The sequence below is a fragment of the Paenibacillus aceti genome, assembly GCF_003614185.1.
In the GTDB taxonomy this organism is placed as follows: Bacteria; Bacillota; Bacilli; order Paenibacillales; family Paenibacillaceae; genus Fontibacillus; species Fontibacillus aceti.
Window position 1 is genome coordinate 2,862,171 of the sequence record NZ_KZ987724.1, and the last position, 57,671, is coordinate 2,919,841.

Consider the following 57,671-nt stretch of genomic DNA (forward strand, 5'->3'; position numbering starts at 1 on the left):
GAGATCGCAGCTACTTGAGAGATCGATTGTTTGCCTTCGATCGACTTGGAGATCTTCTGCAATTCTTCAACGGCTACCTTCACCGCTTTGTCGATCCCTCTGCGCAGTCCAACTGGGCTAGCGCCTGCAGTTACGTTCTTCAGACCTTCGCGGATCAAGGCTTGCGCCAGAACCGTTGCTGTCGTCGTTCCGTCACCAGCTACATCATTGGTCTTCGTCGCCACTTCCTTCACGAGCTGTGCGCCCATGTTCTCGAAGGCATCTTCCAATTCGATTTCCTTAGCGATGGTAACTCCGTCATTCGTGATCAGCGGGCTGCCGAATTTCTTCTCCAATACCACATTGCGACCTTTTGGTCCCAATGTAACTTTTACCGCATCTGCCAAAGTATCTACACCACGAAGCATAGCGCGTCGTGCATCTTCACTAAATTTAATAACCTTTGCCATCGTTACGATTCCTCCTTAAGTATATTAGAACTTGACCAAATTGACCGAAATGGCCGAAAAAAACGTAAATTAACCGATAATCGCGTGAATATCGCTTTCTTTCATAATCAAATATTCTTTACCTTCATACTTCACTTCTGTGCCAGCATATTTAGAGAACAATACGCGGTCTCCTTCTTTCACTTCCAACGGAATGCGAACGCCATCCTTCAATGCGCCGCTTCCTACGGCTACAATCTTGCCTTCTTGCGGCTTTTCCTTCGCTGTATCTGGAAGCACGATGCCAAAAGCCGTCGTTTCTTCTTGTTCGATTGGTTCCACCAAAACGCGCTCACCCAATGGTCTAATCATGAAAAACAGCCTCCTTTAAATATGTTGTAATGAAATCATAGACATATTCTTCTATGTATTAGCACTCGACATATCCAAGTGCTAATAACCAATATTATGATACTCAAATTAGGGACAAATTTCAAGTTTTTGATTATATTTTTTTGCGGCGCCTTAAAGTGCTATTTCCCTGGCTATCACTACGTAAAAAGGACGACCCCCATTTGTATGTATCTGCTTGGGATCGTCCTTTGACTTTTTAATTCTAACCTTTTGTCTCTTCTCTACCTGAATATGTTTATTGGTTACTTACTGTTTATAGCTTATTTAAGAGTTGCCTTGAGCGCTCCGTTCTCAGTCTTCTCGATACTGCCTTGAAGGACTTTGCTAACGAAATCGGCAGGCACATACATATTCTTGTTATGCAGCTCTGGAGCGGCTCCGAGGGAGAAAGGTGCTACCTTTGCGAAGAAGTATTGATCCTTGCCAAGCTCAACCGCTGTAAATACCGCGCCTTTGGTCAGCTCTGCTTTTTTGTCCTTCGCATTCCAGGTCAATTTGAAGCCGAGACCTTCGATCGTGGAACGCAGCGGAATCATAACCTGGCCATTGTCCTTCGTATAGTAGTCGCTCTTGTTAATTACAATGCTTGCTGGTGCGGCTTCATTCGCTTCGCCATTAGCTGACGTATCCGGCAGGGCAATGCTGAATTCCGGTGTTCCCGCTGCGCCCGGCGCAATCTCGTATTTAGGGAATACGACTACCGCTTTACCGTCCTTCACATAGAAGTCTTCCTCTTGATTGGATTCAATTCCCTTGAACTGATCGGCGAAATAATCTTCCGGCTGCTTAGCGATTTGCTCGCTAATTTGCTTGTCCAGTGTTGCTTTATAATCGGCACCGAACAATCCTTTGAGTGTCACCCGCTCAGCCTCAGCCTTATTCCATACATTGTAGAAATATTGGATCGGCATCGAGGTTCCTCCGCTGAAGCCCTCTTGGGTAACTACGAACGAGAGCAGTTGCTGCGGATTTGCAGAATCAGAGCCGTCCGATTTCACTTCATAGTTAATGTACAATTCATAGGGACGGAATTCATAATTATTCTCTTTCGCATCCTTGGCTCCCTCAGCGGCCAGCTTCTCCCACTCTTGAATGGCTTTATCCGCATTGCGCTCGATAATATCATTCATTTCCAAGCCATATTGCTTATCCTTCAAGCCTTCTACAACCGGAATCTTAACTTGTGCCTTCAGATAGGGGCTATCCGAAGAGAGCGTCTTCGTCTTCACTGTAACCTTCTGTTCCTGATTATTAGTCAATGCTGCTTCAACGGCGTTCTTCGTTGGGGAAGCAACCTGACCTTGAGCTGCCTGTACCGGATGGGCCAATTGTGTAACCCCCGCACCGGAGATCAGCAAGCCGCCAGCCACTCCCAAAGCTATAATTGTTTTTTTAGTCATCCATGTTTTCATGTCTATCGCCCTTTCGATAATAGAATACTGATGAAGTCAGCCTGAATTTATTTGAAGATCCTCTTTCAATTGGGCTAATCTTCCTGTGAATCTATAGTAACAGGGGCGGCAGAGTAGTTAGTTACAAATCAACAACAGCCTGCTTCAGATTTGTGAATCGAGTGGTAACCGGATTGTAACCATCGTACCCTTATGTAATTCACTTGCCATACTCATGCTCCCCCCATGCAGCTCGACGATCTCCTTCGCCAGGGCAAGCCCGATTCCACTTCCGGATTGCTTGCTCTTCCCCTTGAAAAACTTGGTCATCATCTTCTCCAAATCGGCAGGCGCGATCCCCTCACCTTCATCGATCACCTCAATTACAAGCTCCCGCTCCAGTCGCTGTGCCCGAAGCAGCACTAGGCCTTCCTTATGCGAGAATTTAATCGCATTATCGATAAGATTAATAAGCACCTGCTTCACCCGGTTGCGGTCCGCCGTAATCGTGCCGACATGATCGTCGTACTCTGTCTGCATTTTCACACCTGTTTGCTCCAGATGGGCTGAGAACTGTATTTTTAGTTCGCTAAGCAGTTCCGCCACATTCCAGCGCGTCGGGTGCATCTCCAGATGCTTGGCCTGCAGCTTGGAGAAGTCGAGCAGATCATTCACCATACCGTTCAATCGCCGCGCTTCATCACGAATCGTCTGCAGCCCATCCAGCAGTTCTTCCTTATCCTGCAAATCACCGGTAAGCAGCGTCTCTGACCAGCCCTGGATAGACGTAAGCGGTGTCCTCAATTCATGGGACACCGTCGAGATAAATTCATGCTTCAGCTTGTCGGTCTTCTGGATTTCCTCGGCCATGACATTCATCGTCTGCCCGAGTACAGCGATCTCATCCCGCTGCCGATTCTCAGAACGGACGTGGAAATCCCCTTTTATATACGCATTGGCCACGCGACGGAGCTCTAACAACGGCCCGACCATTCGACTGGACATGAATAAGCTGACCATGAAGGACGCGACAATAATACCGAGACTGACCGTAAGCGTAGCAATGACAATCTCCCAATAGAGCCTGTCGATCGCTGCCAGGGAAGTAGCGAAGCGGACGACGCCCACCGCGCTCTCCCCTCGATATAGCGCATAGCTATGCGCCATGACATGCTCCCCATCCTGACCAGATTGGCCGATCCATTCCCCTTCGCCTTCCTGAATAGCCCTGGCTATATCCGGTGTAGACAAGCTCCCCTTCTGCTCGAAACCGTAAGCGTCCATCAGCACCTTGCCTGATAGATCCAGCACCTGAATGCTCATATAATCAGCCGATGGGAGCTGCTGGAATATCTCTGTCGCCTTCTCCCGCAGCGTCTCATTGTTGATAAATTTATTGTAATAGGCTGATAGCACATCCACCCGCTCGGCGAACGCCTCCTTCGCCCCCTGATAATAATAACGATGCGCACCGTACAAGAAGAGCGTCGAGAACAGCGATGTCACCAGCAAAATAATGAAAAAATGGCTTAGTAACAGCTTACTCTTAATGCTCTTCATGCCCTGAGCTCCATTTATATCCATGTCCCCATACCGTATGAATCCAGCGAGGTCTGGAAGGATCATCCTCCACCTTATTGCGCAGTCGCCGCATATGGACATCCACGGTCTTCACTTCCCCCGTATAATCCTGTCCCCATACCGCATTCAATATGTCATCCCTGCTGAGACTCGCATCCGGATTCTCCAGGAATAATTTCATCAATGCGTATTCTGTCGGCGTCAGCTCCACCTCTGCTCCGTTCTTCCACAGCTTGCGTTCCTTGGACGACAGCACAAAAATACCCGACTGAAGCTGGCCGCCCATCTCATAGGCTACCGGATGCAATCTCCGATAGAGCGCATTAATCCGGGCGAGCAGCTCGGTTGGGCTAAACGGTTTACATATATAATCATCGGCCCCCATCTCCAGGGCTGCCACCAAATCCTCCTCCTGCGTCAACGCCGTCAGCATAATGATCCCCATTTTCGGAAAAGAACGTCTTATCATTCTACACACATCAAGCCCGCTAATAGCGGGCAGTTGAATGTCGAGCAATGCTATGTCAATATCCTTTTCCTTCTCAACGGCTTCCATCGCATCCTCTCCGGATTCCGCTTCCACGACGACGATGCCCTGCCGTTTCAAGTTGATACGCACGAAATTGCGAATCGGACGCTCGTCCTCCACGATCATTACTTTCATCTATCATAACCTCCAGCATAGCCTCAAAATTTCATATCTTTAAAACCACGGGCCAGCTCCTTCTCTGAAATGGCCAGTGATTTCACCGCTGCCGCGTACTGCTCCAAGCTTTCCGGGAATATGCCGACAATCCACTTATCCTTGCCTTCCCGCAATGAGACAAACTGGAGTCCATCCTGCTTCCATTTTTCCGTTTCCCGGGTCTTGTCAGCCATCGATACCACTTTAATTTCAAGCAGTGTCACCCCATGGTTCAGCAGTGGCTTAAATGTTATGCTCTCCTTATTATCGCCGCTATAACGGAGTGTTACCTGGCTAGTCCAGCGTTCAGGCAGATCAAAGCGATAGCTACTCTCAAAATTATAGAAGCTATTCATCACCGGCTGCAGCTTGCCTCCTTCACTCCATTGCAGCCATTCATGAATAAATGGCATCTCGGCATATGGAAGGTCTTCGGTTCCCGGTGGTTCCTTCATCCGATCGATCTCCAGAATTCCGTCACCATTCACATCCTCGCTCAAGGTCGTCTGGGCATTATAAAATTCCGGATCCAACGGATCAGCATTCAGCACATCCTTAAGCTGCCCCTGCTCCTTGATCAACATCGATGTATAAGAGGAGTGGGCTCCGATATCCGCTACAATGACGATACCTTGCCGCTGTTCACTGACTCGCCCGGTAACCACTTGTGCATATCCATTGATTGCCCCATCGAGATCAAGCGCCGTCTGTTTGCTCAATTGTCCATCGCGATATTCATACAACGCCGCTTCTGCCACCATCTTCTCGGAATCCCAGGACAAATTAAATAGCTCCGGCCAGTTATCCCCATCCAGATCAGTTACAAGCATTTTCGTGTACAGCATATCGCCATCCAATTCCAGCTTCTTCTGTTCATTCAGCGAATGAATCTGGAGCTCATTACGACCACGGATGCCGCCTTTCCAGCCGGTAATGATCTCATTTCGACCATCTCCGTTCAAATCAGCCAACTGGAAGAAATCGACGCCACGGCTAGGTACATTCACCTGATCCAACTCTTCCCATTCCCCATTGTTCTCCCCAAGAACAATATAACCATGTTCAAATTCATCGGCTTCATTCGCATAAAAAGCGATCACCTGCCGCTGGCCATCCCCCATCATATCCTTAATGAATATCGCCGTTGCTCCGTAAGGTCCGTTATCTGGAATCACTAGCTTGGAATGAGGCGGCAGATGCTGCAGCACCTCCTGACGGATATTGGACTGCTGTTGGGATTGGGCGGGAGCCTGTAACAGCTGAAAAGGCGTGCTACTAAGACTGCAGCCCCCCAGAAGCAACATCGCACCGGTCATTATCACTAAAGTAACTACTCGACTTATTTTCATGTCATCACCATTCAATTCTAGATTCATCAACCTGACTATATCTTTATCATAAAGAATGACGAGATGAAGAGGTTACAGAACCATTACATGACAAAGGCTATCCTCTTGAGGCTGAGCAACAGCAACCTCAGGATAGCCTGTATTTACTATAAATCAGCAAAATGACATCCCTTTGTATTATAGCAGTTCATGCTAGTCATTTTCCAAGTTCGCCGCAGATCCCTCACTGTCCAGTATTTCCTTCTTCAATCGACGTCCTGTAGGCGTATCAGCCAGACCGCCCTGGGCCGTCTCGCGCAGAGCAATCGGCATCGCCTGACCGATGCGGTACATCGCTTCGATGACTTCATCGCAAGGAATCGCACTAGTTATACCCGCCAGCGCCATATCCGCCGCCACCATCGCGATCGCTGCTCCCATCGCATTACGCTTCACGCATGGAACCTCGACCAGCCCGGCCACCGGATCACAGACCAGGCCGAGCAAATTCTTCAGCGCGATCGCCATCGCCGTAGAGGATTGCTCCGGCGTTCCACCAGCCAGCGCCACAATAGACGCTGCCGCCATGCCAGTCGCTGACCCGACCTCTGCCTGACAGCCCCCCGCAGCACCACTGATCGAAGCGTTATTAGCCACGACCATGCCGAATGCCCCTGACGTAAACAGGAAATCAATCATTTCATCACGGGTCGGGCGAAGCCGATCGACGAGAGCAAACAGCACCCCAGGGATAACTCCTGAAGATCCGGCGGTTGGCGTAGCACAAATGAGTCCCATCGCCGCATTCACTTCATTGGTTGCAACGGCCTTACTAACTGCGTCCAGAACCGGATAGCCGCTTAGGCCATTACCTTCAGCGAGATATTGCCGCATTTTTACGGCATCCCCCCCGGTTAATCCGGAATGAGATTTCACTCCGTTAAGCCCTCGCTCGACTGCCTTCTCCATGACATCCAAATTACGCGACATCTGCTCGCGGATCTGTTCCCGGCTCTTGCCGCTGACCTCCATCTCCTGCCTGATCATAATTTCAGCGATCGAACAGGAATGTTCCTCCGTTAACGCTATCAGCTCTGCTACATTGGAGAACATCGAAGTATCCCTCCTTATTTTGTCATTCCCAAGCTAGTCCTCCATCGACAGGACCCGGTCAACTCCCTCAAGCTGCCTGATTCTGTCTATAATACTGCCGCTTATCATTTCATCGGTTTCGATGACCATCAGAGCCATCTTGCCTTTCTCCTTACGGGACACCTTCATGTTACCGATGTTGACATGCTGCTCGCTCAATATCTGGGTTACTCTGGCGATAATACCATACCGGTCGTGATTAATGATCAGGATAGCGGGACATTCGCCGGACAGCCCCAGCTGAAAACCGTTCAGCTCGCACAGCTCCACATTGCCGCCACCGACAGAAATCCCCACTACTTCCATCACTTCAGCGCCGACCTGCATCGAGATCCGAACTGTATTCGGATGCTCAGGAATCGCCTCTTCCGTCCTGAGGACAACCTCCATTCCCGCTTCCTTGGCATATTGCGCAGATTGGGGCAGACGTGGATCATCCGTCTCATAGCCCAGTAAACCAGCGATCAGAGCCACGTCTGTAGCATGACCTTTATAGGTGCCGGCAAAAGAACCGTATAACGATAGAACTACCTTGTCCGGCTGTTTGCCGAATATGCTGCGCGCCAGCCTGCCGATCTTGGCTGCTCCCGCGGTATGGGAGCTGGAGGGGCCTACCATGATCGGACCGATTACATCAAACACGCTACGGTATTTCATTATCATTCTCCCTTATCTATAAATCATGAAATATCTCGAGCATTTAAAATCACTAATTTATAATATGCCCTTCGCAGAGCCAATGCAATAAATTTATAGCCATCCAGCCGTCCGTCTGGTAGCCGCCCGGAGCTGTCCACAACTATACCCGCAAACGATATACTGCCTTGTTCTCCAATCCGCGAATCATCGGGGTCCAATCCTCATTCTCCGGCGTCGTGTTCAGCGCATCCTCGACCATTTGCAGCTTCGCGTCAAGCGCATCGATATGATGCAGTGCCACCGCTTCAGCGGTCTGAGGCTGTACCGGGCTACCCCATTCGCCCAGATTATGATGAGAGAGCACCAAATGCTGCAGCCCCATAACCTTCGGTGAATCGAGATCGATCTCAAGGCGGATCGCCGCCTCTGTAATCCAATTGGAAGCCATCGAAATATGCCCGAGCAATTTCCCAGGTGTGCTGTACTCGGATACAATGCCGAGCTGGGCTACCATCTCCTCCGGTTTCGCGATATCATGCAGAATAATTCCCGCCTTCAACAAATCCGGATTTAAAAAAGAACGCTGCTGACACAGAAACTCCCCGAGCTCCAGCATCCGTACCATATGATAGGCGAGTCCGCCAAAATAAGCATGATGATGCGTCTTCGCCGCCGGATAATGCGTCAGCTTCTCCTCGACCTTATCCACGCAATAAGATACGATGCTGCGAATTTCAGAATCGGTAATACTGACGATGGTCGAACGAATCGTATGAATCAGATCCACCGCCCGGATCGGCGCGGAGCGAACAAAATCCGTCAGCTTGATCCCATCCTCCTCCTTCACCGGCCGCATCTGCATGATCTTCATCTGCAGCCTTTCCCGATAGGTCTGTACCATACCACGTACCTTAACGAGTCCCATCGGGACGAAGGTCTCTCTATCCAATTCCGAAGCATCCCATAATTTCGCCGAAATTTCCCCGCTGGAGTCACTTAGCACAATATCCAGATAATGCTTGGGAGGCGTACTATTCGTTAATTTAACTTCCACTTCCTTCAGTAGATAAAAGCCGATAAATTCCTCTTGCGTTACAAATTCTTTAATGAGTGTCATGATTTCAATTTCTCCCCCACCTCGTAATCATATCTCCATTATACTATGGGTCCGGGCTTGAAGCTCTATTTCTATATAGATTCCACCGTATGGTCACGACATGAGAAAACCGACAGCCCCAGGAGAAATCCCGGTTGGCTGTCGGCCGCACTACTTATACTACCTATTCCTTATTTCCGATGGCGATCCAGGTGATAAAACCGTAATTGACCTGACTATCCTTCAATCTGGATATTTCCACGGTGGCCATATCCGGGGCTCGATCCTTCAAAGTCACATAATAAGCGGGGTGATTCGCCATAGCGACGAGTACGTAGTGAGCATGATCGAAAGGTTCGTCGAACAGGATCGTGATCTCCGTCGATTTCTCATAGCCCTGCAGCAGGAATGCCGACATGCCGAATTGCTGCACCGCTTGCTGACCCGAGACCGCCTGAATCGGATTAATGCTCAGATGCTCGGCTCCTACCGATTGTGGGGACAGATGGTTCGACGTGACCGCTCCATCAGCCAAATGGCGAGACTGGACGGATTCGTCGACCAGGTGATAGCCGAATATCGCGCCTTCCTCGATATGCTCAGAGCCGACAGCATGCTGCGACAGATGGTTCGACATGACCGTTCCGTCAGCCAAATGGCGGGACTGAACGGATTCATCCACTAGATGGTAGCCGAATATCGCGCCTTCCTCGATATGCTCCGAACCGACGGCATGCTGCGACAGATGATTCGACATGACCGCTCCGTCAGCTAAATGCCGAGACTGAACGGATTCGTCGACCAGATGATAGCCGAATACCGCGCCTTCCTGAATATGCTCGGAGCCTACCGATTGCTGACGAAGAGCTTCAGAGTCTACCGAGTCATCAAGCAGATGCTCACGGGAGATGGCTCCAGCCTGGATATTAGCCCCGCTGATTCCGCCTTCAGGCAGCAAACCTTCCGTTTTTAGCCCTTCGCTTAAATGCCCATGTCCGACTGCTCCCGGTTGAAGATGCGTTGAGGCTATGACTCCTTCACCGATATGCTCACCCTCGACGCAGTTCTCGTTTAAATGGCGTGAGCTAATTACCTTCTCTGCCAGATGCTGCGGCTGCACCACGGCATCGGTCAGATGGGCGCTGTAGATAGAACTCGGCTGAAGATGGACTGAGCTCACCGACTGATTCCTAAGCACTTCCGAATCGACCGCATGCTTCTGCAAATGCTTGCGGGTAATCGAATTATGCTGTATATCCTCGCCCTCAATGCCCTTCTGAGGCAGTAAGCCCTCCTGCTGGAGTTCCGTGGACAGATGCTTATGCGATACGGACTCGGGTTCAAGATGCTTCGCCCCCACTACCGCTTCGCCGATATGCCTAGCATCAATGCTGCCTGCCTTCAAATGCCCGCCTTCGACCACTTCGCTTGCCAAATGCTTCGACTGGACGGCTTCCTCTGTCAGATGCAGGCTGAAGATGGAGTTAGCCTGCAGATGCACGGCTCCGACGGAATGGCTCTTCAGCACATCCGCATCCACGGCATTCTGCTCTAAATGCACCCGCCCGATCGAGCCAGGCTGCAGATCCTTGCCGCTAAGCCCCTCCTGCGGGAGCAGCCCCTCTTGCTGAAGCTCCGTGGATAGATGGGCATGATGGATAGAACCACGGCGAATATGCGGTGAACCGATCGCCGCTTCCTGGATGTGGGTATCATGCACGCTTCCCTCGGTCAAATGCTGGGCTCCGATCATCTTCGGAGTTAAATGCTGAGCCTGCACGGCTTCATCCGCCAGATGATAGCCTTGCACCGATTTCAGCTTCAGATGCAGCGAGCCCACCGATTCATTCTGCAGCGCTTCATCATCTACCGCGCCTTTCTGCAGATGCTGTCGGCTGATCGCCCCGACTTGCAGGCTTTTCCCGTCGATGCCGCCTTCGGGCAGGATGCCCTCACGCAGAATCGCTTCATCCAGCTGTACCTTCGAAATCGTCCCCGGCTGAATATGCTCTGCCGTTACCGATTGCTCCGCAAGCAGACTACTATCGATGATTCCCTTGCTCAAATGTCGGGACTGCACACTCTCGGCCGCCAAATGCTCGCTCTGCACGGAGGAAGCCGCAATATGCTGGCTCTGCACACTATGGGCCTGCAAATGCCCTATCCCTACGGAACCAAGCTGCAGCACCTCACCGTCTACCGCACCCTTCTGCAGATGAGCGCGGCGGATCGACGAAGGCTGAATGTCCATACCACTGATCCCCGCCCCTGGCAGCAAGCCGCCTTCCTGCAGTTCTGCCGATAAATGCTCCAGCTTCACCGCTTGGGAAGCGATATGCTGCGAGTTGAGCACAGCACCTCCAATATGAACTCCCGTAACGCTTCCTTCCGCCAAATGCTTGGATTGGATAGCTGCTGCGGCAATTTTGTCAGAGGTGACCGCTTGATGCTGCAGCGCTTGCCCTGATACAGACTCCGCGGTAAAGTGCGATTCCCTCAGCACCCGATCCTGCAGATGGCTGGAATCGATCGTCTCAGGAGCTAGATGTCGGGATTGGACCGCGCCTTCCGCCAAGCCTTCCGCCGCCACGGCTCCCTGCGCCAAGTGCCGGGATTGGATGGCTGCCGGAGCAATTTTCGATGCGCCAACGCTTCCTTCCGCCAGCTTGCTGCTTGTGATCGACAAATCTGTGATTTTATCGCTGCTTACACTCTCCGGCGACAGCTTCAAGGCAGTTACTGCGTGATCCTGTAAATGATAAGAGAAGACGGCCCCCTTATTCAGATGGTCCTCCCGGATTGAATCCTTCTGCAGCTGCCCACTGCCGACGCTGTTCTCGGCCAAATGATGCTGCTGAATCGATTCATCCGCAATATGACGGGACAGCACCTGATTGTCACCGATCACTCTGCTGGTCACTACGCCCCGCGCTAATTTATTCTCGGTTATACTGGCATCCGCTATATGCTTAGTCTCGACGCTTCCCGACTGCAAATGTCTCTCTGCAATGGATTCCTCTGCGATATGATCCCCTGAGATCGCCTCGAAGTCGATCTTATCGCCCGTAACAGCTGCGCTAGTGATATGCCATTCCTGAATCGTGCCCTGAGAGATATGGTCGCGATGCACCGAGCCCTGCTGCAGATGGGATGCATTAATCGTACCGGCTGCGATCTGCGGCCCTTGTACAGCGCCCTTGGCCAAATGCCGAGTGAGCACAGATTCTTCCGCCAGCTTATGAGGCAGTATGCTCTGATCGGCAATTTTTGAAGATGTCACCGCCTGTTCAACGATTTGCGAGGTTCCGACGGACTGGTCAGCCAGCTTGGTAGAAGTGATGATCCGATCAGCCAGATGACTGCCCTTGATCTCACCGCTGCCGATCTGTTCCTCCCGGACGCTTCCGGCTTGCAGATGAGCGTTCTCGATCGCGTCAGGGACGATATGCTGCGCCTCGACCACCTGCTCGCCAAGATGATGCCCAGCCACGCTTCCCTTCTCAAGCTGCTCAGATCCTACGCTGGAAGGAGCCAAATGCTCCTTCTCAATCAGTCCTGGAGGCAGATTATGAACCGTGATGGCATTCTCGGCCAAGTGGCGGCTTTCAATCACTCCATCCTGCAGCTTGGCTCCCGTTACTGCGCCATCCCGCAGCTTCATGGAGGTTACAGCGCCATCCCCCAGTTTGGACGCATCCACCGCTCCATTCGCAATGTGATAGGAGTGTATGGTTCCGCTGCGCAGCTTATCGGCCGTAACCGCCTGATCCTGGATCAGATCCGTCGTCACAATCCATTCCCGCAAATGACGGCTCTCGATCGAGCCATCCGCAAGCTTCTCCCCGCCGATCACGCCATCCCCGAGCTTATCAGCCGTGATGCTGCCATCCTCCAGCTTGCTTCCACTGATGGAGCGCTCGCGGATCTTGCGTCCCTCGATAGCCCCATCCACCAGATGATCGGCGGTAATAGAGCTGGCCGCAATCTTGGAAGCATTTACGGCCGCTTCGGCGATCTTGATGCTGCTCACCGCATAATCCGCAATCCAGGCGGTACCGATTGCTCCATGCTTAATCTTGGTCGAGTCAACCGCAAATGGAGCAATTTTATCGCCAGTAACCGAGGAATTGGATAGATCATCCGTGTAAATAATGCCTTTCTCAAGCTGAGAAGCCCTCTTCTCCTGCAGAGCTTCCCTTACGATTTGATCATGCCTTGCCGTCTGCTCAGCCGCTTTCTCCCTAGCATCTTGCTCTCTGGATTCCTTCGATCTGCTACTCTGCTCAGACTTCTCCCTGGTGTGGGAGCCTTGTTCTCGCTTCTCTTCCAACCTGTCGTCTTCAACCTTGACCATAGCAAGAGACTGATGGAGCTTAACCTCCTGCTCCTCCTGCGGGCTCTCGGTCTTGACGGAATTCAGCAGCTTCAGTTCATTCTTATCCGGGTTATCCACGAAGTATAGCGAGTTTTTAGACCTGCTTTGTTTCGCGGTTTTTGTTCGCTTTTTCAGAGCCGTCCTCCCCTTTGCCAAAAGATGAATCTACTTAGGCATCATATGCGGACAGTTAGGCACCTGTCACAGCAACTAGCGCGACTTCGCAAGCTTTCCTCTTATTTTTTGCGTTACCGCCCCTGAAACTGCATTTATGAATTTTATTTTTCATCATTTCATGAGCCTAGTGTCGCCCGCCTGAATGCGGAATGAGAGAGGGAAACTTATCATGACAAGGAACAATTGGAGGGATAACGCCAGCAGAATTCCCGTCAGCAGCCCCAACTGCAAGCTCTGGCTGATGGCAATCAGCGCGCCGCCGATCCCGATGCTCATCCCTGGGCCGAAGGCATCCGTGAATTGCAGACTGGCGGAGACTTCTCCTTCTTCTCCCCCCTTGGCATGCTGCAGAGCGAGCGCTCCCGTGGTTGGATGGGCCAGACCGATCCCGAAGCCCATGAACATTTGCGATAAAAGTGAATAGATGATTCCGCCCTTAGGCAAAGCGATAGCCAGAATGACTGCGATTAATCCTATCATCATGAGACAAATGCCGATCGTCACCCGTCTGTTCCGTCCCGTGCCCTGATCCTTGGCATCCAGCTTGGACTGCAGCCATGCCGCTAGCGACCAGCTTAATGAGCCTGCGGCCACAATTAATCCAGCCAGATCTGCAGGCAGCTTTTTCACTTCCGTTAAGGCCAGCACGACATAGCTCTCTGTCGCCGTATAACAGGCGTTGAACAAGCCCCTTGAAGCAATGATTGCAGGCAAGCCTCTGCTCGCGCGGAAAGTCCCCTTAGGCAACAGCTTGCGCAAGGGCTGAATCATGATGCACACGCCTACTACGGCAAGCAGGATACCTTTCAAATCGGTGATATAGCCCAAGCCACTGAGCAGCATCCCTGTCCCAATGGCCAGCAATATTGCCCAGCCTTCCTTACGGACACGGGTTCCCCTGGCTGCTCTCTTTTTCCGTTCCTTATCCTTCAACGAGAATTTGCGAAAAGCCGGGAGCGTCAGCACGACCGCCAAGCCGATAAAAGGCAGCACCAGCCAAAACACAAATCTCCAGGATGAGCGCTCAGCGACAAACCCGGCGATATAAGGGCCGAGCAAGGCGGGCAGGATATACGCACTTGAGAACATCGCCAGGACCTTCGTTCTTAGCTGATCGGGATAGCCCAGGGTAATGCTGTAGTACACACATGTAATGATTGCCCCTGCACCTAACCCCTGAAATAGTCGCCCGATGATCAGCATGACCATATTGATGGAGGTGGCCGCGATTACAATCCCGGCCACGAAGAAGAGAATCGCGGTAATAAAGGAGGCGAATACGCCATGCTTATCGATCCGCTGGCCGGTGACCATCGTGCCGACAATTTGGGCGAGAAGAAAAGCGCTAAAAATCCAGCCGAATAAATGAAGGCCATTTAGCTTTTGCGCCAGGCCTGGAGCTATTGTAGTGATCGCGAGCCCTTCAAAGGCTACGGTCGTTACAGCAAGAATAATTCCGATCGTCAGTTTCCTGTAGCGGGCACCCAGTACCCCGGTTTCTTTTGTCGTTGTCCCCATATTTCTATTCTCCTTCATATTGCTACCTTGTCATACTTACGCAATAATCCTATGAAATGTTATACGGGGACTTACACACCGAAATTCCTGCGATCATCCGTCAGAGCTCTAACGAAACTCCACAGGCATCTACACATTTTCCTCATGTGACTGAGGCTCTACTGGTTTCTCAGCGCGCAGCAGCCTGCTCGATACCCTCTGATAGAGGTAGGATATACCCAATAGCAGCAGGCCGAAGCTGAAATAGGCGATTATTTTGCTGCCGGTCGTCATCAGGGACAGGTCGTAGAGCAGCATTTTTCCGGTAGACAATAAGGTTAACCCCAGACCCATCCGACGGATGAACACATATCTGTTGCGGAACCCGTAAGCGATATAAGCAATCGCGAGCAGGAGATAGACCAGGCTGAATAGCCAGCTGACATCTCCCAGCCTGAACTGAATAGCGAGGAAGACGGTTGAGATGGCGAATAAATAGACACCGAGACATACCGGAATCCATTCCAGCCCTAAGGCCCGACGGCCGAGAATACGCAGCAGCAAATCACGCCCGCTGAAGAAGATAAACACGTTGAATACGATCAGAATCACGAGCGCCATATAATTCTCCGCCGAATTATATTCTCCATGCGCATTTAATGCCGGTATGCCCAGCGTGACCCCGAGACACATCACATAGCCAATAGCGTGCAGACTACGGCTATAATACTTGATTACTGTATCGTACAATATCCTGGCCTTCATCAATCCGTAGGCTAGCCCGATCGTCACAGACGCAAAGAGCAGCCAATGATAGAAGTGGTATAGAATCGCATTCACAGGCATAATCGCCTCATAAATTCGATTCATTTCATATAGTAGATAGAACCAAATATTGAACGCAGCGATATATTTCAGGATAGCTAGCAGCGTCAGCTCGGATCGTCTGTATTGCTTCATCTCTTGCTCGGCCTGAAGACGGACGCCGTAGAAGCAGACCAACCCCAGCAGCCCCAACGAGATGAGACTATATTTCCAGGCAAAATCAAGCTCGGATTCCACGAACAGCCCCGCCATTATATCGACGAGTACAAATGCGCCCATCGTCAGCGCCACAACGCCCCAGCCAATTCTCTCCACCAGCTTCGAACGCTGCAAATGCCCCAGCACCGAGAACACGATACCCTCGATCAGCCAACCCAGAGACATATAGCTGACCCCGAACTGGAACGGGATAATCAACAAGGAGAAGGTAAGAGAGGTACCATAGAACAGTAACCGCGTCTCGATCTCCTTCTCCAGATACTTGCGGTTGAACCGACCCAGCCCGTAGTAAACCAGACAGAATATGAGTGCGAGCAGGCCTCTGAGCTGCCCCCAGCCCGCCTTGTCGAACAAGCTGTACAGTATATTGCAGCTAATGAGCGTATTTAAGGCCAGCAAGGAGAAATCAAGCCAATTCAGCTTGGATTTATAACGGAATGGCACCCATAGCGTTATGCCGAGATACATCATAAAGGTGATAAGCGCATAAATGATCGCGACGACTGTTAAATCCGCCAAACTTACGAGAATTAACATCGATAGAGTATTCAAGCCGAAGCTGATATAATGCACGATGGGCCAGCGTTTTTGGAAGGAAATAAGCAGGATTAGCGCGTTCAGCAGGAATAAATACCCCATTGCCACATATACCGCACTTCCTTCCAATCCATAGGCCAACAGGTAGGAGAAGAAAGGAAGATAGCCCCCCACCAGTCCGAAGGAACAGATGGTCTTCGATTGATAGCGCAATGATAACAATGCGGCGACGGCGGTTATTAGTACCGATACTGCCATCCCCAGCGCTAAATTGATAATCTCCAGCAGGAAGTAACTATAGAACACAGAGCCATAAAGTACCGAGATCCCGCCCCCTAGCAATCCGAGAGCAAAAACCTGCTTATTTTTACGGAACAGCCACTCTCCCCCGGCCAGCATCAACAGCCCCAAGGCAAAGAAGACCGCCCCCTTCGTGTATTCATTGAACCAGTTCGCATATGTATATTTGAATGCCGCCCCCATCCCAATAATGAGCAGCAGAATTCCCAGCTTATTAATCCAGTTCAGACCGATCTTCATCTCAAGCTGATTCTGCTTGACACGGCGCTGTATCGTATGTTCGTCAATTCCTTCCAGTTCTAAGGTCCGGTAACCGTCCGTAGCCTCTTCATAAATTAACCGCTCCTGCTCATATACACGCTGACGATGCTGCTGGATCATTTGATGAACTTCATTCTGGACGTCGTCCAGTTTAGCCGTAATGATCTGCTTATCGGCCTGGAAATGCCGCTGAGCCTGTTCATACAACTGCTGAATTCTCTGCCTGCTCGTATACTCAAGTGACTGAAGCCGATTCAAATGGTGATGAGCAGCCGAGGTAAAATAGGTATTCATCTTCTCCTGAGACACTCTGATGAACTGCAGCTTCTCATCCAGAATCTGCTCGGCTAATGCCTGGCGGAGCCCGCCATTCTCCTGCTCCAATTGCCGCAGCCTGCTCTCCATAGCTGTTACTTGCTGCTTAAACTCCTCATAATCACGCCTAAGCGTCGCATTTTCCTGCACCAGGTCACTGGACTCATATTCTTGTAGCAATATTTCATAGTCCTGGGCAAGCATCTTCTGATGATCACGAATCATATTGAGGCGATCCTTGAAATCCTCCATTTCATCCTCCTTCTACTTCTAGATCAGGTTCAATCTATATCTTACTATAGGACTCCGTTATACTCCATAAATTTCCTTTTAATTCTTGCTGAATATGATTGAAATTCCGACTTGGGCAGCAAAAAAGGGAGAGTAACGTCTCCCCCTCAAAAGATCATTCATCTATGAAGCTAAATAGAAGCAAAATTTACAGTTGCTCTGTCTCTTCGATTTCTGTCGTTGGTTGCACTGGCACAGCGCCGCCGCGAGCGGCGAACAGGAAAGTGATAATCAAAATAAACGCGATCAGGCACATCAGCGGAATCGTTAGAAATCCGAACCAGTTCAGGTAATCAAAATCACAGGGAACGCCCACCTTACAGGGAATCGCCTTAGCCAAGGCCGGAATCTTCTGTTCAGCATAATGATACACCGAGATGGATCCGCCAATGAAACTAAGCGGGAGGATGTAAGGGATCACATTTCGATCATTCCGATAAGCGGCAATTCCGAGCAGAACCACCTGTGGGTACATAAAGATACGCTGGAACCAACAGAGCCTGCACGGCTCATAATGCAGCACTTCACTTAGATATAAACTGCCAGCAGTAGCAACCATGGATACGATCCAGGCAAAATAAATCCCATAATTTCTGAACAAAGAACGCACGGTTCTCGCTCCTCCCTTAATTTACGGATTCAGTACAGTATTCTACTCCTCCATTGCCTTCTGAAGCTGCTGCTCAAATGCGGCGTAATCATCATATCCACCCATGTATTCTACTCCATTGATGAAATAAGTCGGTGTACCTGAGACGTTCACTTTCTCCGCCTGACTCTTATGCTCATTCACTTCGTTCAGATAAGTTTTATTATCGATATCTTGCCGCAGCAAGTCAAAATCAATGGACAGATTAGCCTGTTTGGCCAAATCCACTAAATAATCCGGAGTCGCCCATTCTATCTCCTCAGCCTGCTGATAATCATACAGCGCATCAAAATAAGTCCAGTAATCATCGCTATTCTGGTGGAATACCGATTGGGCCGCTAAAGCGGCTGTCGTTGAATCTGGAGAAATGAAAGGCATATTTATGAAATAAAATGCAACCTGTCCCGACTCGATATAGTCCTTGACTAACGGTGGCTTAATCTTCTCATTGCCGATTTTACAAGCCGGACATTTGAAATCGCCAAATTCTACAACCTTAATCGGAGCATCGGCCTGTCCTAATCTAGGAAGCTTCTCATAATCAAAAGTTGCTGCCTTAGCCTCTGGCCTAATCGATAGCACCACGATAATCAGGATCAACAAAATACCGACGGTGGAGAACCAGATAATCTGCCGTTTCCGCTGCTTCTTCTTGGCCTGCTCCGCTGCGTATGCGTGCCGTGCCATGGCATTTTTTTGCTTTTTCGGTGGCATTCTATTCCCTTCTTTCTATCAAATTTGAATAGCTTATTTAAGAATATATTAAATTGCTTCAATCCTGCAACCATTCTAGTTACAAAAACCTCTTTCGTCAAGGAAATTCATATCTGACATGAAAAAGGCGACCTCCCGGTCGCCATGAATCATCGTCATATAAATTGAAATATATCCGTGTCCGTCTTCTATTCACCGATATCTCGAACTAATTCAACTACTTGTTCCGCCGTCTGCATGCCAATCGCCTGAGCTGCCAGCTGCTCCATCTCCGCTTTGGAGAGACGGGCAATCTGCGAACGGGCTGGAAGAATCGATGTCGCACTCATACTGAACTCATCAAGACCCAGTCCCAGCAGCAGAGGGATCGCTGTAGCATCCCCGGCCATCTCGCCGCACATGCCCACCCAGCGCCCTTCCCGATGCGCCGCATCGATCACCATCTTCACCAGGCGCAGGATCGCCGGATTATAAGGCTGGTAGAGATAAGCTACACGTTCATTCATCCGGTCGGCAGCCATCGTATACTGGATCAGATCATTCGTTCCGATACTGAAGAAATCTACCTCTCTAGCGAATTGATCCGCCAATACCGCTGTCGACGGAATCTCAACCATGATTCCAAGCTCGATCGACTCCGAGATTTCCACACCTTCCGCGACCAGCTTCTGCTTCTCTTCGAGGAGCAGGGCCTTGGCCTGACGAAATTCATCGAGGGTGGCAATCATCGGGAACATAATTTTCAAATTACCGTAGATGCTCGCTCGGAGCAGGGCGCGTAATTGCGTGCGGAATATGTCCTGGCGTTCCAGGCATAATCTTACGGCACGGAAGCCGAGGAATGGATTCATCTCCTTCGGCAAATCCAGATAAGGCAGCTCCTTATCTCCGCCGATATCAAGTGTCCGGACGACAACCGGCTTACCTTCCATCCGTTCAAGCACTGTCTTGTAGGCATTGAACTGGACGTCTTCCGATGGCAGCTCCGAGCGGCCCATGTACAGAAATTCCGTCCGATACAGGCCGACGGCCTCTCCGCCATTCTCCAGCACGCCGGTTACATCATTCGGAGTGCCGATATTCGCGGCAAGCTCGACATGAATCCCATCCTTGGACTGCGTCGGCACTTCCTTGAGCTTCTTCCATTCCTCCAGCTGGCGAAGATACTGATCACGTCTTTGCTTGTACTGCTCCAGCACCTCCGCCGACGGATTCACAATCACCTTGCCATCCAGACCGTCCACAATCACCGTATCGCCGTTCTGAATCTGTGCCATTACCTCTTTGGTGCCGACGACCGCCGGAATCTCCAAAGAACGGGCCATAATCGCCGAATGGGAGGTTCTGCCCCCCACATTCGTCGTGAACCCTTTGACATATTGACGATTCAATTGCGCTGTATCCGATGGCGTCAAATCTTCTGCAATCACGATAACTTCCTCGCTAATATCCGCCGGGTTCACATAATTCAAGCCGAGCAGATGAATCAGTACCCGCTTGGTCACGTCCCGCATATCGGCAGCGCGCTCTCTAAGATAAGCACTCTTCATGTTCTCGAACATCGAGATGAATTGCTTCGACGCTTCATCCAGCGCATACTGGGCCGTCACCTTCTCGGAAGCAATGCGATCGCGAACCGCATCCAGCAGCTCCGGGTCGCTTAGAATCAGTAAATGCGACTCGAAGATCTCGGCCTTCTTGGCTCCAAGCTGCTCCTCAGTACGCTGCTTAATCGCTTTCAGCTCCTGCTGTGCTTTAGCCAGGGCTGCATCAAGACGCTTCAATTCCTCTTGGGGGTCATTTACACTCTCTCGTTGAATGGTATAATCGGGATGCTCCAGTCTGAAGGCAGACGCAATCGCCACTCCCGCAGAGGCAGCAATGCCTTTAATTTCAAGCATGTACTTCGCCTAGCCCTTCATTAACCATCACTTCCGCGAGCGCTTGAATCGCTTCCTCCGCTTGATCCCCTTCAACGATTAATTTCAGTGCATCCCCCTTCTCCAGACCAAGTGACAACACACCGAGTATCGACTTCAAAGTTACCTTCTTGCCATTCGCTTCAGCAAAGGCCTCGGAGCCTTTGAACTTATTCGCTGTATTGACCAGAGCGGTAGCTGGGCGGGCATGAATTCCATCCTCATCCGTAATTCTAAAATTCTTCTCCATGTTGATTTCATCTCGCTTTCCACAGTTTTATGTCTGCTAACTTTTCTCCCTTAATAATACGGGAATGCGACATTATTTGCCAATTTATGACCTCATTAATTCTCTATATATTTCACATTCTTTAAAACCCATCATTGTTCACATTAAGGGAGCGTTCCGGCGACTCCTTAAGCTTGAGCAGCATCCCTCCTCGAGCGTACTCTTCATGACCACTGTTAAAATGCAAAAAAGACATGAGCAATAAAGTCCTTCATTGCAACCGCCTATCGCTTAGGGTATTATCCCCAATTCATAGCGTTACAATCAATGCACTTTAATCAACTCATGCCTGATCGAATCAGTGACACATTGTGATGTTATTCTGCTATTGTATTACTTATCAAAAGTATAACAAACCTCTATGGCAAGCGCAAGTTCCCAAGCTAACTGGTCTGCGATGCTACAATACGATGTAGATGCATAGTCAAATAGCTAACTTCAGCATGAAAGACCGGCTTATGCAGACGCTGCTCCATAGCCTCAGTCAATCTGGTTGCCAGAATATACAAGCTCGGATACTCCTGCTGTAGCAGAGCATCCAGACGCTCAATCTCTCCAATACATTCACCCCTGCGCACCCGTTCAATCGCAAACCTCAAATGGGTAAGAAGCCTGGAATAATCCAGTGAATTTCGGGAGATCGAAATTTGCAGCTCCTGCTCAATGATCGCCACTAAATCAGCAATCAATTGCGCGTGTCCACGAACCTCGCTAATATGCCGATTAGTGATTGCGCTGTTGATGTGAAGCGCAACAAAACCAATCTCATCCTCGCCAAGGTCGACCCCTAATTTCTTATGAATCAGATCGATCGCATATTCAGCCAGTTCAAACTCTAGGGGGTAGATCTCCTTTGTCTCATATAGAAAAGGATTATGGAAGGCAATATCCTGTTCAGCACGCTTAATAGCGAATGCGAGGTGATCGGTTAGCGCAATATGTATATGTTCATTGAGCTCCGATTGCGTTTTCCGGGAAATATACGAGATGATTTCGCCAATGACCTCGATCAATTGTTCATCGATCTGCGGAACGAGCTGCTTATACTGCTCCTGCTCCATTTGATCTGTAAGGATGAACATTTTCTCAATCGCGTCCAGGAGAATGGAATCTCCGCTCTTCCGATTGAAGCCGATGCCTTTGCCGATCACTACAACTTCACCGTGCTCAGGATGCCGAGCAATAATGACGTTGTTATTCAACACCTTGGCCACTCGTAGGCTCTTCAACATTTGCACCTCATTTAATTGATATTCAGTTGTCCGGAACGCTTACACTCATTATAACTGACCCGATAAAGCGTTACCAGCGATTATAAGAAACAATTATTGGGTGGGCCTATTTAAAAGGAAAGAACGCCTCATATAACATGAGACGTCCATAGATTGTATACATTTATGAGAAAATTATTCCTGTGTTGGACTAGGTGGAGCAATAGGGGTAACTGGTTTAGCGGCGTTAGCTGGAGGTGTTGCAGGAGCCGGATTAGCTACTTTCCTCTGAGTAAACCCCTTGATCAGCTGCTCTATTTCGATCCCCGAAATATTCTTGATCATTTCCGGAGCCGTAGCCATCAGCTCAGTTACATAATTGCTGACGCGAGCCGCGCCTTCTCCCTTGCCGGTATCCACAACGGTAAGCTTCTCGATCGATGCGATCGGAGCTGCGATTTTCTCCGCTAATTCAGGCAGCATCTTGGCGATGATATCGAGCACAGCCGCTTCGCCGAACTTCTGGAACGCATCGGCCAGCTTCTCCTTGGCCTCCGCCTCTGCTAGACCGCGAAGACGGATAATTTCCGCATCAGCCGTCCCTTTAGCCCGCTCCGCATCAGCAACGGCTAGACCATCGAGCCGTATCTGTTCTGCCTCCGCACGCGCTTGGGCCTCGATCGAATATTGCAATGCATCGGCCTCACGCATTTTACGAGCCTTATCGGCTTCCGCCGCTTGTTCAACCGCATAACGATCCGCATCGGCCTTCTTCTTCACTTCAGCATCATACTGCTTCTGCCGGACGATGATTTCCTTATCCTGCAGATCGATCTCCCGCTCTTTACGAACCAATTCTACCTTCATTTGTTCTTCGACCATCGTCTGTTTGGCACGGGCTTCCTGAATGTCATATGCCTGGTCCGCCTCTGCCTTGGCTGTATCCTGATCCTTCTTGAAGGCAGCGATCTTCAGTTCCTTCTCCTTGGTCGCTTCCGCGATATTGGTATCGCGTAGCAATTCAGCCTTCTGCCCAGATTCTTCAGCAAGCGCCTTCTGAACTCTTGCGTCGCGCAGCGCCTCTGCCTCAGCGATATCGGCATCACGCTTTACAGCAGCAATCCGCGGCTTACCGAGTGCCTCCAGATAACCATGCTTATCACGTACATCCTTAATCGTGAACGACACGATCTGCAGCCCCATCTTCTTCAGATCGCGAGCCGCGACTCCTTGTACCTCTTGCGCAAATTTATCGCGGTTACGATAAACCTCCTCCACTGTCATTCCGCCGAGGATCGAACGAAGATGACCTTCCAGCACTTCCTGAGCCTCACCCTTGAGCGATTCAATTGGCTTGCCCAGAAATTGTTCCGCTGCTGTAGCCACATCTTCCACCGAGCTGCCGACCTTGATAATAGCGACTCCATCCGCAGATACTGGAACCCCCTGCTCGGTATAGACCTCCGGTGTCATGACGTCCAGCTTATGCGACAGCAAGGACATGAACTCTGCCTTCTGGAAGATCGGCCAGATAAAAGCGCCACCACCACGAACAATCTTGATCTTACGGCCGGAATCATCATCGGAGACATTTCTGTTCCCGAGGAAGGAGCCTGTCACCAGCATCGCTTCGTCCGGGCTTACCGTCTTGTAGCGAGCCCAAAAGGCGATACCTAGAATTAGAATTACCGCAATGATAATACCTGGGATTAACAAATAATCTGGAAATCCTTCGATCAATCAGATCATCTCCTCTTCTTCATTAGTTCCATACAATTCGGATACTAGTGCAACTCCATCCTTCATATCCACAACCACGACCTCCGAACCAACTGAGATCTCCCTCTTATCCCAGCTAGCTGCAATATGTAGCGTATTTCCCGCCACTTGCTTAATCATGATCTCGCCGAACCCCCCAACGCCTATGGGAATAGTAACTTCCCCCAGTTTGCCGGGCAAATCGGCCTCGGAGTAGCCAATCGAATTCTCGCTGTTCTCCATCGGTTTGACATAGATGAAATATACAAGCACTGACAGTAGAAGGGCAATAAGAATAGACAAGATAATAATCGGGGTATTGCCCAGGCCTGTATACTGACTTAACAGAATACCGCTTCCCCCAAAGGTCGTTACCGCCGAAGCAGTGATGATAGGCTTCAAGAAATCAATGGAGATCAGATCGAAAATTCCATCGATCCAGCTGCCGATAATATCGCCCAGAAGTGTGCTTGCCAAGGCGAATACCGCACCGCCGATAAAACAGCCCCAAAATAATCCGTCCATCTCCTTCCCTCCTTAGTAACTTAGTAAAAGCGACTGACCATATCATGATATGTAATATCTACTACGTGATATCCTGGATTCGGTTGCATTTCAATTGCAATAACTCTTCCTCTTGACGAATTCTGCACCCATTTCCATTATACTTGTAATTTGGGTATAGCAACAGGAAATTCCTGCGAATATGCAGGTTGAATTCTGGCTCTAAGCTGTTCTGAGCCATTCTAATTTATAACGAAACTAAGGATCGCTATCTGCGTCAAAAAGAGTCCTTTGAACATCTAACAAAACTGGGGATCGCTATTGGGGCAGAACAAGGGCTAAATGCCTGACTTTCACCCGAATAACGATAAGTACCACACTAACGGTAATCTGACCGATCCCCCCAGCAAAACAGGGCTAAGCTCCAGAATTCTGGAGCTTAGCCCTGTTCATTTCTATGATTCACTCAACGGTTCATACCCAGCGCTGGTCACAAAGCGGCGGAAAGCTTCGCGCCCTTGCTCCGTGGCCTTGAACACACCTGCATGTCCCAGAATCTCGGCGAACTTGCGGCCGACCTCGTCACGCAGCAGCGCTTCTGCCTCTTCCTTGGCCATCGCCATTCCATGGGCGTCTACCAACTGCTTCACCCATGTGGCATGCACCGCCAATTTGGATTCAGGATTGGAGGTAACTTCATCATATAGAACTGTATCGCCGCTTAAAATATCAGCGATTTCACCCAGCTCTTCCTTCAACCGCCCAGGCAGGATCGCCAGACCCATCACCTCAATCAGGCCGATATTCTCCTTCTTGATATGATGCATCTCCCGATGCGGGTGGAAGATCCCTTCCGGATGCTGCTCACTCGTCCGGTTGTTGCGCAGCACCACATCCATCTCGAAGCTGCCGTCCGCACCGCGGCGCACGATCGGAGTCACCGTATTATGCGGAACCTTCTCGCCGCCTGCTACAGTATAGGCCAACACCTCTGCGGCTGGATCACTGTATGACTTCCACTGCTCATATACATCATTCGCCGCTTCCAGCAGAATGTCAGGGTCCTGACCGCTCAGCCGCAGCACTGTCATCGGCCAATGAACGATACCGGCTGTAACGCCTGCATAGGACGGATGCCGGAACTTTGCGACCTGCGGTGCCTTCTCCAGCGGAAACGTATGTCTCCCCCCCTGGAAATGGTCATGCGTCAGGATGGAACCGCCGACGATCGGCAAATCTGCATTAGATCCGATAAAATAATGCGGAAATTGTGCCGTAAATGCCAGCAGCCGCTTAAAGGTATCCTTGGTCAGCTTCATCGGTACATGATCGCGGTGGAAAACGATGCAATGTTCGTTATAGTACACATACGGCGAGTATTGGAAAAACCACGGTTCTCTGCTCAACTCAAGCGGGATCACGCGCAAATTCTGGCGAGCAGGATGATTGATCCGTCCGGCGTAGCCCACATTTTCCCGGCATAGCTGGCATTTGGGATAGACCGGCGGCGGAAGCAGCCTGGCCATCGCGATTTCCTTCGGGTTCTTCTCCGGCTTGGACAGGTTGATCGTAATCTCCATCGGACCATAGGCAGTGGGTTGATCCCAATAAATATTCTGCGCGACCCGATCCATACGAATATAGTTGCTCATCACCGACAGCTTGTAAAATTCATCCGTCGCCGCCTGAATCCCCCGATCAGCCTCCGTCTTGTGAAAAGCTGCGATCGTCTCGGACGGGCGAGGCATCAACAGCCCCATAATCCGCGCATCGAGCAAATCACGATAAGTAACTGTATTTTCAGGAATAAGTCCGATTTCATAGCCATAATCAATCAGCACCTCAAGCGGCTGCTGCGGACTGGACAATACCTCTTCCGGCAACTCTCCGGCGAAAGGCTCATCGAAAGAGAATAGCTCCAGCAGACGGTTGCGGGTATAATCCATATCCCACCAGTCGATTAATCCTTGTTCCAGTGCATAGTGAAGCAGTCTTTCGATCGCTGCCTGTGCATTCTGACTGTTATTCTTGTCTTCAGCTCTCACTTCTGCCCACTCCTTAATCGTTATAGCCTTCCGGATGATTGCTATGCCAGTTCCAGGCACTGCCGATAATGTCATGCAGATTGTCGCGCGAAGGCTTCCAGCCAAGCACCGTTCTTGCCTTGTTGGAAGAAGCGATCAACACAGCGGGATCACCCGCACGGCGCGGTGTTGTCTGCACCGGGAAATCACGGCCGGTCACTTCACGCACTGCCTCGATCATCTCTTTGACCGAGAAGCCTTGGCCACTGCCGAGGTTGAATACATCGCTATCACCACCAGCGATCAAGTATTCAACAGCACGCAGATGAGCGTCCGCTAAATCACTGACATGGATATAATCGCGGATACATGTCCCATCTGGAGTATTATAGTCATCACCAAAAATCTTGATCGATTCGCGCTGTCCCAGCGCCGCCTGCAAAATAAGCGGGATGAGATGGGTTTCCGGTTTATGATCCTCGCCAATCTTGCCGCTGGCATGAGCGCCAGCTGCGTTGAAGTAACGCAAGGCCACATATTTGATGCCGAGCACCTGATCGAACCAGGCCATCATCCGTTCCATCGTCAGCTTCGTCTCACCGTACACATTCGTCGGATGGGTTGGATCGCTCTCCTCAATCGGCACCTTCTCCGGCTCACCATAGGTGGCTGCCGTGGAGGAGAACACAATTTTGCGGACATTCGCCTGATCCATTGCTTCCAGCAAGCATAGCGTGCCGTACACATTGTTGTCGTAATATTTTACCGGGTCCTTCATGCTCTCTCCTACCAGAGAATTCGCCGCAAAATGAATGACCGCCTCGATCTCATTCTCAGCGAATAGCTTCGCCAGCAGCTCCTTATCACGCAGATCGCCTTCATACAACTTTCCGCCCAGGAGCGCATCCTTATGTCCAGTCTGCAAATTATCGATAACGACTACTTCCTTACCTTGAGCCAGCAGCTCTGCTACCGTGTGGGAACCGATATATCCTGCTCCGCCAGTGATCAAAATCCCCATTTTAATTAGCCTCCTTCATTTCATGGACTCCATCGCCCACGCCGCATACATAAAATTCGCCCTTCAGGCCCGTTCTCTTCTCATAAGCTGCGCCTACCTCAGCTAAGAACCGCTCGACAGAATCCTCATGAACCAGCGATACAGTACATCCGCCAAAGCCAGCGCCGGTCATCCGCGAACCGAGTGTGCCTTCGATCTTCTGCGCTTCCTCAACCAACACATCCAGCTCCATACAGCTAACTTCATATAGATCACGCAGGGAAGCGTGGGAAGCATTCATCAATTGCCCGAAGCCAGCCAAATCATTAGCGCGCAGCGCTTCGACCGACTTCAGCACTCTGGCATTCTCTTCAACGACATGGGTCGCTCTTTGCAGGAGCACTTCATCTGTGAATTTGCCCTTCAACGGCTCCAATTGCTCTGTGGACAGATGCGCCAGGTACTCCAAGCCAGGTACGTCCTGCTGTAAAAGCTTCAAGGCCGCGTCGCATTGCTCACGGCGCTCATTATATTTGGAATCCACTAGCCCTCTGCGCTTGTTCGTGTTGCTGATGACGAGCTTATAAGCCCCTGTTACAAAAGGCACCCATTCAAACTCCAGCGTGTCGCACATCAACAGGATCGCATGATCTTTAGCCCCGTTCGCAACTGCGAACTGATCCATAATTCCGCTGTTTACACCCACGAACTGATTCTCAGCCCGCTGCGATAGTTTAGCGATTTCCACCTTATCGGCAGGCTGCTTCTCCATGATCAGCAATCCATAGGCCGTTACAACCTCGATAGAAGCGGAGGATGAGAGACCCGCTCCATTAGGAATTTCACCATGGAACAGAATTTCATAGCCACTGTTTAGTTGAACGCCAAGCTTGCCAAGCTCTACGATGACGCCGATCGGATAATCCACCCACTCGCCGGTCTTGCTGCTGCCAAGCTGCTGTACATCGAACTCAGCCTGATAGGGGAGGTTTGTAGAAGCGAATAATACCTTCTGGTCAGCGCGCTTGCGGATCGCCATCGTCGTGCCAACCTCCAATGCTGCTGGCAGCACATATCCGCCGTTATAGTCAATATGCTCGCCGATCAGATTCACGCGCCCCGGCGCATTGAAGACTGATACAGCTTGCGTGCTCTCACCGTACCGTGATATAAACAATTGTTCCATCTCTTGTCGTCTCATCGTTATGGACACCTCATCAATCATTTTAATTCCTTGACTTAAGTATAAGAAATATAGGCCGCATTCGTAATGCATCTATGCGAGCTATATATGGATAAATGTGACCCCAGATAGTAGAATATAAGTAGTATAGATAGAGGAGGTTGCCCTATGCTCCAGGAAACCTACAGCGCTGCCGCGAATCCGGAGGTCTTCGAATCTAGTGATCTACATGTGCTGTTCGCGGGAGAGAGCCAGACTGCAGCCGATCATCGACTCGGTCCAAAAGTATATGATTATTTCCTGCTGCATTTTGTTGAGCAGGGTAAAGGAAGCTTTCGGACTGAATTTGCCTACTACTCACTTCGTGCAGGAGATTGCTTCCTGATCCAGCCTGATCAACTGGTCAGCTACGCCTCGGATAAGAGTGACCCTTGGCAGTACCGCTGGATTGCCTTCACGGGCGATAAAGCAGCCGAGCTTGTCCAGCGCGCCGGATTCACTCCGCAGACCGCGGTGTTCAGCTCCAGCTCAGACAGCACCATTCCCGGGATGTTAGAGTCTGTGCTGCAAGTTTTTCGGACACGAAAACCTAGCTCTCATTCCGCCTCACTAGGTTATCTGCACCTGATCATGGCCGAGGCGGAAGAGAAGCTGGTGCGCGAATCCGCTCTGCCTGCCGGAGAATCCGGGGTCCAGCGAACCGTCAAGCAAATGATATATTATATGAGCAGCCAATATGCGCATCCGATCTCTATTGAACAAATGTGCTCTAGCCTCGGATATAACCGTGCTTATCTGTCGCGCATATTCAAGAAGGCTACCGGCTTGACTCCGGTCACTTATTTGCTCAAGCTCAGAATCGATAAGTCCCGGCAGCTGCTGCGAGAGAGACCTGAACTATCCATCGAACAGATCTCCGCCTCGGTCGGACTCACCGATGCCTTGTATTTCTCGCGTCAATTCCGCCGATTTCACGGTGAATCTCCCAGCGAGTACCGTAAAAATGCAGCAGGACAAAACTGACCTCCTGACTGCCTAAGAAAATCTACAAAAAACACCCTCACAGCCTGATCGACTTGATGAGGGTGTCCGCCAATAATTTCCACTTACGAAACATATCATATCCGATGTCATCCGATATATCAAGAAAGCAAATAGATGCGGGCTCCAACCCTTGCTACGCCTTGGCTCAGCCTTTGGGTATAGGCAAAATCCAGGGAGTCCACAACATCCATCAGGTAGGCTGAAGTCGTGCTGCCTGGTTTTCTTTTGGCATTCAGGGAACGTATGATATAATCTGCTGTCACGATACCGATCCCGTGGGCATAATAGAGTTCCTCCGGTAGCAGAATGGCATTCTCCCCCTGCCATTGTGGTGTAGAAGGATCAAAATCCGGGTTCTTGAAATAGAGCACATCCCCAGGGAAAGCCTCAACCCCGCTAAATGAATTAATGCGCAAATCACTGTCATACTTCCAATCATACAGCACCAAATCAGCAAAATAGGTATTAAACGACTGATCACCAATCATCTCTAATACACCATTGTACAGAACAATCACCATAGCCGTTGCACATTCGAATGCATACTTCGGACCATTTTTGAAAATATCGCGGATCGCCTCCGCCGGGGTCACATCACTGCGCTGTTGGAATCCCCCATTAGCGAGACGAATCCAGTAATCCGCATTACAGCGTGAGGTTTGAAAAGTAGCAAATCTCGCACCGCTATCGTATAGAGCATGGGAGGACTCGACAATTTTCCCTCTGGTCCTTAGCTCAAACTTCAGATTATCTATAGAACTATAATGATATTCCTCTGGGCTTTCCTGCTTCATCCGTAAAATCTGTTGCTCGAGGGCGGTTAGCTCCATCCGCCCGATCTGCTCCGCTTCTCCTGGCGGAAGAATGATCATCGTACCCACCTCGCAATGTTGTTATAAGCTTATTGTACGCAGGCAGGTGACGATAAGTGCCTATAGGAATTGGCTGACTTCCGCCATAACCGCACCAATCGGGTCCGTAATCAACAGATCGGCACGATGATCATAGGCAGTTGGTGAAGCATTGAGCAGCACCGTCCGTCCTCCATTGAAATAAGTCACTAGATGCGCCGCCGGTTGAACGGTCAAGGATGTGCCGCCGATCAGCAGCAAATCCGCCGCCGCGATCGCTTGAATACTCTCCGACAGCACCTGATTGTCGAGATTCTCGCCATACAGGACCACATCCGGCTTGACGATCCCCCCGCAAGCATGGCAAGTCGGTACAACGGATCGGCTCTGCATCACCTCATCCAGGCTATGAAATAGTCGGCAGCTCATACAGTAATTGCGATGGATTGAGCCGTGAAGCTCGAGCACCTTCTTGCTGCCAGCCAGTTGATGCAGGCCGTCGATATTTTGCGTAATGATATGAGTCAGCTTGCCCTCCTGCTCCAGCTTGGCCAGACTGACATGAGCCGGGTTAGGACGAGCCTCCGTATGAATCATCTTCGTCTTGTAGAAATCATAGAACACCTCAGGATGACGGTCGAAGAATGGACGGCTGAGTATCTCCTCTGGCGCATAGGGAGAAGCCGTCTCCATTTGATAAATTCCCGCAGCAGACCGGAAGTCGGGAATTCCACTCTCGGTCGAAATCCCCGCCCCACCGAAGAATACGATCCTCTCGCTCTCTCCGATCCATTTTGCCAACAGTTCTATCTTCTTCTTTTCCATCTTTCAGATCCCCTTTGTTCTTATTTAATACTTACTGAGCCGACAGAACTGATAATTCCGAATAGCTGCGAATGATAGCATCTGCGTCCAACAAATAGCTCTCACCAGTTCCATCCTCAGCGATGCCGATCATATATGACGCCGCGGCCAGTCTTCCCATCACCATATCGCCATTACTGTCTCCGATCACAATGCATTGCTGCGGTAGCAATCCTATCTCCTTAATGGCCAGCTGCGCCATCTCCGGGTCGGGCTTCCCCTTACGGACACGATCACGACCGACGACGCTTGAAAAATAACGGCGCAGCCCCATCCAGTCCAAATGCTTCTCAGCCTCCCGCGTGGTATCCGATGTAACTACAGCAAGCTTCATCCCGGCCTCATGACAGGCCTGCAGAAATTCAGGCAATCCCGGCAGTGGCACCGTGTTCTTCTGCTTGGTCAGTTCCTGCATCGCCCGCTTATTATGGCGTCTTACCTGCATGGTCGCTTCATTCCAGGGAATGCCCACGGCATATAGCTTCCAGGCCAGCAGCGCTGTAACCTCTTCCTCCGTCCCCATCGCAATCGGGCCGGTCTTATCATAGCCGATAATGCCTCTTGTCGGATCGATGATCAGACCCAGCCGCTCACTCTGTTCTCTGATAGGCTCCGCTCCAAGTTCTGTCAAATCATTATCCAGTAAAGCGATCAGTTTCTCCGCCCACGATCCCCACATCTGCATAAAATCTAACAGCGTACCATCCTTATCGAACAATATCCCGGAGCAGGGAATCGTCTGGCCTCCTATCCGGACCTGCGTCATCATCTCACCTCCAACGTTTCTCCTCATGTTTATTCACATTATTTGTCTCTTCTATTGTACCTTTAAGTGCTGATCCAGACAAAACGCCCATGATCCACACTGAAATAGAACATATGTCAACAGATTGACACAGCTTAACAAACTGTTAGCGCTTTCTATCGTGATTATAATCACAAAGTGGCTTCTATAAAGATAGTACCTTATAGCTGAACGATGATTGTCAAAATTTTTATTAATTTATTTTAAAACGTAATGACACAACCTGCGCAATCCGGCAGAGCAAAAGAGAGGTATCGCCTTCGCCATGACTAACCATTGTATAAGTTCACGGGGAGAGACATTTTTTCTGAATCTGCGCTTTTTACTGATCGTTTGCGTCTTTGTCGGCAATGCCATTGAACCGTTAATCACCAGGCTCGCTGGCATGGAAGCTTTATATATGTGGATATTCACTTTTCATATGCCGCTGTTCGTCTTAGTTACAGGTTATTTCGCAAGGAGCAATCTGTTCGGGGACTCCGGTCGTAAGGCGCTATTGCAAATCGGCTTGCAGTACGCTATTTTTCAAACCTTATATTTAGCTCTGGACGCTCTCTGGTTCCATGTCCATAATACCCATTATTCCTATTTCGCCCCTTACTTGCTGCTCTGGTTCTTGGCAAGCCATGTTTGCTGGCGCCTGCTGAAGATGCTCATTCACAGGTGGTCGCTACCTCAGCAGATCATTACTTCCATACTACTCGGTATCTCGGTCGGCTACTTGCCGGTAGACGGTGTCTGGTTCAGCATTTCACGGACCTTCGTCTTCTTCCCATTCTTCATCATCGGCTATCACTTGTCCTTCGCCCGCTTAAGAGCATTCTATACCCGCAATGTGAAAATACTCTCTATGACCGCTTCCGTCCTACTGCTCCTATTCATCGCGATCGGCGGTATGAACATAGCTCCTGGATGGCTCTATGGCAATATGACTTACGTTCAGTTGGGTGAACCGGCCTGGTACACAGGTTTCTTCCGGTTGCTCTTGTATTTGCTGCAATTGGTCGCTGCTGCTTCCTTTCTCGCCTTTGTCCCCTGGCACAGAAGTGCGCTCACCGATATGGGGCGCAGAACCCTGTATGTATTCTTGCTGCATGGCTTCATCATCCGGCTGGCGGCGCTCTCGCCCATCTATGACTGGATTCATAGCGACGCGGCCTCCTTGGGGATCATTGCTGCTGCCGTTGCCATGACCCTGCTACTATGTCAGCCGTTCGTCCGCAGGCTCAGCTCGCCGATGATCGAACCGTCCATCCAATGGCTCCTCAATTTGGAGCGCCGGGCCACACATTCCTTCGGTACTAGGTCGGCCAGCAAGCCCTGAGTTGTGAACCGTTGATTTCTAGCGGTAAAACCTGCATTTTTGTAGGCTTGGAGCTTGTGCAGACAGGAGCGGTTTATACGGATATTTACTATATTTGATTGCTAGAAAAAGCAGAATACATATGATAGACTGTAAAGAAAACCTTTAGCGGTGTAAAGTTCCAAAATCTAAACTACATTCTACTCATGGGGGGATCGTCTATATGACAGCCAAGAAAATGCGTTCAGACATGATCAAGAAAGGCTTCGACCGTGCGCCGCACCGCAGCTTGCTCCGTGCTGCTGGCGTTAAGGAAGAAGACTTCAACAAACCTTTTATCGCCGTATGTAATTCCTATATTGACATTGTCCCTGGGCATGTTCACTTGCAAGAGTTCGGCAAAATTGTCAAAGAGGCGATCCGCGAAGCCGGCGGAGTACCGTTCGAATTCAATACCATCGGCGTTGATGACGGGATTGCGATGGGACATATCGGGATGCGCTACTCCTTGCCGAGCCGCGAGATTATCGCCGATGCGCTGGAAACTGTCGTATCCGCCCACTGGTTCGATGGCATGGTCTGCATTCCGAACTGTGACAAGATCACTCCCGGTATGATGATGGGGGCGCTCCGCGTCAACATTCCGACGATCTTCGTCAGCGGCGGACCGATGAAAGCCGGGGTGGACAGCAAAGGACGCAAGCTGTCATTAACCTCTGTATTCGAAGGCGTAGGCGCGCATCAGGCCGGCCAAATCAATGATTCCGATCTGCTGGAGCTAGAACAGTACGGCTGTCCAACCTGCGGGTCTTGTTCCGGCATGTTTACCGCCAACTCCATGAACTGTCTGGCTGAAGCGCTCGGGCTCGCGATGCCAGGCAATGGTACGATTCTGGCTGTATCGGAAGAGCGCCGCGACTTCGTTAAGAAATCTGCACAGCAGCTGATGGAATTGATCAAGCTTGACCTCAAGCCGCGTGACATCGTCACCAAAGAATCCATCGATAATGCCTTTGCCCTGGATATGGCGATGGGCGGATCGACGAACACCGTATTGCATACCCTTGCCCTGGCCCAAGAAGCAGGGATCGATTATCCGCTGGAACGGATCAATGAAGTCGCGAACCGCGTGCCTCATATCGCCAAGCTTGCACCGGCTTCCGATATCTTCATCGAGGATGTCGAGCGGGCAGGCGGTGTCAGCGCCGTCATCCATGAGTTATTGAAGAAACCGGGCGCCTTCTTCGGCGAACAAATGACGGTGACCGGCAAGACGATTGCCGAGAATGTCGCCGGCTGTGAGATCAAGGATACCAGCGTCATTCATACGCTCGATCAGCCTTATTCGGAGAAAGGCGGCCTGGCTATCTTGTACGGAAATCTCGCGCCGGAAGGCTCCGTGATCAAGGTCGGCGCTGTCGATCCAGCCGTTGGCGGATACCATAAAGGCCCAGCCGTCTGTTTCGACTCCCAGGAGGAAACGCTCGAAGGAATCGCCAATGGCAAGGTCAAGGAGGGCTGTGTTGTAGTCATCCGCTACGAGGGACCGAAGGGCGGACCGGGAATGCCGGAAATGCTCGCGCCTACTTCCCAAATCGCCGGCATGGGCCTCGGTGCCAAGGTCGGTCTGATCACCGATGGACGCTTCTCAGGAGCTTCGCGCGGCATCAGCATCGGCCATATCTCTCCGGAAGCAGCTGAGGGCGGACCGATCGCTTTCGTAGAGGACGGTGACATCATCGAGCTGGATCTCAACAATCGCAAAATCGAGCTGTTAGTCGATGAAGAAGTGCTGGCCGCCCGCCGTGCCAACTGGAAAGGCTTCGAGCCGAAGGTGAAGACTGGATACCTGGCCCGTTACTCCAAGCTCGTTACGAATGCCAGCTCCGGCGGAGTTATGAAGATTTAAGAGAACAGAAGATAAAAGCCTGTTGTCTCGTCAAGAGACTCAAAAAGCCTTGCCCCATCGGAATCAAAGGGGCAAGGCTTTTTGTATAAACAATAGATAATAACCGTTATCTGCAAGGTAGCGTCGTACTGATTACCGACTCCTCTTCATCCTCCTCCATCTGTCTCTCATGGCGAATGCGATGATGTGAGCCATCCTTCAGATATTGCTTCAGCAAATGATCCATCGACATCAAGATCAGCTTCGGCACCAGCTGCTCGGGAGCCTGCTTCAGTCTATTCCCCCCGTCCGGATGAATGACTCTCATCAGAAACTTCAAATAAATTCGTGAAGAGCTGGAGAAGAATCCCTTCGGTAAATCTGTCACGATAAAGCCGAACTTCTCAGGTCCCCGATTAATCATCGTGACCCCATACAGCGCCTTGACATCATGCAGTTCTGGATGGTCGACCACATATTGAGCAATTTCCGGTAAGGCCTTCTCAACCTGCCTGATCATTTGAATGGCCAAATGAACCGTCGATTTCGACTTCATTCCGATCTGGAACAGCTTCCTGTTATCGAAATGCAGCTCAAGCACCTGATCACCGGCCTGCAGCATAGTCCCTTCCGACAATTCCACGGTCTCCCCATGATACGGACGGCTGCGGAAATGAAATATCGGATCCTGCGCATTCGCCGTATGCAGATGGAAGATGAGATGAAACAGCTTCTCCCACAAGAACCACAGCGCCACTACGGATCTCTTCCACCAGCTCAAAGCGCGCACACCATTTCCTGCCTTATGCTTCGCCTTGGTATCCTTCTGGCTGCTATCCGTCTCCATCAAGCGGTCGATCCGCACACTGCGCAGCCCGCGCTTCTGCGCTTCCTCCAGCACCCGTTCCAATGCGATCAGCATCTCGCGGGGAGCTTCATTATCCGCACCGAGCGTAGCCCCGCAATCATGCAGCAGGAATACCTCTCCGCCGCGCAGCTTCTTCATCATACGCTGAGTTAAGCGCTTAGCGCCGACACGCTTACGCCAATCGCTGAACATCGCCGACCAGAGCACGATCTGCACATCGTTCCGGCTCGTGAAATCGAACATATTCACAATTCCCCATGGCGGTCTGTAATAATGCGTATTGTGGCCCGTCACCTCGTGAATAATCTTATTGGTCTTATGAATTTGCTTCTTCACCGCACCCGGACCCATCAGCCAGTTCGTCTTATGCACATAATTATGGATCCCGATCAGATGTCCTTCCTCATACATTCGTCTGATCAACTCAGGATTCCTCTCGGCATTGGCGCCGACGACAAAGAAGGTCGCCTTCGCATCATAACGCTTGAGTAAATCAAGGAGCTGAGGAGTGTAGTAGTGATCCGGGCCATCATCAAAGGTAAGGGCAAATTCATCCTTACTTGAACCATGCTTGAACACACGATAGCCAAACAGCCGCGTGATCAGCCCTGGTATAAAAGCATACAACGATGAAATGTAAAACAGCCATATCAGCAAAGTCTCCATGTCGCTTTCCCCACTTCTCTCTGATTCATAGCTTTTCTCACGCTCTATAGAGGCAGATCAAAAGGTTCCCCTTCAAACCTACACATATTGAATAGCATCCTAACTATTTTATCACACCCTGGGTATAATTAGCGCATTTTTTGAAAAATGAATCTGAAAGCTTGCTGTCATTCGCTGCATCACATCTGTCCCGGCTGATAAGCGGCGAGAAAATCCATCGTCCTTCTGAACAATGCCATGGCCTTATGCTCCGAGCCCTCAGGTCGGTTCTGCACAAGCACACTTACCGCATATTTGGGATGACCTACGGGCCCGTAGCCGATGAACCATTGATGATTATAAGCCTTGCCTGCCTTGGTGACCTGAGCGGTCCCGGATTTCCCTGCCAACTGCCATTCGGCTTGTCTGAGAGAACGCCCTGTCCCCGACTGGACGGTCTCACTCATCCATGATAATAATAAATTGGCCGTACTCGGTGCAATTTGACCGGCCGATGAGGTTAGGCGATGCTCGGGCATGCTTGTGAACAGAGAGCCGTCACGGAAGCGGATCTCATGGACCAGCCTCGGTGAGGATACCTGCCCCTGATGAAGCAAGGTTACGATCAGGTTCGCCGCCTGCAGCGGGGATACAAGCACATCTCGCTGACCGATCGCTGTCTGGGCCAGAACCCCTCCGTCCACCAAGCCTCGCTCTTGTCGAAAAACAGCACCGTCCTCCTCATGATCAAATTGCCAGAGATCAGCTCCGCCCATGAAATTCTTCTCATGCCAGCCGATCTTGCGGCCGAGGCCGAGCCGGGCAGCAGCAAGCTCAATGCTCTGCGCCGATAATCGTTCTCCTAATGTAGCGAACACGATGTTACAGGAATGGGCATACCCCTGCTCTAGCGTAATCTCCCCATGTCCACCCTTTTTCCAACAGGATAAGCCGTACTTGCCATAATGTCCGGAGCAATGGAACCTCTCCCCTGGATGGGTGACCCCGCTCTCCAGCGCAGCCGCTGTAATAACAGTTTTGAAGATCGAGCCGGGCGGAACTGCCTTGAGTGCACGATTGCTCCAGCTGCCCCCGGCCAGATCAATATGATTGGGATCGAAGAAAGGCCGCGATATCATCGCCAATACATCGCCCTTCTCCGCATCAAGTACAACTACAGCCCCCTCGTCCACACTCATCTCTTCCGTAAGCGCCTCTAGCTTCTGCTGCATGACCATATCGATCGTCGTTCGAATTTGCAGCGGATAGAAACGGTCCTCAGGCCCTTTGACACGAGTGCCCACATCCGTGAAGGGCTCCCGCTTCCCATCCACCGCATAATATACCCGTGTACTGCCAACACCGCGCAAGAAACGGTCGAAGGTCCTCTCTAACCCAGCAGCTCCGACCTGCATCGAAATAGAGGGCTGTTCATTCGCTTTGCTCTCGCTGCGGATTTGCCGGATCACATCAGGACGCTGTGCCACATAGCCAAGCCATTGCTGACCAGACTGACCACTGGGATAACGGACGACATGCGGCAGCACCTCAAGCCCTTCCAAACGGGTAAGCGATTGTTGCCGAACTGCCGTTGAAGTCATCGGAAATCCTGTATCTCCGCCTGAGCCAGACCAAATATACGGGGTCTCTAGACTCGCCCATTTCCGCTTCAATTCCTGCACAGAGACCCCCAGCATATCGGCGATCCGCGATAGATCATCCTGTTCCGGCAGCTTCTTCACCGGGAACAGCACCGGTGACCAGGTGGTGGAACCAGTTAATTGCCGCCCATACCTGTCGAAGAAGTTACCTCTGCCGGAGTCAAGCTCGACGCCTTGCTCTCGCTGCCGTACGGCCAGCTCATTTATCGTTTTGCCTGAAGCGGTCACCGCCACCAGAGCAGCGTGAGTCTGAATCCAGGCGATTCGCAGTGCATACATCACAATAATAGAACTGAAAGCTATTAGAATATAAAATATGCGCTTCTTTCCGCCTAATGACATGCATATCCCCTCCGTGCTCTTTTGTTTCATTATTTCCCTGGAGAGGAATGTTAACCCGCGAGGGAGACTGCGGATCTTATAACAATTTATGTCACATGAAAAAAACTGCCCCAAGTATCTTCTACTTGAGACAGTTCTATGCTTCATCTTAACGTTTATACTGTAAATCTGGCCAAAGATTCCTTCAAGCCGTTCGAGACATTCTCCAGCTTGTCAGAGAGCTGTACCAGCTGCTCACCAACCGTCTGCTGCTCGCTACTGAGCGAAGCCACTTCCTCAGAGGTTGCCGAAGACTGCTGCGCCACGGCGCTTACATTGCCCATCGCTTCGGAGAGGACGTTCTGTGATTCATTCAGCTCATCGATCGAAGCCGTCACCATTTCAATTTGCTTCACGAAGCCCTCCATTTGCTGTTGAACGGAGACAAAGATCTGGCTCGTTTCCTTTACGGAGCTGATCTGCTGCTGGAACAGCGGGCTTGCATCGGATAAGGCCTGTACCGTCTCGTTCATCTCTTGCTGGATGTTGTCCGTGATCTCCCCAACCATCGTGATGGATTGACGGGATTGGTCGGCGAGCTGACGGATCTCATCTGCAACCACCATGAAGCCGCGCCCTGCCGCGCCAGCACGAGCTGCCTCAATCGTTGCATTCAAGGACAGGATATTCGTCTGCTGCGTAATATTCTGCATAACCTCCAGCACTTTCATAACGGAGGATGTACTCGATTTCAATGCATCTACTTTCTCAGTCAAGGAGTTAACAATATCCACCGTTGTATTCGTCTTATCGAGCAGTCCGTTCAGGTAGACCGTACCCTGCTGACTGGATTTCTCTACTTGATGGGCTGCTGTCTCCATTTGTTTATTAGCAAGGACAACCTGTTCCATCTGTTTGGAAATATTCTCTGTTAGCTCATTGCCACGCTCTGCCTCATTGGCCAAGCTGGTTGCTCCATTGGCAATTTCCTCGGTGGCAATAGCGATCTCCTTCGCGGAGATGGCTGTTTTATTAGAAGCCTGCGTCAATTCAGTCGCAGTATCCAGCACATCCTTAGCCGAATGATTCGTCTGCTTCACCAGTCCCGTGATCTGCTCCATCATCACGTTGAAGCTGTTCGTCAGCTGACCGATTTCATCCTGGGATTTCGCCTTCAGGCGCACATTAAGGTTCCCCTTGGAGCCTTCCTCCATCAAATTCTTCAATTGGGCAAGCGGATGCGCAATCATTCTGACCATCCACATGGCAAGTAGGATCGTGATCAGAGCTACGACAGCTGCCGCTATGTATGTTGTGACCAGGATTCCCTTGGCATCCTTCACGAGCTCGGCGGTGCTGACCGTCCCTACAAGTCTCCAGTCTGCAGCACTAAAGTCATTAAATACTGCCAATACTGAATTCCCGTTAGCATCCCTAGTACGTAAACTTCCGTTTAGCTCGGCTCCGGCTTTGGACAAATCATATTCTGACTTAGTTGTAGCCTCTTCATTAACCGAAGAACCGACCACAATATTATCTTTGTTGACAATTTGAAGCTTGGAGTTCGCCCCGAAGTTAATTTCCTTCAAGTAGCTCTCCAATACATCTACATTGAGGTCCTCCACTAGCACGAAGCGCTTGGAAGTCGTGACACTGGATAAGGAACGAACCAGCCGGACGATGGACTTGCCATTGCTCTTCTCCGGTACGTTGATCCAACGGGTTCCTACAGCCTTGGACATTTCATCAAACCAAGCTTCTTTACGCGCATCATCAATGAAGGTTGGGTTGGAGCCGCCGGTAGAAATATCATCCGTGCTTCCATCCACGCTCATCATGTATACTGCTTCAACACCTTTGCTTGAATAGACCAGTGAATTTAATCGATTCCGGATATCATTGATCGTCGTAAAGCGATCATATTCCGATCCCTTGGACATTGACGCGTTCATAATAGCTTTCTGCATCTCATTGTCCAGGAATGTCTGTTGCAGATTCTCTTCATACTTCTGTAGGATGATGTCCAGCTTCTGTGAAGTCTGCACAATCGTTTGCAAATTAGAGTTCTCGGCATTTTTCTGGATAGTCGACTTCGCCATTTGATAGGACAATAGTCCGATAGCTAGTACGAAGAACATAATCGCCACGAAGAAAATAAGAAACAGACGAACACCCACAGATTTAGAAGGATTTATTTGGGTTGGAAGATGATCTATTATTTTGCCTTTCCAACTTGAAATAAGCTTCTTGTTCCCACTTTGTTTCTCACTTGATTTAGTTTGCTTCTTCTGTCTGTTCTTGTTGTCAGCTGTTTGGCTCTCCTTCTTCGGAACCAGACCCATGTCAATCACCCACCGCTCATAATAATTGTATGCTGTAAACTAGGAGAGAGGTCATGCCTCCTGCCGTTTACTACCAACATCGTCTGCATTCTTAGTCTATTCGACAAACAATGTCATACTCCTATATGTATCGGTATATTAGAAGTGGATTTTTATTGAATATTGTTGAATTTTATCACTTTCCATAAAAAAAGGGCCTTTCGTCCTATACGAAAAAAGCCCTGTAATACGATTCTATTTTCACATTTATAGTTTATTTCTTCTTGCGCATCATATCGAAATAGGATACGGGATGGTCTACCTTCATCTTAATCCTCTGTAACGGGTGGCGGGCTGCATCCAGCTCATTGCCCTGCTCGTCCCAGATCTTGCCCACGGTCTGCTTGAAGAAGGTGCCCTTGGGCCCGAAGAACTCGATTTCCTGTCCCGGCTTGAAATGATTGCGCTGCTGGATCACGGCGATTCCGGTGGCTTGATCATATTCCATCACCAGACCGGCGAAATCATAAGGCATCGCCTTCTCTTCCGGCTCATAGATATGATCCTCATGGTCCGGCACATCGTAGAAGAAGCCTGTATTTACCGGACGGTTCGCTGCCTTCTGTATCTCCTCCAGCCATTCCTGCTTCAGCACATAGTTATCCGGATCTGCCATATAGGCATCGATTGCCTGGCGATAGACATTCACGACCGTCGCCACATAGTGAATCGACTTCATCCGGCCTTCGATCTTGAAGCTATCCACGCCGACATCGATCAGATCCGGAATATGCTCAATCATGCACAAATCCTTGGAGCCCATCGTAAAAGAATTATCCTCTTCATTGAAGAGCGGCAATTGGTTCACACCAAGCTGGAATTGGCGCAGCACAGAATTGTCTCTGGCCTCCTCCTCCGAAATCCAGGCCTCAGCCGGTCTAGCATCCTCGAACAGATCATATTTCCAACGGCAGGACTGACAGCATCCACCCCGGTTGGAATCGCGATCTGTGAAATGATTGGACAGTACACAGCGTCCGGAATAAGACGAACACATCGCCCCGTGGATGAAGGCTTCGATTTCAACATCGACATGCTGCTTGATCTCTTCGATCTCCTCCAGGCTAGTCTCCCGTCCCAGCACGACGCGTGGCAGCCCTTCTTCCTTCCAGAACTGAACCGCCTGCCAATTCACGGTCGACTGCTGCGTGCTGAGATGGACCTCAAGCTCAGGCACCACACGGCGAGCCGTATCGATAATGATGGGATCGGCGACGATAATCGCTGCGATTCCAACGGAATGCAGGTCGCGCAGATAAGCCTCAATCCCGGCTAAATCCTCATTATGCGCATATATATTCGTAGCGACGAACACCTTCGCCCCATATTTTTTGGCAAATTCTACACCCTCGCGCATTTCCTCCAGACTGAAATTGTCGGCTCCTGAGCGAAGGCCGTATTTCTGACCCCCGATATAGACAGCATCAGCCCCATAGTGGACTGCGAATTTCAATTTCTCGAGGTTCCCTGCCGGAGCCAGCAGCTCTGGCTTCTCCAAACGGTATCGCTTGCCGGTATATTTACGTATATGTTTCCCCGCAGTTTGCATCTGTTCGTTCACCTCTAGAAATTTATAATCATTAAATGGCCTGTTCAAAAAATCCGGTTTCAGCACCGATAAAAGTTAATATACTTGTTCTTTATAGAAAAAACCAAACGACAACTCTCGCTCCGGATCTTGAACCTGGCGGATCGCCTCGATCCACGCCTCATCGAATTCATAGGCTTCCGGATCGGCGAAATAAGTGTCGATCGCCTGACGATAGACGCGAATGACTATCTCATTATAGCTCATCGGCTTGAGAATCGTCTCAATCTTCATACTATCTACATCTGCCGCAAGCAGCATATGCAAATCTTCAAGAATGCAGATATCGTCAGAGCTCATAATATGAGTTCCATTGCAGTCCTCGTAAATCGGAAACTTCTCTTCCTGCCGCTCCGCCTCGATCAGGAACAGCCCGCGTTCCTTGCCTACGGACTCATTCTCTCCGATGACTCGTCCCTGATGTGCCATGTAGTTACGGACCAGACTGCGCTTGGAATGATAAATATTAGTCATCCCATGCACCTGTACCTCGGACTCAATCTCCAAATGCGGCTGCATTTCCGTAATTTCGTCCATATTTAGCTCACGGGCCAGGACGACACGGCTAGCCCCCTTGCTTCCCCAATAGTTCGCTGTCGAATAATTGGTTGAAGTCATCTCCGCATTCCAATGCAGACTTAGCTGCGGAGCCACCTGCTTGGCGATCTGCAGCACCGCCGGATCTCCGAATTCTACACCATCCACGCCTGCAGCGGCAAGCTGCTTCATGTAATCCTGCAGATCCTCCAGCAGCTCATTGCTCACCAAATTGTTGACACAAGCATATACTTTAGCTCCGCGCGCATGCGCTATCTTGACAGCTTCAGCAATCTCAGCAGGTGTAAAATTACCTGGCAGCCGCATGCCGTATTTATCCTCGCCAATGAGGAAAGCATCCGCTCCGCAGTCAAGATATGCCTGCAGCTCCACAAGGGAGCCTGCGGGAACAAGCAATTCCGGTTTTTTACCCATCTTATACACCTCAGTTATTTAGCTGTAGCTTTACTTTTCTCGATATTCTTTAAATGCTCTTTGTAGGTCTTGGCGAATAAGTGCTCGCCGCTCCCATCCTTCTTCGTTACATAGAATAAATATTCCGAGGTCTCCGGCGCAAGCGCCGCCTCAATGGATTTCAAGCTCGGGGCAGCGATCGGTCCAGGAGGCAATCCCTCATACAAATAAGTATTATAAGGGCTGTCCACCTTCCTTAAGTCCGAATTCATCAGCCGTTCCTTCGGTTTATCCAGCAAAAATTGCACGGTAGCATCGATTTCCAGCTTCATCCCCTTATCCAGACGATTATAGATCACTCCAGCCACCGCGCTGCGCTCCGAATCTACGACAACCTCGCGCTCTACAAGTGAAGCCACCGTCATTATCTCGTTCAAGCTCAGTCCGCTCTTCTTCAGCTTCTGCTCATAATCAGGAATTTTGTGCAGACGGCTCTCTGTCTCCGCGATCATCCGGCTGATAATGTCCAGCTCCGTGCTGTCCTTCTTCAATTCATACGTCTCAGGGAAGAGATAGCCTTCCAGTCTGAATTTCAGCTCCGCGCTATCGGGGACATCAGCGAGCAGCGGACTATCGATCCCAGCCGCCGACTTGGCGATTTGCAGGAAGGTATCCTCCTTCACAAGCCCCTGCTCGGAGAGAGCCTCGGCCATCTGCTTCACGGTATAGCCTTCAGGTATGGTAAAACGGAGCATCTCGGCTTTAACGACATCCCCACTATTCAGCTTGGCGATAATCTCATCATAATCCACCCCGGGATGGATGTCATACGTTCCCGCCTGGAAATGGCTGCCTTCGGATTTCAGCTTTAAATAGGATTTGAACAGAAAGGCGTTCTTGATAAGTCCATGCTGCTCCAGAGCATTAGCTATGCTGTTCGTCCGCATGCCCGGCTCGATGGTGATTCTCACCGCTTCTTCCGAAGCCTTCACCGGCTGTATGCCAAAATAAATATAAGCACCGCCCGCACCTACTGCAAGGATGATAATCAGTAGAAATGCGAGGAACCACTTCAACGCTGTCTTCATAGCCCACTCCTTTACAGCAAAAAGAGCGGTTTTCCCGCCCTTATGCTAATTTATATAAGTCTCACAAGATATAACACAATCGATCGTCATTCAAGAGGTTGCTTCAGAGGTAGTTCCAGCAAGCTTATTCCGGGAACGTAAGTTCACCGTACAGCTCGGACACATTCTCCCATTCCTCATCATCTTCAATCGTGACCAATTCAAGTGAACCATCATCGGCTTGAATAATTCTGAACAGCTCCGGCTCATCTTCAGACGAGCCCCGCTCGGGGCGAAGCGCAGCATAAGACGCCCCCGCTACATCAAATTCATTCTCGACCGTATAATAGGACCCCTTGCCTTGTTCATCCTGAAGCTCGACGATAGCACCGTAAGCGTCGCGAACGCGCGACGCCCACACTGCCTTATCCGCTGAGAAATCAGTCATCGTTGTCCTCCCCATCGAATTCATCAATGAGGGTATTGAAGGTCTCCTCTACGATTTCCCACTCTTCATCGCTCTCAATCGTGTACAGTTTAAGGTCATCGCCGTCTTCCTCGTAGCGGAACGCATATACTTCTTCGCTCTCTTCATCATCATCATGGTCTTCGGAATCCAAAGGAACGACCATCATATACTTGGCGTCGGAACCGTCAACTTCGAACTTCATAATAACTTCGAATTCTTCCTCATTTCCCTCTTCATTGGGGATATAAATAATTTCCGGTTCTTCTTCATAGCCAATACGATCTTTAGACATAGCGATCACCCTCACTTTTTACTCTTAGAGTCCAAATAATTTTGCAGAATCAAGCTCGCGGCCATTTTGTCCACGACTCCCTTGCGTTTCTTCCTGCTCACATCCGCTTCGATCAGCGTTCGATGCGCTGAAACCGTAGTCAGACGTTCATCCCACAGATGTACAGGCATCTGCAACATGTCATGCAGTTGCTCCGCAAAGGCCTTGCATATTTCACCACGGGGGCCGATGGTACCATTCATGTTCTTCGGAAGACCGACAACGACTTCTTCAACCTCATGCCGCTGTACTAGCTCGGCAATCCGCTCCAGGTCAGCCCCTTCCCTACGGCGCTCAATTACTTCGAGCCCCTGGGCGGTCCAACCCAGCTCATCGCTGATGGCAACTCCGATCCGGGCATCCCCGTAATCAAGACCTAGAATTTTCATGACATCTCCTAACGATGACCAGCCAGGTAGTATCTTACCAGTTCCTCAATCAGCTCGTCGCGCTCTTTCTTGCGAACCAGGCTTCTTGCATTATTATGCCGTGGTATGTACGCCGGATCACCCGACAGCAAATACCCGACAATCTGGTTGATCGGATTGTAATCCTTCTCCTGAAGCGCCTCATATACCGCCAGAAGAATGTCCTCTGCCGACGCTTGCTGTTCATCACCTGTTACGTTAAACTTGACGGTTTTATCCATGGAGTCCATGACGACACCTCGCTTCCTCAGACATCCACCATCTGCCTTAATCGTCTTGATCTAATCTTACTATATCACATCACGGGCTCCATAAGTAAACATTCAACCGAATTAATAGCCCCCCAGGCATAGTTGGCTGAACTTAAAGTCAACCAACATGAATTAGGTCTTTACGCCTGGGAAACGATCCATTCTTCTGCCACTTTCAGGGCTTCCTCCAATTTGGAAGCATCCTTGCCGCCGGCTTGGGCCATATCCGGGCGACCGCCACCGCCACCGCCGCATACCGCAGCGACTTCCTTGACCAATTTGCCGGCATGCAGCCCGCGCTTCACTTCCGATTGTGGTACGACAACCACAAAATTAATTTTATCCTGCATCGGCGCCCCAAGTACAAGCACGGCATCCGGGAGCTTGCTCTTCAGCTCATCTGCCAGACTGCGCAGCGCCTCCATGCTACCAGCCTCTACTCGTGCAGCAAGCAGCTTGGTCTCGCCGATCGTTACGACCTGACTGGTTAATGCTCCTGCCTCGATCGAGCTCAGTTTGCTCTGCAGCGATTCATTCTCGCGCTCAAGCTCCTTATACTGATGCTGCAGACCTTCAACCCGCTTCGGAACATCATTGATGTTCGACTTCAACAATCCAGCGGCCTGCTTCAGCAAATCGAGCTGATCTTCCATGAACAGATAGGCACCGCGTCCAGTTACCGCTTCGATCCGGCGTACCCCCGAACCGATCCCGCTCTCGCTAATCAGCTTGAACAAGCTGATCTCCGAGGTGTTATTGACATGACAGCCACCACATAGCTCCAGGCTGTAGTCGCCTGCTTTTACTACGCGAACGATATCGCCGTATTTCTCGCCGAACAGGGCCATTGCGCCCAGCGCTCTAGCTTCATCGATCGGCATTTGCTCAATGACGATATCCAGCGCATTCCAGATTTGCTCATTAACTCGGCGTTCGATTACAGCAAGCTCCTCCGCGCTAATGCTGCCCAAATGGGAGAAGTCGAAGCGCAGCCGTTGCGGTTCTACCAGGGAGCCTGCTTGATTGACATGATCGCCAAGCGTCTCTTTGAGTGCTTTATGAAGCAAGTGAGTAGCTGTGTGGTTCTTAACGATATCCCTGCGCAGCTCTTGGTTAACCTCGGCCTTCACTTCAGCGCCAACGCGTAGCTCACCGGATTGCACCGATACATGATGTACATGCTGACCGCGCGGAGCCTTGAATAATCCTTGTACTTCCGCGCTTGCCGAACCATTGGAGATGATCCCTACATCGCTAACCTGTCCGCCGCTTTCTGCATAGAAAGGCGTCTTCTCCAGAATAATCTGGCCGGTCTGCCCTGCGGACAATCCATCGACAAATGCATCCTCGAATATGATCGCCACAATTTTAGTTGTAACATTAAGCTCATTATATCCAACGAACTCCGATTTAGTCGTGAAGTCGGGGAGAACGCCCCCCTGAATATTCATGCTTGCCCCGTCATGACGAGCCGAACGGGCACGTTCACGCTGCTCCTCCATCGCGGCTTCGAAGCCCTCACGGTCTACAGTCAGGCCGTGCTCCAGTGCGAAATCCTCCGTCAAATCGAGCGGAAAACCATAGGTATCATAGAGCTTGAAGGCATTCGCTCCATTAATAACCGTCTCTCCTGCCGCCTTGGCTTGTGCACTCATATCAGCAAGGATTGCCAAGCCTTCGGTCAGCGTCTCATGGAAGCGTTCCTCTTCGTTATAGACGACCTTCTCGATGAATTCACGCTTCTCCACGATATCCGGATAGTAGCTTCCCATCACCTCGCCGACAGTAGCCACCAGCGTATACATGAACGGCTTGTCCAGACCCAGCACTTTACCGTAGCGGACTGCACGGCGCAGCAAACGGCGGATAACATATCCACGGCCTTCATTAGAAGGCAGCACCCCATCGGATACAGCAAAGGTAACGGTACGGATATGGTCAGCGATCACCTTGAAGGCTACATCCTGCTCTTCATTTACTCCATATTTCAGCTTGGACAATCGAGCTGTCTCCTGAATCAGAGGCTGGAACAGGTCTGTGTCGAAGTTGGAATCCACATCCTGCAGAATCGAAGCGAAACGCTCCAGTCCTGCGCCTGTATCAATATTCTTGTTAGGAAGCGGCGTATAGCTGCCGTCCTTATTGTGATTAAATTGGGAGAATACGAGATTCCATACTTCCAGATAACGTTCATTCTCCCCGCCCGGATACATCTCCGGATCTGAAGCATCCCCCCCATAGGATTCGCCACGGTCATAGAAAATTTCCGTACAAGGCCCACATGGGCCTTCACCGATGTCCCAGAAGTTATCCTCCAGCTTGACGATATGATCAGCCGGCAGGCCAATCTTCTCATGCCATAGCTTATAAGCTTCTTCGTCCTCAGGATAGACAGTTACCGACAGGCGGTTCGGATCGAAACCGATCCACTCCTTGCCAGTCAGGAACTCCCAAGCCCAAGTGATCGCTTCTTCCTTGAAATAATCGCCGATGGAGAAGTTCCCCAGCATTTCAAAGAAAGTATGATGCCGGCGCGTCTTGCCCACATTCTCGATGTCATTGGTACGGATACATTTCTGTGAGTTGGTCATGCGCGGGTTCTCCGGTTTCACCCGTCCGTCGAAATAAGGCTTGAGCGGCGCCATACCAGCGTTGATCCACAGCAGAGACGGGTCATTATGCGGTACGAGCGAAGCGCTCGGTTCAATTTTATGCCCTTTGCTGGCGAAGAACTCCAGCCATTTAGAGCGGATTTCACTTGCTTTCATTACTACTCCTCCTAATTAATAAACGTTTTGAATGGCTTGTTTGCTACAGTTATTGTTAAATAATTGTGAAATGTGAAAAACAAAAAACGCCCTCTGAAATTCAGGGACGATTTGATCGCGGTACCACCCTGGTTATCGCTAGAGCTTCTAAAGTTTCATAGTTTCAGCTTCTGGCGATCGCCTTGTCGATCCGATAACGGGGATCTGCCGGTGAATTTGTACTCACACTCCGAAATCAGCTTTCCATCCACACGTATTTCGGGTTCTTCCAGCCAGCACTCTTCAGATGCCCTTCCAGCGGCATTTCAAGAGTGAAGGAACCCTTCTCTGCTAAATCCGTCTGCGGATGTACTTCATTTCATCAACGCTTTGCATGTTATATTCAGGGAAGCAGTTCCCCTGATGTAAGACATAGCTCTCAAACATAATATTATAAGTATATAAGGCGGTAATCTCTATGTCAATGCAGCTTGATTAGCCCAGTCATATCTCCAGTGGATACATTGGCAAGGTTATTGATCGACGGATGGAGGCCACCAACTTTTAACGAATCTAGGTATTGCTATTGCTTCAAAAAGAGCGAAGGAACCTTCAACTACAGCCGCGTTGTTGTATGAAGCAAGATGTCATCTCCAGCAGCTGCTTATATCCGGTTCCTTCGCATCTTCTCTAATTACAGTCTCTCTATATAAATATCTCTATTTTTGGGTTACAAGCTCCAATTCAACTGGAACCGACACATCAACTTTTTCTCCGCCGGCAACCTTCACCGCTGTCTCAATCGCTTGTTGACCGATCAGCTCCGGCTTCTGTGCTACTGTAGCAGCCATTGTACCTTCATTTACCGCATTGACAGCATCATCCGTCGCATCGAAGCCGACCACGACGATTCCTGTTTTACCTGCAGCTTCAATCGCTTGCAAGGCACCGAGCGCCATTTCATCATTATGGGCGAAGACCGCTTGAACATCGCTGTTGCTCTGCAGAATATTCTCCATAACGGTCAGACCCTTAGCCCGGTCAAAATCCGCTGGCTGAGATGCAACCACCTTCACACCGTCTTTGCCATCGACCGCTTCATGGAAGCCTTGGCCGCGGTCCCGTGCTGCCGAAGTACCGGCAATCCCTTGCAATTCAACGATGTTCCCTTTGCCGCCGAGCGCATCGAGAATATAATCGCCGGCCATTTTACCACCAGCCACGTTATCGGAAGCGATATGCGATACCACTGTACCGCCATTTGCTGCACGGTCAACCGTAATGACTGGAATATTGGCATTGTTCGCCGATTCAACAGCTGTAACGATCGCATCACTGTCCGTCGGGTTGATCAGAATCACGTCAACCTTCTGTTGGATCAAATCCTCGATCCCCCCGATTTGCTTGGAGGTATCATCCTGTGCATCGACGACGATCAGATCAGCACCCATCTCTTTTGCCGCCTTCTCAGCGCCCTGTCTTAGGGTAACGAAGAATGGATTGTTCTGTGTTGAGATCGAAAGACCGATCTTAATTGTACCTTTGTTACCTTCATTACCGGCGTTTCCGGATTTTTCTGCCGTGCCGCCTTCATTTCCTGTCGTACATGCCGTTAGCATCAGAAATGCTGCAAGAAGAAGCGTCCATGTGAAAGCAAATTTTTTCATGTACTTTAGTCCCCTTTACCTTTGAATTAGGCTGTTCTTTTCTTAGAACGATCGAGAAGCACTGCAATTAGAATGACCAGACCCTTTACAACTTGTTGATAGAACGAAGACACATTCAGCAAATTCAGACCATTGTTCAGTACGCCGATAATCACCGCACCAATCAATGTTCCTACAACCCAGCCCTTGCCGCCGGACAAGCTGGTTCCGCCGAGCACGACCGCCGCGATGGCGTCCAGCTCATAAGAAGCACCTGCCGTCGGTTGAGCGGAGTTAAGCCGCGATGTCAACACGATGCCGCTGATCGCTGCCAGCAAGCCGCTGATCGAATAGACCAGCACTTTCACTTTAGTGGTACTAATCCCGGATAGCCATGTCGCCTCCTCGTTACTTCCGACCGCGTAGACACGCCGTCCGAAGGTAGTATGTTTTAAAACAATGTATACAACTGCAAACGCAACAACCATCCAGATAATCGGGGTTGGAATTTGCAGAAAATACCCTTTGCCCAGTAAGGCGAAATCCTTGTTCAACCCGGTAATCGGCTTCCCGTCCGTATATACGAGGGTCAAGCCGCGGAAGATCGTCATCGTAGCCAACGTTACAATGAATGGAGCCAACCGGCCTTTAGCCACGATGAAGCCGTTAATAGCCCCCATGATCAGCCCGGCTCCAAGTCCGATCAGCACTGCCAGCCAAGTGTCCATGCCTCCAGCCATCATCCCTGCTGTCAGAGCGCTGGATAAGGCGAGAATGGAACCGACCGACAGATCGATGCCACCGGTTAAGATAACGAAGGTCATACCGAAGGCAATCAAGGCATTGATCGATACCTGACGCAGTACATTTAGCAAATTTTTGACCGTCAAGAAATTATCCGCCGAGATCGCCAGCACCACTATAATTAACAACAGACCAATCAGCGAGCCTATCCCTTGCAGCTTGACCCGTTTCTGTTTTTGAACATCTCCCGCTTTAGCTCGCATGCTGTTCTCCTCCTCCTGTAGCGCACTTCATTATTTTCTCCTGAGTAGCCTCTTCCCTATTAAAATGCCCCGTTAATTTCCCTTCACGCATAACGAGGATGCGGTCGCTCATTCCCAGCACCTCCGGAAGCTCGGAGGAGATCATCAGGATCGCCACCCCTTCCGAGGCCAGCCGGTTCATCAAATCATAAATTTCTTTCTTGGCACCGATGTCAACACCCCGAGTCGGTTCATCCAGAATGAATACCTCAGGCTTCGTCGCCAGCCATTTGCCGATAACGACCTTCTGTTGATTACCTCCGCTAAGCGAGCCAACCTCTTGACCGCTGTTGGGTGTCTTGATCCGTAGACTGGTGATCATCGATTCCGCGAGCTCATCCTCTTTGGTATCGTTCAGGAAGCCCAGTTTAGAAACCGCTGCCAAACTCGTCATGCCCAGATTGTCGCGAACGGACATCGACAGGATCAAGCCTTCATCCTTCCTGTCCTCGGTCACCAAAGCCAAGCCCGCGCGGATCGCATCCATCGGCTTGCGAATCTGAACTGGCTTGCCCTGCAGGATGATCTGGCCGCTATCGACGGGTGTAACACCGAACAGCGCTTTGGCAAGCTCTGTCCGCCCTGCCCCCATCAACCCGGCAATGCCGACGATTTCGCCAGCTCTGACCGAGAAGGAGATGTCGTGCAGAACCCCTTTTTGCGATAGATTCTCGACCTTCAGCTTCTCTTCGCCAAACTCGATCTCTACCTTCGGGAAACGGTCCTTGATCTCCCGTCCCACCATCATCTTCACGATTTGATCCATATCGGTATGGGCCACTTCCTCCGTGCCCACGTATCTTCCATCCCTCATGACAGTAATCCGGTCGCAAATCCGGAAGATTTCCTCCATCCGGTGGGAAATGTAGATCATGCCTACTCCCCGTTCCTTCAGAGAGAGGATGACCTGGAACAACCCTTCAATCTCCCGGTCGGTCAGCGCAGCGGTAGGCTCATCGAGCACCAATATTTCCGTGTTCATCGAAAGCGCTTTCGCAATTTCTACCAATTGCTGCTGACCAACAGACAAATCCCCAACCAATGTCTCCGGATGAATCTCCAGCCCTAACTGAGACAGATAGCGAACCGATTCCTGCTTCATCTTCACCCAGCGGATCAAACGGGTTGGGCCGAAGGTGAACTCCCTGCCCAGGAAAATATTCTCCATGACCGTCAGATGCGGAATCAGGTTCAATTCCTGGTGAATCATCACGATTCCAAGCTCCTGAGCGGCGGAAGGAGAAGAGATGGATTGCTCCGTTCCCTTGATCCGCACCGTCCCGTTATCTCTGGAGTAAATGCCGTTAAGGATCTTCATCAGGGTGGACTTCCCCGCGCCATTCTCGCCCATTAACGCATGGACTTCTCCGGCCTCCAGTGAGAACTGGACCTGCTCCAACACTTTTACACCAGAGAAGCTCTTGTCGATATCCTTCATTTCCAACAGTGGCGTGTTCAACTTCATGACCTCCATTCTTCCTGAAATTTATTCTGGCTCAAAATACGACGCCAGCATGCAAAATAACGTTAGCATAAGGAGTGAATTCCCCGGTCCGAATGACCGCCTTGGCCTTCCCCATCATTAGCTTGAACTGCTCATGAGGAAGAGTCTCCTCAAGCGCAGGATTCAGCAATTTCTCTGTCTCCTGATACAGCTCTGGACTGATGTCTTTCATCTCAGTAGCGACTGTATAGCGTTCCACCTGTAATTCCTCCAGAATCGTCTCCAGAGTCTCCAAATATCCCGGCACGCCTCTCTTCAAGGCCAAATCGATCCTTCTTACGCCGACAGGAATCGGCAGCCCGCTATCGCCAATGACTATCGTATCTGTATGCCCCAGCTCACTGATTACTCTTGATAGCTCACTATTGATAACCCCGATCTTCTTCATGTCCGTCTATTCCCCTATCTGCTGATGTTCTGCTGCGAAACCTCTTGCTTCCTCTTCAGTAGGCATACCTGTCTGGGCGCCGAATTTGGTCACGGCAAGTGCGGATACAATCGCCGCATAGTCAACCGCCTCACGCAGGCTTCGCCCGCTTGCGATAGATACGGCCAAACCGGCATTGTAGCAATCCCCCGCTCCTGTAGTATCTACCACCGGCACTTTATAACCCGGAATGATGCATGCCTTACCTTCATCATCAAGATAAGCCGAGCCAGCTTCCCCTAGTGTCGTAATCACTTGAGCCGCTCCCTTCGCCTTCATGCGAAGCATCGCAGGCTCCAGCGCCTCCCCTTCCGCATCCAGCCCCGAATAGCGGCTAAGCTCGGTACGGTTCGGCGTAATATAGTCAACATAAGCGAATAATTCATCCGGCAGCGGCTTGGCTGGCGCAGGGTTGAGCACGACAATCTTGCCGAGCGCTTTGGCCTTCTGCGCTGCATAGAATACCGTCTCTACCGGAATCTCCAGCTGTAGCAAGACGATGTCCGCTTGCTTCAGCTTCGCTTCATGCCGGTCGATATCAGCCGGCTCCACCTGATTATTCGCGCCAGGGACGACCACGATGCTGTTATCGCCTTCAGCGACATAGATCGAAGCGACCCCTGTCGTCACTCCGTCCAGGCGTTTCACGCCATCCACATCGACGCCGTCTTGCTGCAAGGAGTGGATAAGCTCCTCACCGAAGGCGTCGCTGCCAACTGCCCCGATCATCGCTGTCTCTGCTCCCAACCGTGCTGCGGCGACAGCCTGATTCGCGCCTTTGCCGCCAGGAAGGAAGCGAACCCGCTCACCCGACAAAGTCTCGCCCACCTGGGGATAGCGCTCGGTCTCCACAACAATATCCATATTTAAACTGCCGATAACTACCACTCTAGTTTTATCCATATGCATTCAATCCTTCTTGAGCTTTATTGAAGAGCTTAGTTACGCCAGATGCCAGTTCGATGACGATTCGCGCTTAAGCCTTGGCTCTAGGTGAGAAATCCAAGGTCGAGCCGCGGGCCAGCAGTTTAACGTCCAGCTCATACGTCAGATCTTTCTCCAGCGTGCCTTCGATCTTCTTGATTAACAGACGCGAGATCAGCGCCCCCATCTCATACAGCGGCTGGGCAATCGTCGTCAGCTCCGGTGAAGTAATCTCCGCCGTCTGAATTCCGTCATAGCCGCAGATCGCGACCTCTTCCCCAGCCTTGATGCCCATTCGGCTCAACGCCTTCAGTGCGCCGATCGCCATCAAATCATTGCCGGCAAATATCCCGTCAATATCCGGATGACGCTGCATCAGCCGCTCTGTCGCGCTGATCCCGCCGCGAATTCGGAAGTCGCCCTCTTCAAGCAATGATGGAGTGAACCATTCCATCGCATGCACCGACTTCTCGTAACCGATGAGGCGATCCCTTCCGGTAATCAAATGCTGCGGCCCATAAATATGAGCGATCTTCCGGCAGCCGATATCTAACAGATGCTGGACGGCCATAGATGCTCCTTCTATGTTTTTCGTTCTAACGACGCTGGCATTCTCCTCGGAAGGAGCGCGGTCTAAGCATACGAATGGAATCCCCAGCTTGGTCAACATTTCCGCTTCCTCCGGCCCAAATGTCTGCGAAGCAAATATAAAACCGTCAATATATTTCTTCTTAAGTGTCTCAATATATCTTTTCTCTTTATCCGCCCGATCATCCGAATTACCCAAAATAACGGTATAGCCATAGGTAGCCGCTACATCCTCAACAGCCCGGGCCAAATCCGAGAAGAACAGGTTGGAAATATCAGGTAAAATCAAGGCGATCGTATTCGTCTTCTTGCCAGCAAGTCCGCGGGCCACCTGATTCGGTGCATAATCAAGCTTCTCGATAGCAGCTTTGATGGATCTCTCCGTCTCAACATTGACATAGCCGCTCTTATTCAAATACCGCGAAACGGTCGAGACCGATACCCCCGCCAGCTTCGCCACATCACGAATCGTAGCTATAACAATCACTCCCCATCCATATGATGGTATCGGTTTCATATCAATACCATATACGATCTTCTCTATTAATATAGCTGTGTTCATTAGTTTGAATATGAAATGTGGAACCGTTACCACATTTCTCACCGTAAATATATCATACCGACCTGTAAAAATCAAGAGACTGTCCAATAAGCCTCTCAAACTCAGTATTTAATCGCGTTGGCTTCAATCCTTGTACCATCTATTAAGCCTGCGCGGCGCAAGAGACAAACACGGACGGTCAGGACTCTCCACGGATCTAGCGGTCAAAAATGTCCGTTAGAGCATGAAAACAACTACTGCGCTCCTCTAACGGACACTTTTGACCCTTAGAAGTGAAAAATGCCATTTTTCGCGGCTATTTCCCTTGTAATGGACATCATTGTCCGTTACAAGGGCGGGGTGCCACAGAATCAACGCTAACGAACAATGATGTCCGTGTCCGAGTGATCCGGCCAGAACAGGGGGATTTTCACATTTTAGGGCATGCAAAAGGGGCTTCTCAAGTCGGAAGAGCGACTTTTGAGACAGCCCCTAATTCTTAACCAATCTTACTACACTGTTTTCCGTCTCACATAATAAGCATAGAAATGCTGGATAATCACCTTGCCGACGGCAAATGTCGGGACAGCCACGATCAGCCCGGGGACACCGGCGATTTCACCACCGACGAGCAATGCGAATATAATCAGCATCGGGTGAAGATGCAGGGTCCTGCCGACGACCTGCGGCGAGATCACGTTACTCTCGATCGTTTGACATAGCGTATTGACGAGCAGGACGAGCAGCACCATTTTCCAGGAAATCGTTAACGCCATCAGCATCGCTGGAGCCGCTCCGAGAAAAGGTCCCAGATAAGGTATGATGTTGCAAACGGCGACGACCCCCGCCAGCAGAAGCGCGAACGGCATGCCAATGATCATATAGCCAATATAAGCCAGCACGCCGATAATGACGCAGACAAGAAGTTGTCCGCGGATATAGTTCCCTAGCGCCTCATCGATCTCTTTGAGCAGAGACACGATAGATTTACGATGGGATCGGGGAAGATATTGCAGAATCATGCGCTCGAAGGCTTCAAAATCCTTAAGTATATAGAAGATCAGGAACGGAACAATGAAAGCATTGAACACGATATTAATGGTCGTTCCTATATTGTTCAGGAAATCGGAAATGGCCGTCGCCATACGCTGCTCCACCTGGAAGAACCAGTTATTCATACCCATGCGGAAGCCTCCCGGGAGAATGCCATGATCAAAGCGGCTCATAAATTGCTGCGTATGCATCGTAAGCTGCGGCAAATGCTCCCCTAATTCCTCGAGTTGCTCTACGAACATAGGGATCACATTCATCAGCACGACAGACAGGCTCGTCAGGAACACGGCATAAATAAGCAGCACCGCAATTGTCCGCGGCACTTTGCGGCCTCCGAGCATTTTTACAATTGGATTAAGTACGTAGGAGATGATCATGGCGATCACGAACGGCGCAAAGATGGCTCTTAAGAATCCATAAACGACAGCAAACATCGGACGAAGCTGCCAAATAAAATATAGGATAATAAGACCTAGCAGCAGCCAGACTCCATAACGGAACAGCTTGCTTTTCAGGAACGACTCCATTCTCTCTATTCCTCCCTGCATATGGACCAGCTATGGAAAGTATATGCGAAGGCTTGGGAAAATAACCGCCACTCATGCAAAAAGCCCTTCCTCCACATGGGAGAAAAGGCTTCTAACAGACCATCAATCTTCAATTATGAAAGATGCATTTGGGAATAATCCTGCATGGACTCTTCCCCGAAAAACAAGT

At 50.4% G+C, this 57,671-nt stretch carries 47 protein-coding genes (1 of these 47 only partly in view); 3 read left to right on the plus strand and 44 right to left on the minus strand.

Features of this window, described 5'->3' with window-relative positions; all coding sequences use genetic code 11:
• From BFJ94_RS12815 to BFJ94_RS12920, 22 genes are all read right to left on the minus strand, one after another.
• The coding region (locus tag BFJ94_RS12815; protein WP_276145669.1) for a TCP-1/cpn60 chaperonin family protein at positions 1 to 449 on the minus strand (449 nt) is incomplete at its 3' end.
• A 69-nt stretch (positions 450 to 518) separates the two neighbouring features.
• Positions 519 to 800 carry a co-chaperone GroES gene (gene groES / locus BFJ94_RS12820; RefSeq protein ID WP_120463018.1) on the minus strand — a complete coding sequence of 94 codons (282 nt, stop codon included), beginning with the start codon at positions 798 to 800 and terminating at the stop codon, positions 519 to 521.
• A 302-nt stretch (positions 801 to 1,102) separates the two neighbouring features.
• Positions 1,103 to 2,254, minus strand: a complete 1,152-nt coding sequence (locus BFJ94_RS12825) for a stalk domain-containing protein (protein WP_120463019.1) — start codon at positions 2,252 to 2,254, stop codon at positions 1,103 to 1,105.
• A gap of 144 nt (positions 2,255 to 2,398) precedes the next feature.
• The gene (locus BFJ94_RS12830) at positions 2,399 to 3,793 is read right to left on the minus strand and encodes a sensor histidine kinase (protein WP_162944267.1); all 1,395 of its coding nucleotides are present in this window, start codon (positions 3,791 to 3,793) and stop codon (positions 2,399 to 2,401) included.
• A complete protein-coding gene (locus BFJ94_RS12835) occupies positions 3,780 to 4,478 on the minus strand; it encodes a response regulator transcription factor (protein WP_120463021.1) in 699 nt (232 codons plus the stop codon). Before BFJ94_RS12835 ends, BFJ94_RS12830 begins: the two co-directional genes overlap by 14 nt.
• A 23-nt stretch (positions 4,479 to 4,501) precedes the next feature.
• Positions 4,502 to 5,848 (minus strand): FG-GAP repeat domain-containing protein, encoded by a 1,347-nt coding sequence (locus BFJ94_RS12840; RefSeq protein ID WP_162944268.1) that lies wholly within the window; start codon positions 5,846 to 5,848, stop codon positions 4,502 to 4,504.
• Between the two features lie 192 nt (positions 5,849 to 6,040).
• Positions 6,041 to 6,940, minus strand: coding sequence for an L-serine ammonia-lyase, iron-sulfur-dependent, subunit alpha (gene sdaAA, locus BFJ94_RS12845; protein ID WP_120463023.1), 900 nt, complete (start codon positions 6,938 to 6,940; stop codon positions 6,041 to 6,043).
• Between the two features lie 33 nt (positions 6,941 to 6,973).
• Positions 6,974 to 7,636 carry an L-serine ammonia-lyase, iron-sulfur-dependent subunit beta gene (gene sdaAB / locus BFJ94_RS12850; protein WP_120463024.1) on the minus strand — a complete coding sequence of 221 codons (663 nt, stop codon included), beginning with the start codon at positions 7,634 to 7,636 and terminating at the stop codon, positions 6,974 to 6,976.
• 142 nt (positions 7,637 to 7,778) lie between these two features.
• Positions 7,779 to 8,735: a 3'-5' exoribonuclease YhaM family protein gene (locus BFJ94_RS12855; protein ID WP_120463025.1), complete on the minus strand. Its 957-nt coding sequence runs from the start codon at positions 8,733 to 8,735 to the stop codon at positions 7,779 to 7,781.
• 163 nt (positions 8,736 to 8,898) lie between these two features.
• Positions 8,899 to 13,167 (minus strand): WIAG-tail domain, encoded by a 4,269-nt coding sequence (locus BFJ94_RS12860; protein WP_120463026.1) that lies wholly within the window; start codon positions 13,165 to 13,167, stop codon positions 8,899 to 8,901.
• A gap of 210 nt (positions 13,168 to 13,377) precedes the next feature.
• Positions 13,378 to 14,784, minus strand: a complete 1,407-nt coding sequence (locus tag BFJ94_RS12865; RefSeq protein WP_120463027.1) for an MFS transporter — start codon at positions 14,782 to 14,784, stop codon at positions 13,378 to 13,380.
• Between the two features lie 129 nt (positions 14,785 to 14,913).
• Complete coding sequence (locus tag BFJ94_RS12870) at positions 14,914 to 17,472, minus strand: DUF2339 domain-containing protein (protein ID WP_120463028.1); 2,559 nt, start codon at positions 17,470 to 17,472, stop codon at positions 14,914 to 14,916.
• A 187-nt stretch (positions 17,473 to 17,659) separates the two neighbouring features.
• Positions 17,660 to 18,121: a disulfide oxidoreductase gene (locus tag BFJ94_RS12875; protein ID WP_120463029.1), complete on the minus strand. Its 462-nt coding sequence runs from the start codon at positions 18,119 to 18,121 to the stop codon at positions 17,660 to 17,662.
• Positions 18,122 to 18,163: 42 nt separating this feature from the next.
• A complete protein-coding gene (locus BFJ94_RS12880; RefSeq protein WP_120463030.1) occupies positions 18,164 to 18,874 on the minus strand; it encodes a DsbA family protein in 711 nt (236 codons plus the stop codon).
• 188 nt (positions 18,875 to 19,062) lie between these two features.
• Positions 19,063 to 20,775 (minus strand): phosphoenolpyruvate--protein phosphotransferase, encoded by a 1,713-nt coding sequence (ptsP, locus tag BFJ94_RS12885; RefSeq protein WP_120463031.1) that lies wholly within the window; start codon positions 20,773 to 20,775, stop codon positions 19,063 to 19,065.
• Positions 20,768 to 21,043, minus strand: coding sequence for an HPr family phosphocarrier protein (locus BFJ94_RS12890; RefSeq protein WP_120463032.1), 276 nt, complete (start codon positions 21,041 to 21,043; stop codon positions 20,768 to 20,770). Before BFJ94_RS12890 ends, ptsP begins: the two co-directional genes overlap by 8 nt.
• A gap of 422 nt (positions 21,044 to 21,465) precedes the next feature.
• Positions 21,466 to 22,311, minus strand: coding sequence for a glucose PTS transporter transcription antiterminator GlcT (gene glcT, locus BFJ94_RS12895; RefSeq protein WP_120465223.1), 846 nt, complete (start codon positions 22,309 to 22,311; stop codon positions 21,466 to 21,468).
• A 177-nt stretch (positions 22,312 to 22,488) separates the two neighbouring features.
• Entirely contained in the window at positions 22,489 to 24,033 is a 1,545-nt protein-coding gene (gene floT, locus BFJ94_RS12900) for a flotillin lipid rafts scaffold protein FloT (RefSeq protein WP_120463033.1), read from the minus strand.
• The gene (locus tag BFJ94_RS12905) at positions 24,034 to 24,576 is read right to left on the minus strand and encodes an NfeD family membrane protein (protein ID WP_120463034.1); all 543 of its coding nucleotides are present in this window, start codon (positions 24,574 to 24,576) and stop codon (positions 24,034 to 24,036) included.
• A gap of 434 nt (positions 24,577 to 25,010) precedes the next feature.
• Positions 25,011 to 26,600, minus strand: a complete 1,590-nt coding sequence (locus BFJ94_RS12910; RefSeq protein ID WP_240431909.1) for a UDP-glucose--hexose-1-phosphate uridylyltransferase — start codon at positions 26,598 to 26,600, stop codon at positions 25,011 to 25,013.
• Between the two features lie 13 nt (positions 26,601 to 26,613).
• Entirely contained in the window at positions 26,614 to 27,600 is a 987-nt protein-coding gene (galE, locus tag BFJ94_RS12915; RefSeq protein WP_120463036.1) for a UDP-glucose 4-epimerase GalE, read from the minus strand.
• A gap of 1 nt (position 27,601) precedes the next feature.
• A complete protein-coding gene (locus BFJ94_RS12920) occupies positions 27,602 to 28,780 on the minus strand; it encodes a galactokinase (RefSeq protein ID WP_120463037.1) in 1,179 nt (392 codons plus the stop codon).
• Between the two features lie 150 nt (positions 28,781 to 28,930).
• Here BFJ94_RS12920 and BFJ94_RS12925 point away from each other — a divergent pair, with 150 nt between their 5' ends.
• Entirely contained in the window at positions 28,931 to 29,785 is an 855-nt protein-coding gene (locus BFJ94_RS12925; RefSeq protein WP_120463038.1) for an AraC family transcriptional regulator, read from the plus strand.
• A 119-nt stretch (positions 29,786 to 29,904) separates the two neighbouring features.
• Here BFJ94_RS12925 and tgl read toward each other — a convergent pair whose 3' ends face one another.
• The 3 genes from tgl to BFJ94_RS12940 are packed head-to-tail and all read right to left on the minus strand — an operon-like array spanning position 29,905 to position 32,287.
• On the minus strand, positions 29,905 to 30,678 hold the full coding sequence (tgl, locus tag BFJ94_RS12930) for a spore coat transglutaminase TGL (protein WP_120463039.1): 774 nt from the start codon (positions 30,676 to 30,678) through the stop codon (positions 29,905 to 29,907).
• A gap of 60 nt (positions 30,679 to 30,738) precedes the next feature.
• Positions 30,739 to 31,482, minus strand: coding sequence for an NAD-dependent protein deacylase (locus BFJ94_RS12935; RefSeq protein WP_120463040.1), 744 nt, complete (start codon positions 31,480 to 31,482; stop codon positions 30,739 to 30,741).
• 31 nt (positions 31,483 to 31,513) lie between these two features.
• Positions 31,514 to 32,287, minus strand: a complete 774-nt coding sequence (locus BFJ94_RS12940) for an HAD family hydrolase (RefSeq protein WP_120463041.1) — start codon at positions 32,285 to 32,287, stop codon at positions 31,514 to 31,516.
• Positions 32,288 to 32,591: 304 nt separating this feature from the next.
• Here BFJ94_RS12940 and BFJ94_RS12945 point away from each other — a divergent pair, with 304 nt between their 5' ends.
• Together BFJ94_RS12945 and ilvD are read left to right on the plus strand one after the other, a co-directional pair.
• Positions 32,592 to 33,650 carry an acyltransferase family protein gene (locus tag BFJ94_RS12945; protein ID WP_120463042.1) on the plus strand — a complete coding sequence of 353 codons (1,059 nt, stop codon included), beginning with the start codon at positions 32,592 to 32,594 and terminating at the stop codon, positions 33,648 to 33,650.
• Positions 33,651 to 33,852: 202 nt separating this feature from the next.
• On the plus strand, positions 33,853 to 35,538 hold the full coding sequence (ilvD, locus tag BFJ94_RS12950) for a dihydroxy-acid dehydratase (protein ID WP_120463043.1): 1,686 nt from the start codon (positions 33,853 to 33,855) through the stop codon (positions 35,536 to 35,538).
• Between the two features lie 106 nt (positions 35,539 to 35,644).
• Here the strand turns inward: ilvD and BFJ94_RS12955 are convergent, their stop codons facing one another.
• From BFJ94_RS12955 to BFJ94_RS13045, 19 genes are all read right to left on the minus strand, one after another.
• A complete protein-coding gene (locus BFJ94_RS12955) occupies positions 35,645 to 37,051 on the minus strand; it encodes a polysaccharide deacetylase family protein (RefSeq protein WP_120463044.1) in 1,407 nt (468 codons plus the stop codon).
• A 179-nt stretch (positions 37,052 to 37,230) separates the two neighbouring features.
• The gene (locus tag BFJ94_RS12960; RefSeq protein ID WP_120463045.1) at positions 37,231 to 39,033 is read right to left on the minus strand and encodes a peptidoglycan D,D-transpeptidase FtsI family protein; all 1,803 of its coding nucleotides are present in this window, start codon (positions 39,031 to 39,033) and stop codon (positions 37,231 to 37,233) included.
• A gap of 155 nt (positions 39,034 to 39,188) precedes the next feature.
• A complete protein-coding gene (locus tag BFJ94_RS12965) occupies positions 39,189 to 41,354 on the minus strand; it encodes a methyl-accepting chemotaxis protein (RefSeq protein WP_120463046.1) in 2,166 nt (721 codons plus the stop codon).
• A gap of 253 nt (positions 41,355 to 41,607) precedes the next feature.
• A complete protein-coding gene (locus tag BFJ94_RS12970; RefSeq protein ID WP_120463047.1) occupies positions 41,608 to 42,942 on the minus strand; it encodes a peptidase U32 family protein in 1,335 nt (444 codons plus the stop codon).
• 75 nt (positions 42,943 to 43,017) lie between these two features.
• On the minus strand, positions 43,018 to 43,953 hold the full coding sequence (locus BFJ94_RS12975) for a peptidase U32 family protein (RefSeq protein ID WP_120463048.1): 936 nt from the start codon (positions 43,951 to 43,953) through the stop codon (positions 43,018 to 43,020).
• Between the two features lie 14 nt (positions 43,954 to 43,967).
• Positions 43,968 to 45,020, minus strand: coding sequence for an endolytic transglycosylase MltG (gene mltG, locus BFJ94_RS12980; RefSeq protein ID WP_120463049.1), 1,053 nt, complete (start codon positions 45,018 to 45,020; stop codon positions 43,968 to 43,970).
• A gap of 124 nt (positions 45,021 to 45,144) precedes the next feature.
• Positions 45,145 to 45,447 (minus strand): DUF1292 domain-containing protein, encoded by a 303-nt coding sequence (locus BFJ94_RS12985; RefSeq protein WP_120463050.1) that lies wholly within the window; start codon positions 45,445 to 45,447, stop codon positions 45,145 to 45,147.
• Positions 45,440 to 45,760 (minus strand): DUF1292 domain-containing protein, encoded by a 321-nt coding sequence (locus BFJ94_RS12990; RefSeq protein ID WP_120465224.1) that lies wholly within the window; start codon positions 45,758 to 45,760, stop codon positions 45,440 to 45,442. The genes BFJ94_RS12985 and BFJ94_RS12990 overlap by 8 nt, the downstream gene beginning before the upstream one ends.
• An 11-nt stretch (positions 45,761 to 45,771) precedes the next feature.
• Positions 45,772 to 46,188: a Holliday junction resolvase RuvX gene (gene ruvX, locus BFJ94_RS12995; RefSeq protein WP_120463051.1), complete on the minus strand. Its 417-nt coding sequence runs from the start codon at positions 46,186 to 46,188 to the stop codon at positions 45,772 to 45,774.
• Positions 46,189 to 46,196: 8 nt separating this feature from the next.
• Complete coding sequence (locus BFJ94_RS13000; protein WP_120463052.1) at positions 46,197 to 46,457, minus strand: IreB family regulatory phosphoprotein; 261 nt, start codon at positions 46,455 to 46,457, stop codon at positions 46,197 to 46,199.
• A gap of 161 nt (positions 46,458 to 46,618) precedes the next feature.
• Positions 46,619 to 49,246, minus strand: coding sequence for an alanine--tRNA ligase (gene alaS / locus BFJ94_RS13005; protein ID WP_120463053.1), 2,628 nt, complete (start codon positions 49,244 to 49,246; stop codon positions 46,619 to 46,621).
• A gap of 698 nt (positions 49,247 to 49,944) precedes the next feature.
• A complete protein-coding gene (gene rbsB / locus BFJ94_RS13010) occupies positions 49,945 to 50,892 on the minus strand; it encodes a ribose ABC transporter substrate-binding protein RbsB (RefSeq protein WP_120463054.1) in 948 nt (315 codons plus the stop codon).
• A gap of 26 nt (positions 50,893 to 50,918) precedes the next feature.
• A complete protein-coding gene (locus BFJ94_RS13015) occupies positions 50,919 to 51,878 on the minus strand; it encodes an ABC transporter permease (RefSeq protein ID WP_120463055.1) in 960 nt (319 codons plus the stop codon).
• Positions 51,868 to 53,376 carry a sugar ABC transporter ATP-binding protein gene (locus BFJ94_RS13020; protein WP_120465225.1) on the minus strand — a complete coding sequence of 503 codons (1,509 nt, stop codon included), beginning with the start codon at positions 53,374 to 53,376 and terminating at the stop codon, positions 51,868 to 51,870. The genes BFJ94_RS13015 and BFJ94_RS13020 overlap by 11 nt, the downstream gene beginning before the upstream one ends.
• Before the next feature lie 37 nt (positions 53,377 to 53,413).
• Positions 53,414 to 53,809, minus strand: a complete 396-nt coding sequence (gene rbsD / locus BFJ94_RS13025; protein ID WP_120463056.1) for a D-ribose pyranase — start codon at positions 53,807 to 53,809, stop codon at positions 53,414 to 53,416.
• A gap of 6 nt (positions 53,810 to 53,815) precedes the next feature.
• Positions 53,816 to 54,751 carry a ribokinase gene (gene rbsK / locus BFJ94_RS13030; RefSeq protein WP_120463057.1) on the minus strand — a complete coding sequence of 312 codons (936 nt, stop codon included), beginning with the start codon at positions 54,749 to 54,751 and terminating at the stop codon, positions 53,816 to 53,818.
• Between the two features lie 73 nt (positions 54,752 to 54,824).
• Complete coding sequence (locus tag BFJ94_RS13035) at positions 54,825 to 55,838, minus strand: LacI family DNA-binding transcriptional regulator (protein WP_162944413.1); 1,014 nt, start codon at positions 55,836 to 55,838, stop codon at positions 54,825 to 54,827.
• A gap of 575 nt (positions 55,839 to 56,413) precedes the next feature.
• Positions 56,414 to 57,481 (minus strand): AI-2E family transporter, encoded by a 1,068-nt coding sequence (locus tag BFJ94_RS13040; protein WP_120463058.1) that lies wholly within the window; start codon positions 57,479 to 57,481, stop codon positions 56,414 to 56,416.
• Between the two features lie 134 nt (positions 57,482 to 57,615).
• Positions 57,616 to 57,671, minus strand: partial view of a YrzR-like zinc ribbon domain gene (locus BFJ94_RS13045; RefSeq protein WP_188831389.1) — the final stretch only. Its footprint extends 151 nt past the window's final position; 56 of the gene's 207 nt are visible here — the last part of the coding sequence; the start codon falls outside the window, past its right edge — the gene reads right to left on this strand; the stop codon is at positions 57,616 to 57,618.

Bases quoted from the DNA above. Each gene is read 5' to 3' on its own strand.
- groES (WP_120463018.1), bottom strand. From the start codon at position 800: ATGATTAGACCATTGGGTGAGCGCGTTTTGGTGGAACCAATCGAACAA.
- BFJ94_RS12825 (WP_120463019.1), bottom strand. From the start codon at position 2,254: ATGAAAACATGGATGACTAAAAAAACAATTATAGCTTTGGGAGTGGCT.
- BFJ94_RS12830 (WP_162944267.1), bottom strand. From the start codon at position 3,793: ATGAAGAGCATTAAGAGTAAGCTGTTACTAAGCCATTTTTTCATTATT.
- BFJ94_RS12835 (WP_120463021.1), bottom strand. From the start codon at position 4,478: ATGAAAGTAATGATCGTGGAGGACGAGCGTCCGATTCGCAATTTCGTG.
- BFJ94_RS12840 (WP_162944268.1), bottom strand. From the start codon at position 5,848: ATGAAAATAAGTCGAGTAGTTACTTTAGTGATAATGACCGGTGCGATG.
- sdaAA (WP_120463023.1), bottom strand. From the start codon at position 6,940: ATGTTCTCCAATGTAGCAGAGCTGATAGCGTTAACGGAGGAACATTCC.
- sdaAB (WP_120463024.1), bottom strand. From the start codon at position 7,636: ATGAAATACCGTAGCGTGTTTGATGTAATCGGTCCGATCATGGTAGGC.
- BFJ94_RS12855 (WP_120463025.1), bottom strand. From the start codon at position 8,735: ATGACACTCATTAAAGAATTTGTAACGCAAGAGGAATTTATCGGCTTT.
- BFJ94_RS12865 (WP_120463027.1), bottom strand. From the start codon at position 14,784: ATGGGGACAACGACAAAAGAAACCGGGGTACTGGGTGCCCGCTACAGG.
- BFJ94_RS12870 (WP_120463028.1), bottom strand. From the start codon at position 17,472: ATGGAGGATTTCAAGGATCGCCTCAATATGATTCGTGATCATCAGAAG.
- BFJ94_RS12880 (WP_120463030.1), bottom strand. From the start codon at position 18,874: ATGCCACCGAAAAAGCAAAAAAATGCCATGGCACGGCACGCATACGCA.
- ptsP (WP_120463031.1), bottom strand. From the start codon at position 20,775: ATGCTTGAAATTAAAGGCATTGCTGCCTCTGCGGGAGTGGCGATTGCG.
- BFJ94_RS12890 (WP_120463032.1), bottom strand. From the start codon at position 21,043: ATGGAGAAGAATTTTAGAATTACGGATGAGGATGGAATTCATGCCCGC.
- BFJ94_RS12905 (WP_120463034.1), bottom strand. From the start codon at position 24,576: ATGGACGGATTATTTTGGGGCTGTTTTATCGGCGGTGCGGTATTCGCC.
- galE (WP_120463036.1), bottom strand. From the start codon at position 27,600: ATGGGGATTTTGATCACTGGCGGAGCAGGATATATCGGTTCCCACACG.
- BFJ94_RS12920 (WP_120463037.1), bottom strand. From the start codon at position 28,780: ATGAGACGACAAGAGATGGAACAATTGTTTATATCACGGTACGGTGAG.
- BFJ94_RS12925 (WP_120463038.1), top strand. From the start codon at position 28,931: ATGCTCCAGGAAACCTACAGCGCTGCCGCGAATCCGGAGGTCTTCGAA.
- tgl (WP_120463039.1), bottom strand. From the start codon at position 30,678: ATGATCATTCTTCCGCCAGGAGAAGCGGAGCAGATCGGGCGGATGGAG.
- BFJ94_RS12935 (WP_120463040.1), bottom strand. From the start codon at position 31,482: ATGGAAAAGAAGAAGATAGAACTGTTGGCAAAATGGATCGGAGAGAGC.
- BFJ94_RS12940 (WP_120463041.1), bottom strand. From the start codon at position 32,287: ATGACGCAGGTCCGGATAGGAGGCCAGACGATTCCCTGCTCCGGGATA.
- BFJ94_RS12945 (WP_120463042.1), top strand. From the start codon at position 32,592: ATGACTAACCATTGTATAAGTTCACGGGGAGAGACATTTTTTCTGAAT.
- ilvD (WP_120463043.1), top strand. From the start codon at position 33,853: ATGACAGCCAAGAAAATGCGTTCAGACATGATCAAGAAAGGCTTCGAC.
- BFJ94_RS12955 (WP_120463044.1), bottom strand. From the start codon at position 37,051: ATGGAGACTTTGCTGATATGGCTGTTTTACATTTCATCGTTGTATGCT.
- BFJ94_RS12960 (WP_120463045.1), bottom strand. From the start codon at position 39,033: ATGTCATTAGGCGGAAAGAAGCGCATATTTTATATTCTAATAGCTTTC.
- BFJ94_RS12965 (WP_120463046.1), bottom strand. From the start codon at position 41,354: ATGGGTCTGGTTCCGAAGAAGGAGAGCCAAACAGCTGACAACAAGAAC.
- BFJ94_RS12970 (WP_120463047.1), bottom strand. From the start codon at position 42,942: ATGCAAACTGCGGGGAAACATATACGTAAATATACCGGCAAGCGATAC.
- BFJ94_RS12975 (WP_120463048.1), bottom strand. From the start codon at position 43,953: ATGGGTAAAAAACCGGAATTGCTTGTTCCCGCAGGCTCCCTTGTGGAG.
- mltG (WP_120463049.1), bottom strand. From the start codon at position 45,020: ATGAAGACAGCGTTGAAGTGGTTCCTCGCATTTCTACTGATTATCATC.
- BFJ94_RS12985 (WP_120463050.1), bottom strand. From the start codon at position 45,447: ATGACTGATTTCTCAGCGGATAAGGCAGTGTGGGCGTCGCGCGTTCGC.
- BFJ94_RS12990 (WP_120465224.1), bottom strand. From the start codon at position 45,760: ATGTCTAAAGATCGTATTGGCTATGAAGAAGAACCGGAAATTATTTAT.
- ruvX (WP_120463051.1), bottom strand. From the start codon at position 46,188: ATGAAAATTCTAGGTCTTGATTACGGGGATGCCCGGATCGGAGTTGCC.
- BFJ94_RS13000 (WP_120463052.1), bottom strand. From the start codon at position 46,457: ATGGACTCCATGGATAAAACCGTCAAGTTTAACGTAACAGGTGATGAA.
- alaS (WP_120463053.1), bottom strand. From the start codon at position 49,246: ATGAAAGCAAGTGAAATCCGCTCTAAATGGCTGGAGTTCTTCGCCAGC.
- rbsB (WP_120463054.1), bottom strand. From the start codon at position 50,892: ATGAAAAAATTTGCTTTCACATGGACGCTTCTTCTTGCAGCATTTCTG.
- BFJ94_RS13015 (WP_120463055.1), bottom strand. From the start codon at position 51,878: ATGCGAGCTAAAGCGGGAGATGTTCAAAAACAGAAACGGGTCAAGCTG.
- rbsD (WP_120463056.1), bottom strand. From the start codon at position 53,809: ATGAAGAAGATCGGGGTTATCAATAGTGAGCTATCAAGAGTAATCAGT.
- rbsK (WP_120463057.1), bottom strand. From the start codon at position 54,751: ATGGATAAAACTAGAGTGGTAGTTATCGGCAGTTTAAATATGGATATT.
- BFJ94_RS13040 (WP_120463058.1), bottom strand. From the start codon at position 57,481: ATGGAGTCGTTCCTGAAAAGCAAGCTGTTCCGTTATGGAGTCTGGCTG.